Source organism: Allokutzneria sp. NRRL B-24872, from assembly GCF_002155965.1.
Taxonomy (GTDB): domain Bacteria; phylum Actinomycetota; class Actinomycetes; order Mycobacteriales; family Pseudonocardiaceae; genus Allokutzneria.
On sequence record NZ_MUMH01000010.1, the window covers coordinates 1 to 57,671 of the forward strand.

Genomic DNA, 57,671 nt, shown 5'->3' on the forward strand with positions numbered 1-57,671 from the left:
GACGGTAGAAGCTTGGAAATAAAATAGTAGGACTTCCGAGTGAACCGGTACCAGTCGTCCCTGTGACCCCGCTCATGCGGAGTGTTCGCCAGCTCAGCTCAGCGTGGTGAGGTCGCCTTCGACGGGGGTGACGAGCGGCCCGGTCGAGGCTCAGCGCAGCACGATGTCGCTGATCCGCCAGCGACCGTCGACGCGGCACTCCTCCGGCAGCGCCCGCTCGTCACCCCCGTCGAAGGCGACCTCACCACGCTGAGCTGAGCTGGCGAACACTCCGCATGAGCGGGGTCACAGGGACGACTGGTACCGGTTCACTCGGAAGTCCTACTATTTTATTTCCAAGCTTCTACCGTCGGCCCGAGGAGTACCCGTGTCCGAGCTGCACGTTCCCGTGAACCCGGTGCGCTTCGTGACCGCGGCGAGCCTGTTCGACGGGCACGACGCGTCGATCAACATCATGCGGCGCATCCTGCAGGCCCAGGGCGCGGAGGTGATCCACCTCGGGCACAACCGCTCGGTCGACGAGATCGTCACCGCCGCCGTGCAGGAGGACGTCCAGGGCATCGCGATCAGCTCCTACCAGGGCGGGCACGTCGAGTTCTTCGGCTACCTGGTCGACCTGCTGCGCGAGCGCGGCGCCGGGCACGTCAAGGTCTACGGCGGCGGGGGCGGCGTGATCGTCGCCGAGGAGATCGCGCACCTGCACGAACGCGGTGTGGCGCGGATCTTCTCGCCGGAGGACGGCCAGACCATGGGCCTGGCGAAGATGGTCAACTCGATGGTCGCCACCTGCGACGTGGAGCTGGAGCCGCTGCCACTGACCGGGGTCTTCCACGGCGAGCAGGCCGCGCTGTCCAGGGCGATCACCCGCATCGAGCGCGGGGGCCTGACCGAGGACGAGCGCGCCGAGCTGCACAAGGCCGCCGCTGGCCGGGACGTGCCGGTGCTGGGCATCACGGGCACCGGTGGCTCGGGCAAGTCGTCGCTGACCGACGAGCTGGTCCGGCGCTTCCGCATCGACCAGCAGGACAAGCTGAGCATCGCGGTGATCGCGGTCGACCCGAGCCGCCGCAAGGGCGGTGGCGCGCTGCTGGGCGACCGCATCCGGATGAACTGCCTGGACGGGGACCGGATCTTCTTCCGCTCGCTGGCCACCAGGGGCGCGGGCACCGAGCTGCCGACCGGCCTTGCCGACGTGATCTCCGCGTGCAAGGCGGCCGGGCACGACCTGGTGATCGTGGAGACCCCCGGTATCGGCCAGGGCGACGCCGCGATCGTGCCGTTCGTCGACGCCTCGCTGTACGTGATGACGCCGGAGTTCGGCGCCGCGTCGCAGCTGGAGAAGATCGACATGCTGGACTTCGCCGACGCGGTGGCGATCAACAAGTACGAGCGCAGGGGTGCCGAGGACGCGCGCCGCGACGTGGCCCGCCAGCTGGTGCGCAACCGCGAGGCGTTCGGCTCGCCGCCGGATGAGATGCCGGTCTACGGCACGAGCGCGGCGACCTTCAACGACGACGGCGTGACCGCGCTCTACCAGTACCTGCGCGACATGCTGACCTCGCACGGGCTGAAGGCCGCCGAGGGCGTGCTGCCGCAGGTCACCGGCAAGGCGTCGACGCGGATCGCGCAGATCATCCCGTCCGCGCGCGTGCGCTACCTCGCGGAAATCTCCGAGTCGGTGCGCGGCTACCACACCGAGACCGCGAAGCAGGTGGAGATCGCCCGCCGCCGCCAGCAGCTCGCTGCGAGCAAAGCCTTGGTGGAGGGGCGAAGCGGCGAGACCGGCGTGCTGGAGCAGCTGCACACCGAGGCGGAGCGGGAGCTGGCGGCGGACAGCCACGCGCTGCTGGAGGACTGGCCGAAGACCGTCGAGGCGTACTCGGCGGACGAGCTCGTGGTGAAGGTGCGCGACAAGGAGCTGCGCACGCAGCTGTGGCGCGAAACCCTGTCCGGCTCAAGGATTCCGCGCGTCGCGCTGCCGCGCTACACCGATCACGGTGAGCTGCTGCGCTTCCTGCGCGCGGAGAACCTGCCTGGCCGTTTCCCTTTCACCGCAGGCGTTTTCCCGTTCAAGCGGGACGGCGAGGACCCGGCGCGGATGTTCGCGGGCGAGGGCGATCCCTTCCGCACCAACCGCCGCTTCCACTTCCTGTCGTCGGACTCCAAGGCCACCAGGCTCTCCACCGCCTTCGACTCGGTCACCCTCTACGGCCGCGACCCCGACGAGCGCCCCGACATCTACGGCAAGGTCGGCACCTCCGGCGTCTCGATCGCGACGCTGGAGGACATGAAGGTGCTCTACGGCGGCTTCGACCTGTGCTCGCCGAGCACCTCGGTGTCGATGACGATCAACGGCCCGGCGCCGACGATCCTGGCGTTCTTCCTCAACGCCGCCTTCGACCAGCAGGTCGCGAAGTTCGCTGAGGACAACGGTCGCGCGCCGTCGGAGGAGGAGTCGGCGGAGATCGCCAAGACGGTCTTCGCGACGGTGCGCGGCACGGTGCAGGCCGACATCCTCAAGGAGGACCAGGGCCAGAACACCTGCATCTTCTCCACGGAGTTCTCGCTGCGGATGATGGGCGACATCCAGCAGTGGTTCATCTCCAACGGGGTGCGCAACTTCTACTCGGTGTCGATCTCCGGCTACCACATCGCCGAGGCCGGGGCGAACCCGATCAGCCAGCTGGCCTTCACGTTGGCCAACGGTTTCACCTACGTGGAGTCCTACCTGGCGCGCGGGATGGACATCGACGACTTCGCGCCGAACCTGTCGTTCTTCTTCTCCAACGGCATGGACCCGGAGTACTCGGTGCTCGGCCGGGTCGCGCGGCGGATCTGGGCCGTGGCGATGAAGAACCGCTACGGCGGCAACGAGCGCTCGCAGAAGATGAAGTACCACGTGCAGACCTCGGGCCGCTCGCTGCACGCGCAGGAGATGGACTTCAACGACATCCGCACCACGCTGCAGGCGCTGATCGCGATCTACGACAACTGCAACAGCTTGCACACCAACGCCTTCGACGAGGCGGTGACCACGCCGACCGAGGACTCCGTCCGCCGCGCGCTGGCCATCCAGATGATCATCAACAGCGAGTGGGGCCTGGCGCGCAACGAGAACCCGTTGCAGGGCGCGTTCATCATCGACGAGCTGACCGACCTGGTCGAGGAGGCCGTGCTGGTCGAGTTCGACCGGATCAGCGAGCGCGGCGGCGTGCTCGGCGCGATGGAGACCGGCTACCAGCGCGGGCGCATCCAGGACGAGTCCATGCTCTACGAGCACCGCAAGCACGACGGCTCGCTGCCGATCATCGGCGTGAACACCTTCCGCAACCCGCGCGGGTCGGAGGCGGCCGGGCCGATCGAGCTGGCGCGCGGCACCGAGGCGGAGAAGCAGTCGCAGCTCACCCGGCTGCGCGAGTTCCACCGGGACAACGCCGACACCGCCGAGGCCGCGCTGAAGCGGCTGCGCGAGGTCGCCATGGGCGAGGGCAACGTGTTCGCCGAGCTCATGCGCGCCGCGCGGGTCTGTTCGCTCGGCCAGGTCACCGAGGCGTTCTTCGAAGTCGGCGGCCAGTATCGTCGGAACGTCTGAGTTTCGTTTTGAACGGGTCCGCGAAGGGTGATGACGTGAGCGGCATCAGCAAGGTCGGTGTTGTCGGATCGGGGCTGATGGGCGCCGGTATCGCCGAGGTGTGCCTGCGTGCGGGACTGGACGTCGTGGTCAGCGAGGTCACCTCGACCGCGGCCGACGCCGGGCGCTCCCGGATCACCAAGTCCATCGACCGCGCCGTCAGCAAGGGCAAGATGGCCGAGGACGAGCGCGACGCGGCGTTGGGCCGGCTGCGGCTGACCACCGACCTCGGCGACTTCGCCGACCGGGACCTGGTGATCGAGGCGGTCGCCGAGCACGAGCAGACCAAGGTCGACGTCTTCGCCACGCTGGACAAGGTGGTCACCCGGCCGGACGCGATCTTCGCGTCGAACACCTCGTCCATCCCGATCATGAAGCTCGGCATGGCGACGCAGCGGCCCGAGCAGGTCATCGGCATCCACTTCTTCAACCCGGTGCCGGTGCTGAAGCTGGTCGAGCTGGTCACCTCGCTGCTGACCGGCGAGGAGACCTCACGGCGCGCCGAGGAGTTCGCCGCGACCGTGCTGCGCAAGCAGGTCATCCGGTCGCAGGACCGCGCCGGCTTCATCGTCAACGCGCTGCTGATCCCCTACCTGCTGTCCGCGATCCGGATGCTGGAGTCCGGTTTCGCCTCCGCCGACGACATCGACAACGGCATGGTGCTCGGCTGCGCCCACCCGATGGGCCCGCTGCGGTTGGCCGACCTGATCGGCCTGGACACCACGAAGGCCATCGCCGAGTCGCTCTACGCGGAGTTCAAGGAAGCCCTCTACTCCCCGCCGCCGCTGCTGCTGCGCATGGTCGACGCGGGCCTGCTCGGCAAGAAGTCCGGCCGGGGTTTCTACGACTACTCGGCTTAGGTCTTGCAGCGGTTCGGAGGTTTCTTCGTCGTCGGTGCCGGCGCGGGTCTGGACGCGCCGACGCTGAACGACGTGTACGACGGAGCAGGGCTCGCGGAGCGCGTCGACGACGTCTGCGCGCGATTGGGCACGGCCGAACGGCGCGTCGGCGCTTCGATCCTGTTCCAGGGCTACACCGCACGGGTGTGGTCGCCGCTGCTCGGCGCCGTCGCGCTCAACGAGCCCGTGCCCGCGCTGCCCGCCGACGAGATCCACTGGGCGGAGAGCGGCTTCACGAGCGCGGAACCCTTGCGGGAAGCCAAGAACACGATCGCCGAGATCGCGCTCGACGAGCACTTCGCGCGCATGGTGGCGGCGTTGAGCGGAGTGGTGGCCGAGGGGTTGCTGTGGGGCAACGCCGCGTCCTCGCTCGTCGGCACCTTGAAGGTGATCGCCAACGCGGGCGAGCTGGACCAGCGGACGGTGGACACCGCCATGTCCGTGCTCGCCGACCCGCGCCTGTGCGAAACCGGCTCCCTCACCCCCAACGGTTACCGTCGGCGAAGCTGCTGCCTCTACTACCGCATCCCCAACGGCGGCCTCTGCGGCGACTGCTCCCTGACCCGCGCGTAACCACCCACCAACACCCCCGCCCACCAGCTAGAATGCGCCCATGCACCCCACCGCCCCGCTCGCCTCGTCACGCGCGGCCGTGGTCTAGACCTTCCCGTTTCGTACTCCTAACGGTATTTGGGAGCGCTCTCTTTCCCGAGTTGAGTACGAAACGGGTTTTTGGCGTACCTGGCGGAGGTTGAGGGGCACGCGGGGAGAGGGGTTGTGCGGGGCCCGAGGTTTGCGATACAAAGTAGTTGGACTTTGTATCGCAAAGTGGAGGGCGGGCGTGATGAGGGGTCCTGCGGAGGACGAGGGGACACTGTCCCCCGCCGAGTCGCTGGCGCTGATCAGCAGCGAGCGGGCGAAGGTGGACCGGAGCCTGTCGCCGAGCCAGGCGCTGCTGTTCGGCGTGTGGGGCGCGACGTGGCTGACCGGCTGGACGCTGATGTTCCTGGCCACGCCGGGGGGCCCCGAACTGCTGCCGTTGTGGTTGGCGGGCGCGGTCTTCGCGGCGGTGGTCGTGGGCTCGATCGTGCTGTCCATCGTGGTCGGCGTGCGGGCCTCGCGCGGGATCGCCGGGCAGTCGCGGCTCAGCGGAGCGCTGCACGGCTGGACGTGGACGCTCGGGTTCTGGGCGCTGACCGCGATCAACGTCGGCTTCACGGTGAAGCTCGGGGTGAGCATCGAGGTCACCGCGCTGCTCTGGACCACGGGCCCGCTGCTGATCATGGGGCTGCTCACCATGCTCGGCGCGGCGCAGCGGCGCAGCATCCCGGAGTACGGCGCGGGCGTCTGGCTGCTGCTCGCCGCGAGCGCGAGCGTCTACGTGGGCGTTCCGGCGAACCTGCTGGTGCTGGGCCTCGCCGGAGGCGGCGCGCTGCTCGGGCTCGCCGTCCACTTCGCGCGCCAGGCGAGGTCGGCATGACGGCGGGCCTTCCCGAGCTGGACCCGGTGATCCACGCACAAGCCCGACTGCGCGTCACGGTCGCCTTGGCCGCGCTGCCGAGCGGTGATCGGATCACCTTTCCGCGCCTGCAAGAACTGCTCGACATGACGGCGGGGAACCTGTCGACGCACCTGCGCAAGCTGGAGGACGCGGGCTACGTCGAGATCACCAAGACGCACCAGCGCCGCACCCCGGTCACCTACGTGGAGCTGACCCCCAAGGGCCGCAGGGCTTTCGAGGACTACAGCGCGGCGCTCAAGGAGATGCTGACATGATCGAGTTATCGGGCTTGGGCAAGTCCTACGGCACCGTGCACGCCGTGCGGGAACTGGATCTCAGCGTGCGTGCGGGCGAGGTGTACGGCTTCCTCGGGCGCAACGGCGCGGGCAAGACCACCACGATGCGGATGCTGCTCGGGCTCGTCCGACCGACGACCGGTTCGGGCACGGTGTTCGGGAAACCCTTGGGAGATCCCGGCTCCGTCGCACGGATCGGCTCGCTCGTGGAGTCCCCCGCCTTCTACCCGCACCTCAGCGGGCGCGACAACCTCCGCCTGCTCGCGCGTTACTCGGGGCTCAACGACACCACAGTGGACAGTGCGCTGGAGTTGTCCGGGCTGGGCGAGCGCGCCGCCGACCGCTTCACCGGCTACTCGCTCGGGATGAAGCAGCGGCTCGGCGTCGCGGCGGCCCTGCTCGGCGAGCCGGAACTGCTGATCCTGGACGAGCCCACCAACGGCCTCGATCCGGCGGGCATGCGCGAAATGCGAGAACTGGTAAGGAACTTCGCCGATGGTGGCGGCACGGTGCTGCTGTCGAGCCACCTGCTCGGCGAGGTCGAACAGGTCGCCGACCGCATCGGCATCATCCACTGTGGACGGTTGGTCGCGGAGGGCACGCTCGCCGAGATCCGCGCTCGCCTCGGCGGCCCCCGCCTGGTGGTGCGCGCGGAGCCCGGGGCGGCGGCGGAGACCGCGCTGCGCGCTCATCCCGGAGTGCTGGGAGTGCGACGGGACGGCACGACGGTTGAAGTCGATCTCGGTACCGCGACGGCTGGCGGGATCAACAGGAGCCTTGTCGCCGAAGGCATCGAGGTCAGCGAGCTGCGTGTGGAAGAGCGCACGTTGGAGGACGTCTTCACGGGGGTGACCGCGGCATGATCACGAACAACCTGCGGGCGGAGCTGTTCGCGCTGCGCCGCCGTCCCGGAGTCCTCGCGATGGCGGGGATGTGGTCCACCCAGGTCGTGGTCTTCGCCTACCTGGTGCCCTACATCGTCTACCTGACACAGGGTTCGGCGATGGCACCCGCCGTGGCCGCCGACATGATCTCAGGTCTGCTCCCGGAGGGCGCGCACTACTACGTCGCCGGAGCGCTGCCGACCTTCGGCGGTCCGGTGATGCTGGTGATCGGCGCGCTGCTGGCCACCGGCGACTACCGCTGGGGCACGCTGCGCACGATCCTCGGCCGCCAGTCCGATCGCGGCGCATTCCTCGGCGGGCGCTTCCTCGGCCTGCTCGTGGCACTGCTGCCGGTGGCGACGGTGACCCTCGCGCTCGGCCTGCTCAGCAGCGGCGTGATCGCCCTGGTCAACTCCAGCCCCGCGCGCTACGCCACTCCTCTTGTGCTCGCGCTGGAGCTGGGTTCGCTGTGGTTGGTGATGGCCGCGTGGGGCTCGGTCGGCTTCGCGATCGGCATGCTCACCCGCAGTCCCGTCACCGCGATCATCGTCGGTCTACTGTGGACTGTTCTCGTGGAGAACGCCGTGGCACTGCTGGCGAACATCGTGCCAGGACTCGATTTCCTGAGCACGCTGCTGTTGGGCAACAGCTCCAATCGGCTCGCCGTCGGCCTGGGCTCCGAGCCGATCACGATCACCGGCGCGTTCGGCGTGCAGGCGCAAGGCACTCCGCTGCTCGCAGCCGCCGTGCTCCTCGCCTACATCACCGCCGCGTTCGCCGTGAGCCACGCCGCCCTCCGCCACCGCGACGTGACCTGACCCGATTCCCCCGCTCCCCGCGAACGGCTCCTTTGACGCGTTGAACGCACTGAACGACCCGTTCAGGGCTCCCAGCGCACTAAACGGGTCGTTCAGGGCTCAAGCCCGCGAACCCCGCTGGCCACCACGCGAGCTCGCCGCGAATGCCGCGTTTGGTCCGTTGAACCACCTGAACGAGTCATTCAGTGCGTTCAAGTACCTGAATGAGTCATTCAGGGCTTCAGCGGCGGCAGGCGGAGTGCGGCGCGGGTGGGTCAGCGGAGGGTGAGGGAGCAGGAGCCGGAGGCTCGGGTCTGCACACCGCGCACGGTCACGGTGAGGTCCAGCGTGTAAGTGCGTTTGTAGGGCCGGGTCTCGTTGGGCGCGCCGGTGCCCTTGACCAGGCGCACGCGCTCGCTCCACGTGCCGTTGCCGTTGGCCTTGGCACGACGCGGTTCGCCCAGGACGGCGGCGCCGAGCCCGTGGTCGGCCCACTCCTCGACGACGGCCTGGTCGACGCGGACCTCGATACCGGCCTTCTTCTGGTGGCCGGAGCTGGTCGCGGTGTAGCTCACGCTCCAGGTCGCGGCGTCGCAGACGGGCTTGATCGAAGCGGTGGTCGCGGCGTGCGCGGGTGTGGCGAACAGGGGCAGCAGCAGAACGGCGCCCAGCGGCGCGAGAAGCCTTGACACGCCGCCGAAACTAGCGCTCCGGTCCCTCCGGCGTCGCTCCACGAACGGGTGGTTCCAGGCGCAGCGTGGCGACGCCGCCGTCGAGGTCCACGGTGCTGTGCGGCGGAGCACCGTCGTCGGCGTCGTCGCGCATCATCGACTGGCTGGCGCGCTCATCGATCTTGTGCCGCTGCCCGGCGTCGAAGGCCGCCCCGAACTCGTCGAAGCCCACCTCGGCGAAGGTCGGGGAGGACGACCGCGAAAGCCACGGCAGCGCCCACAGCCCGAACCGCTCCAGCGCGGCGAGCACCACGAGCAGCACGGCGAGCCCCGGCAGGGACAGCGCGAACAGCACTTCCACGCCGGGGCAACGGCCGGGACGACCAGGAAGTTCCAGATCAGGCCACGGGCACGATCAGCAACGGGGTGCTGGTCGGCTGCACGGACCCACCGGAGGGCTCCAAGGTGACACCGATCTTGCTGATACCGGAGGTCGGGAACACCATCGGCGCGTGCTTGCCGGAGTGCGTCCGCTCCATCAGACCGAGCGAGACGTACCCGGTGTCGGAGATCGACCACGCCTGGAGGTCGTTGCCGGGCCGGGGCGCGGGGACCTGGTCGCTGGCCAGGAACACGGCCTTGCCGAGCGCCTTGGAAGAGACGATCTTGCTGTTGCCAGCGACCTCGGTGCGCGCGTCGGCCGCCCCGACGATCGCGGTGACCTGCTCGGCGAGCGCGCGCTCGCGGGTCAGCTCCTGGTTGGCCGTGAGCGCGCCGACGCCGAAGACCACGGCGGCGAGCACGCTGGCCGCCGCGAGCAGCGACACGACGGGCATCGCCCACTTCGGCCGGAGCTTCTGCACCACCGCGGCGGGCGGAGCGATCGGCGACAGCTGACGGGTCCTGGAGACCTCGGCGAGCACCTTCGAGCGCAGGCCGGGCGGTGGTGCGGTGGCGGTGGCCATACCGAGGTGAGCCGCGGTGCGCTCCAGCTCCCTGGTCTCCTGCTCGCAGTCGGGGCAGACGGCCATGTGCCGTTCGAACTCGCGGCGCTCGATCTCGTCGAGCGCGTTCATCGCGTAGGCACCTGTCAGGGTGTGCACGTCCGGGTTCATCACGCCACCCCCAGGCAGTCGCGCATGCGGATCAGGCCGTCACGCAGTCGGGTCTTGATCGTGCCGAGCGGCGAGCTGAGCAGCTCAGCGACCTCTCGATAGGTGTAGCCCTGGTAGTACGCGAGCATCACGGCCTCGCGCTGCAGCTCGGTCAGCGTTGTCAGGCACACGCGCACCTGCTCGCGTTCCAGCCGCGCGGCGACCTGCTCGGAGACCTCGTCGAACGGGCGCTCGGTGTCCAGGCGCCCGGCGCGGTCCTCCCGGTCGGCGCTGGACTGCGCGGAGCGGACGCGGTCGACCGCGCGCCGATGCGCCACGGTCAGCGCCCAGGTCAGCACGGAACCCTTTTCCGGCGCGTACCGGGTCGCGGTGCGCCACAGCTCCACCAGCACCTCTTGGGCGACTTCCTCGGACTGCGCCTGGTCCCGCAGGACGCGCAGCACGACGCCGTAGATCGGCCCGGCGAGCACCTCGTACAGGCTGTTGAACGCGGCTTCGTCTCCACGAGCCACCTGCTGCATCAGTTCCTCGGGCGTCGGCGAGGGGACACCATCGCCGTGCAGCTGCCTCACGGCTCGTGCGCGATCGCGCATGACCACCCCTTTCGACCAGGCCGTCCTACCCATGTTCTTCGAGGCCGGTCCGGACCCGGATTGGTCGGACCGGACGCTACTACGCCCGGGCAGGTTTCACGGAACGGTAAGGAACCACGCGCGCGTACGCGCGTAGATTCCTTTGATGAGCGAAAAATCGCGTCGACTGACCCATTCGGGTGAGCTAAAAAATGGGACCCATCCGCTCCCGGACCCGCCGCGAATGCCCCATGTGAGCAACGACCGGACAACCAAGCGAAAGGCAGCGCTCATCGGCGTCCTTTCCGCCGGTGTAGCGCTCGGAACAGCCGAGCTGGTCTCGGCGGCGACGGGGCCGAACTCCTCGCCCGTCACGGCGGTGGGCAGTTCGGCGATCGATCTCGCGCCGGTGTGGCTGAAAGACTTCGCGATCAGCACCTTCGGCAATTACGACAAACCCGTTCTGCTGGGCGGAATCCTCGTCGCGCTGGTGGTCTTCGCGGCTGTCGCGGGCATCGTGGCGGTACGCCGCTTCGCCGTCGGCGCAGTCATGATCGGCCTGCTCGGCGCTGTCGGCGCCCTTGCGGCGCTGACCAGGCCCTCGGCATCCCCGCTGGACGCGCTGCCCTCGCTGGCGGCGATCCTGGCGGGTGCCGCGGCACTGCACCTGCTGCTCGGAGGGGGTTCTTCCGCCGATTCACCCGACGGCTCACCGAGCCGCCGGAAATTCCTGATCACCGGCACGGGGGCGGCCGTTTACGCCGCGCTCGGAGCCTCGGTCGGCCGAATTCTCCAGCAGCGGGCCGGCGATGTCGCAGAATCTCGGGCCGCGATCAAGCTCCCGGCTCCCGTGAGCCCGGCGGCGGCCCGCCCGAACGGACACAGCTTCCCCATTCCCGGCCTGACCTCGTTCGAAACTCCGAACCGCGACTTTTATCGGGTGGACACCGCACTGGTCATTCCCGAGATCACTGCGGAGGAATGGACGCTTCGGATTCACGGGATGGTCGACAGGCCGGTGGAGCTGACCTTCGCCGACCTCATGGCGAAGCCGCTGATCGAGCGCGACATCACGCTCTGTTGCGTCTCCAACGAGGTCGGCGGGCCGTACGCCAGCACCGCGAGGTGGCTCGGCTTCCCGCTGGCGCAGCTGCTGCGCGAGGCGGGTGTCCAGGCCGGGGCGAACCAGCTCGTCGGCACCGACCACGCCGGGATGACCATCGGCACGCCGCTGGACGTGGTGCTGGACGGCCGCGAATCGCTGCTGGCCATCGGCATGAACGGCGAGCCGCTGTTGCCCACCAACGGTTTCCCGGTCCGGCAGCTCGTTCCGGGTCTCTTCGGCTACACCTCGGCCACCAAATGGCTGGTCGACCTCGAACTGACCACGTTCGACAAGTACGACGCCTACTGGACCGAACGCCAGTGGGACCCGATCGGCACGGTGCTCACCGCATCGCGGATCGACGTCCCCAAGCCCTTCGCCCAGGTTCCCGCGGGCCCGGTGACAGTCGCCGGTGTCGCTTGGGCGCAGCACAGGGGCATCGGCGCGGTGCAGTTCCGCGTCGACGGCGGTGAGTGGCAGTCAACCCAGCTCAGCACCGAGGTCAGCCCGGACACGTGGCGCCAGTGGCGCGCCAGCGTCCAGCTCGACAAGGGGCTGCACCGATTCGAGGTTCGCGCGGCCGACGGCCGCGGGGACTGGCAACCAGAAGAACGCACCAGGCCGTTCCCGCGCGGTGCCACCGGATGGCACTCCGTCGCGGTCACGGTCACCTGATGAAGGAGAAACCACCATGCAGTTCAAGCGCACCGCCTTCCTCGCCGCCACCGCCGCCGTCTCGGTCCTCGGCCTGACCGCGTGTTCGGGCGGCATGGACACCCCGCCCGCCGCGTCCTCCTCCGCCCAGGCGCCGTCGTCGGCCGCGCCGATGACCACCAGCGCCACCATGGCCTCCGGCGAGTTCGGCTCGGCGTGCGCCTCGGTTCCCAAGGACGGTCCCGGCAGCTTCTCCGGCATGGCCAAGGACCCGGTCGCCACGGCGGCGAGCAACAACCCGGCGCTGTCCACCCTGGTCACCGCGGTCACCAAGGCCAAGCTGGGCGACACCCTGAACACCGCGAAGGACATCACCGTCTTCGCGCCGGCCAACGGCGCCTTCGACAAGATCCCGAAGGCCGACCTGGACAAGGTGCTCGCCGACAACGCCACGCTGACCAAGATCCTGACCTACCACGTGGTCCCGAAGCGGCTCACCCCCGCCGACCTCGCGTCCGGCAACTTCGAGACGCTGCAGAAGGGCATGGTCAAGACCTCGGGCTCCGGCTCCTCGTTCAAGGTCAACGACGCGAACGTGGTCTGCGGCAACGTGCAGACCGCCAACGCCACCGTCTACATCATCGACGGCGTGCTGATGCCGAGCTAGTTCTCGCGCACCGCAACCGAAGAGCCCCGGCGTTCCTCCCACGCGCCGGGGCTTTCGGCTCAGCTGATGACGACGGTGACCGAGGCGCCCTCGGCGCTGGTGGGGATCTTCGTCTTCCCGGGCGAGATCGCGCGGTACTGCCACTCCTTGTCCGCCTGGAGGTGCAGCCGCACGTAGGCGTCCTTCACCAGCGGAGCGCCTTCACTCGGCGGCACGGAGATCACCTCGCCGACCTTCAGCGCGACCTCGCCGGTCTGTCCTTTCGCAACGGTCACGGTGGGCGGTTTCTCCTGCGGCTTCTCCTGGGACGGCGAGGGCGCTGGCTCGTTCGGCTGCGCGTTCGCGCCACAGCCGCTGACGGCCAGGACCAGGGCACCGATGAGGAACAGTGTCGCTCTCATGTGGAGTGGACGGACCGGGCCGCGTCACCAGTTGCTCAGCGACTCCTCGAAGATTTCACAGATGGCTTCACCGGTGACCTGTCGCGGAGCCACGTTGAGCAGCCGCTGCTGCTTGAGCGTGCCATCCACCAGCGCCGGAATGTCCTGCTCGGTGTAGCCCACGGCGCTGATCCCGTTGGGAATGCCGATGTCGCGCATGAGCACCGTCAGCACGGCGGGCAGCTTCTCCCTCGGGTTCGGCTCGGCGTCAGCGGTGGCCGCGTCCAGCAGCCGCGCGGCGTGCACGTGCCGCTCTGGATCGGTGGGGAAGGTAAAGCGGAACGCTGCGGGCGCGGTCAGCGACACGGACTGCCCGTGCGGCACCATCGGCTCGCCCTGCGGGTACCCGGCGGGCCGGTAGTCGCGCACGCGCCCGGCGATCGGATACGCGCAGGCGTGCGGGATGTGCACGCCCGCGTTGCCGAAGCCCATTCCGGCCATGGTCGCGGCGAGCATCATGTCCGTGCGTGCCTTCAGGTCGTTTCCGTTGAGCACTGCACGCCGGAAAGCCTTGCTCAGCAAGGAAAGCGTCTTCTCCGTCCACACGTCGGAGATCGGGTTGGAGCCGCAGTAGGGCACGCGCTCCTCCGCCTTCTTCTTGGCGAAGGTGTCGTAGGGTCGCGCGGTGTAGGACTCCAGCGCGTGGCACAGCACGTCCATCCCGGACGCGGCGGTGACCTCGGGCGGCATGCTCAGCGTGGCCAGGGGGTCCACCACGGCCAGCGAGGGGCGCAGGCGGGGGTGGCTGATCCCGGCCTTCACGTGCAGGCTCAGCAGGTCGAGCACGCACACCGGGGTGCTCTCCGCCCCGGTCCCGGCCGTGGTCGGCACCGCGATCAGCGGCTTCAGCGGGCCGGGCGGCGCCATGCCCTTGCCGATCGGCTTGTTGACGTAGTCGAGCACGTCGGCGGGGTGGCTGGTCATCAGGTTCATCGCCTTGGCCGTGTCGATCACCGATCCCCCGCCGACCGCGACGAACGCCTGCCAGTCCTCTTGTGCGGCAAAGGAAACCGCTTCCGCGAAGCTGACATCGGTGGGCTCGACCCGCACCCCGTCGTACACCGCGACGGTCACCCCGGCGGCCTCGATGGCCGAAGCCACGCGCGCGGGGAAGCCGGTGCCCGCGACCCCGGCGTCGGTGACCACGAGCGCGGACCGCACGCCCAGCTGCGCCAGCTCGAACCCGATCTCCTCGGCAGCGCCCGGCCCGAACTTCAGCGGCGGAGCACCCCACGTGAACACGCTCTCCGTAACCACTCGGCCACCCTACTCACACGTTCCACCGGTCGATTGATGTCGCGGCGCGCAAGCGCACCGAGGATCAACGCATGCACACGCTCCACTGGCTGCTCGTTCCGGCGCTCACGCTGTCCTCGACGGCCATCCCCACGTCCGAGCACGGCGTCCCGCACGTCGTCGCGAGCGACCACGCGGGCCTCGGTCGCGGCATCGGCCACGCCCAGGCGCGCGACCACCTCTGCGCGCTCGGCCAGATCTTCTTGTCCACCAGGGGTGAGCTGGCCGAACACTTCGGCGAGGAGCGCACGGCGGCCACCCCGCCGCAGGGCAACGTCGCCTCCGACGTGTACACCCGCGACCTCATCGCCCGCCGCGTCGTCGAACGCATCGTCGCGCAGCCAGCGCCGGTCGGCCCCTCCGAGGACGTCCGCGCGCTCACCAGGGGCTACGCAGAGGGCTACAACCGGTTTTTGGCCGAGACCAAGCAGAACTGCCGTGGACTGACTCGAATCACCGAAATGGACGTCCACCGCCTGAAGTACATCAGCGCGCAGGACGGAGCGATCCGCGCGCTCGGCGGCATCGTCACCGCGACCCCACCGAGCCGCCCGCAGGCACCGCAGAGGCCGTCCGCCCCGGAGATTCCCCGTGGTAGCAACGCGATCGCCGCGGGCAAGGTGTTCTTGGGCAACCCGCACGTCCCGTGGCGCGGGATCGCGTCCTTCTGGCAGGCGCGGTTGACCATCCCCGGCAAGCTCGACGTGGACGGGGCGAGCCTGCTCGGAACGCCCGAGACCGTCGCGGGCTACACGCGTCACACCGCTTGGGCCGCAACGATCGCGACGTCGCTGAGCTACGCGCTGGCCGAGGTGAAGCTCGTCCCTGGCGACCCGACCGCGTACACAGTGGACGGTCGCGTGGAGCGGATGACAGAGCACAAGATCACCGTCGACGTGCGCGGTGGCAAGCCGGAGACCCGTTCGCTGTGGTCCACCCGCTACGGCCCGGTGATCACCTCCATGGTGGTCAGCCCGTGGCTCGGCGAGCGCGCCGCGGAACGACTCGATTGGACCGCCGAGCGAGCTTTCGTGCTCGTCGACGCGAACGCGAAGTCGTTGCGGGGAGCCAACTCCATGGTGGAGTTCCCTCGCGCTGAGTCGGTCGAGGACCTGCGGAGGTCGATCTTCGCCAACGGCGGCATGTCCTACGCGAACGTGGTGGCGAGCGACCGGCACGGCAAGGGGCTCTTCGCCAACGTCCAGGCCGTCCCGCACATCACCGACGCGCACGCCCGCCGCTGCAACACCGCCAAGGGACGCGAGCTGTTCGAGCGCGCGGGCCTGCCCGTGCTGGACGGCTCGCGAGCGGACTGCGCGCCCGGTACCGACCGCGATTCCCTTGTGCCAGGCACGTTCGGCGCGCACCGCATGCCCAACCTCATCAGCACCGATCAGCTGTCGAACTCCAACGACTCGCACTGGCTGACCAGCGTGAAGCAGCCCCTCAACGGCTTCCCCCGCGTCTTCGGCACCGAGGGGACCGCACGCTCACCGCGCACGCGCTTCGGCCTCCAGGAGCGCGTGACAAGCCTTCGCGACGCACAGGAGATGGTGCTGTCCAACCGATCCTTCATGGGCGAGCTGGCCGTAGACGACGTGCTGCGCATGTGCAAGTCCATGCCGCAGCACGAGAAAGCCTGTGACGCGCTCGCGAAGTGGGATCGCCGCAACGATCTCGACAGCCGTGGCGCCCTGCTGTTCGACGAGTTCTGGCAGGAGATCGGCGACATCCCTTGGCTGATCCCGTTCAACCCCGCCGACCCCGTCCGCACTCCGCGCGCGCTCGACATCGACAACCCGCGCGTGCGGGCCGCCTTCACCAAGGCCGTCACCTCGCTCGGCCACGCGCCCGACGCACCAGTCCGTGATCACCAGTTCGCCTTGAACAGCAAGGGAAAACGCGTCCCGATGCACGGCGGGGACAACGCGCTCGGTGTCTACAACCTCATCGAGACCACGTCGGAGGGCCAGGCGGTCGGCGGCACCAGCTTCCTGTTCGCGGTGCGGTTCACCGGAAACGCGTGCCCAGAAGCACGAACGATCTTGGCGAACTCGCAGTCCAGCAACCCGGCTTCGCCGCACTTCTCCGACCAGACCGAGCTGTTCGCGGCCAAGCGGTGGCTGCCGGGGCGGCTGTGCCGGGGCTGACCACTCGATCACGCTATTGACCCGGAGTACATGAACGGTCACGATCCGAAGTAACCCCTGCTCAACCCAGGTTACGAGGACCCCATGGCCGTGTCTGCCCTGCTCCGCCGCGCTTTCGTCCTCCTCATCTCGACGACAACGGCGGCACTGGCCGTCCCGGTGAGCGCCGGGGCGGCCCCCGCAACCGTGCAGAAGTACGTCGCGCTGGGCGACTCCTTCACGGCCGGGCCGTTCATCCCCGGCCAGCGCACCGACCCGATCGGGTGCCTGCGCTCCGACCGCAACTACCCGTCCCTGCTGGCCAAGCAGCTCGCGCCCGCGAACTTCGTCGACGTCAGCTGCAGCGGCGCGGTCATCGACGACATGACCAGCCCGCAGAAGGTGCTGCTGGGCGAGAACGCGCCGCAGCTCGACGCGCTGACCCCGGACACGGACCTGGTGACCGTCGGCGTGAGCGGCAACGACGTCGGCTTCGTGCCCGTGCTCGCGGCGTGCGCGCTGGCCAGCGTCCGCGACCCGTTCGGCAACCCCTGCAAGGACGACAACACCGTCGGGGGCACCGACAAGCTCGTGCAGCGCATCGAGCAGACCGCGCCCAGGGTCGGCGCGCTGCTGGCCAGCATCAAGCAGCAGGCGCCCAAGGCGAAGGTGCTGGTCATCGGCTACCTGAGGCTGCTGCCCCCGGCGAACGGCTGCTGGCCGCTGGTCCCGATCGCGCGCGGCGACGTGGCCTACCTGGACGGGCTCCAGCAGCGGCTGAACGCAATGTTGGCGGCCCAAGCAACCTCGGCGGGGGTCGGTTACGTCGACACCTATGCCCCCAGCATCGGCCGCGACGTCTGCCAGCTGCCGGGGACGAAGTGGGTGGAGGGACTCGTCCCGACCGCGCCCGCCGCGCCGGTCCACCCCAACGCCGCGGGGATGACCGCCGTGGCCGCTCTGGTGGGCAGCGCCCTGACCAGGTCGCTGGACTGACCCCAAAACGATCTAGTGTCTCTCACCTGGTCCGTGTGCGCTCCGCAACCGCCCCGGTCGAGTGACGCTCGATCCGGTCGCTACTCGGAAGTATCCGTCTTATGGGCGGCGATTGACGGTAAATCAATCACCATGCGAGCACTTCGTCTGTTGTCCTGCGTGGCCCTCTCCGGCGCCGCGCTCCTCGCTTCCGTCACGACCGCGTCGGCCACCACCGCCGCCCCGGTCGAGCTCGTCGCACCCTCGGCGCTGACGCTGACCGTCACCCACGACGGCATCACCTCCGATGCCCCGAAGGTCGCGCTGCTGACCTGCAACCCGGCCAGCGGCACGCACCCGAAGGCGGCTGACGCCTGCCGCGACCTGCTGCTCGCCCAGGGCGACTTCGCGAGGCTCAACCCCATCGGCCGCCGCGCGGCCTGCACCATGGAGTACGACCCCTTCGAGGTCACCGCGACCGGTACCTGGCGCGGCAAGCCCGTGACGCACAAGGCGACCTACTCGAACGGCTGCGTCATGGCCGCCTCGACCGGCGCCGTCTACCGCTTCTGAGTCCGACTGTCCCTACGTCCCCGCTGTAACGCTTGAGGGAGCGAAGGTCCCCGCCCGGCGCCGCGTGCCGCACCCACCACGCGCCGTGGGAGGAGGAGTTCGCTCCCTTTCGCGCGTCCGGGGCCGCCGAAGTTGGTCGGGGCGCCCGGTGGTCCCGGGCGCCCCGCTCCTTCAGAAGAACATTCACAGCTGAGCTGCTCATCCGTATTTCCTGTGGATCGCCTGAGAGAAGCCAGCCGCGAATGCCCGCTCGGCGGCCCCTGTCAGCCGCCGAGATGGGCCGCCAGCCCCTGCTGCGGGTCCTCGGCGTCGTCGCCGAAGGCCCACACCTTGCCGGAACCCGGCACCGCCGCCACCGCCATGAGCGACGCGTGCGCAGGCAGCCCAGCCTTCTCCTCCACCCACGCGGAGCCGTTCCAGCGCAACGCGATCGGCCCGGCGCTGGAGGTGTAGCCGACCGCGTGGACCCCGCCCTTGCCGTCCGCCGTCGCGCCGTAGAGCAGGCCCTGCTTCGCCGGAACGGGCACGACCGCGAACTTCGCGCCGTCCCAGCGCTGCACGTGCGGGGCGAGCGCGAGCGGGTTGCCGCCCTCGGGGTCGGCGAAGCCGATCGCCCACACGTCCTTGCCGCTGACCACGACGCTGGTGAACTTGGCCTCGGGCGCGCCGGTCGGCGCGGCGGCCACCTCGGTCCACGCCTTGCCGTCCCAGCGCAGCGCGAGCGGGCGCACCCCGGCGCTGGTGCCCGCGTAGCCGACCGCCCACGCCTCGGTGGCGCTGCGGGCGGTGACGGAGCGCAGGCAGGCGAAGTTCGCGTTGGCGGGCTTGGGCACCGAGACCGCGCTCCACGCCTTGCCGTTCCAGCGGTTGAGCAGTGGCACCCCGGCGGAGAAGTCGCCGGTCTGCGCGCACCCGGCCGCCCACGCGTCGTTCTCCGAGAGCGCGGAGATCGAGCTCAGCTCGGGGTAGGCGTCGGCGGGCAGCCCGGACGGGGTCGGCGAGGGCAGCTCCACCCACTTCGCGCCGTCCCAGCGCGCGGCGAGGCTCGCCTTCTCCGACTTCACGCCGACGGCGAGCGCGCTCTTCTCCCCCGTCGCGGCGACGGCGCTCAGCGAGAGGCCCTTCGGCGTGGGCGTGCGCTGCCAGCTCTTGCCGTCCCAGCGCAGCGCGACGGTGCCCGCCCACATGTTGACGAGGTGGTAGCCGACCGCGAAACCCGAGTTCGCGGAGGCCATCGAGGCGCCGGAGAGCGAGTAGCCGGGCGAGAGCTTCGGCGTCGGCGTGGTGGTCCAGCCCGGCGCCGCGGCGGCGCTGCCGAAACCGGTGAAAACGACCGCGGTCGCCAGCAGGGCGGCGGCCCGGATTCTGATCCTCATGTGCCAGAACCATCCTCGGGCGCGACACACGCCCGATACAAAGCGGACACAAGCCCGCGGGGCCCGCTCGACGAGGAGTCGCTGACCAGCTCGTTTCACCCGCCGAAGCTGTAAGTAGGTCGACGGGCCGACGAACGCACTGGTCCGATCGGGGGACCCGGGTCGGCCGGGCGGCGGCGCGGGAGCCCTTTCCCGCGCGTATTCAGTTTAAAACATAAGAAATACGGACGTCTGTCATCAGTGAATTGTTTGAGCGACTCCCGTCGAGTGGCCGGTGGTTTTCGGCGACGTCGACTTCCTACCGTGGGATTCCTCATGACCCTGCACATGAGCACAAAGGTGGTCTTATGAAGCTGAACAGGTTGTTCGTCGCACTCGGCGCCTCCGCCGCGGTTCTCGCGCTCGCCCCGGCCGGCCAGGCCGCGCCGAGCCCCGACGTCGTGGAGCGGTCCCAGGCGCCCACCGCCGAGGTCGACGCCTACTGGACCCCGGAGCGCATCGCCGAAGCGGTGGCCAACCCGATGCCGATGCCCACCCCGGACGGCGCCCCCGCCGCGCCGCAGGCCGGTGCGCGTGACCTGATCCAGAAGGTGCCCGGCCCCTACAGCTCCGAGAAGCTGCGCAGCATGGGCCGCCTGCTGTTCACCACCGGCGGGCGCAACTCCAGCTGCTCGGCCACCTCGGTCGAGGCCGCGAACAAGAACCTCGTGTGGACCGCCGCGCACTGCGTGCACTACAACGGCGTCGCGGCGGAGAACATCACGTTCCTGCCCGGCTTCCTCAACAACGAGAAGCCCTACGGCACCTGGCCGGCCAAGAAGACCTTCATCCCGCAGGGCTGGATCTCCAGCTCCGGCAAGGACTTCGCGCTCGACTACGCGGGCTTCTCGGTGGAGTCGCAGGGCGGCAAGTCGCTGACCGACACCGTCGGCGCCAAGGGCGTGGTCTTCGACGACAAGAAGAGCCAGCAGACCGACATGTACGGCTACCCGGCGGAGTCCCCGTACACCGGCCAGGAGATGTACACGTGCAGCGGGATCTCCGCGACGGTGCAGACCTTCGACGCGAAGATCGCCTGCAACGGCATCGGCGGCCAGAGCGGCGGCGCGTGGCTGAACTCCTCGGACAAGGTGTGGGCGGTCAACAGCCGCTCCGACCGGCAGACGGTCACCTACGGCACCCTGTTCGACTCCAAGGCCAAGGAGCTGTACCAGCAGGCCGGTTCCTGATCCCCTGACAGACGCGAACGCCCGGCCGGGTTTCTCCGGCCGGGCGTTCGCGCGTTCGAACTCAGGCGTCGGCGAGCAGCCGGTTCACCACACGGGCCATGCCCTCGCGGACCTCGTCCGCGTCGGGGACCTCGATGTCGGTGATCTCCAGCTCTTCACCGTCCTCTTCGGACTCTTCCTCGTCGTCCTCAGCGTCCTCTTCGGACTCTTCGGACTCTTCGAGCTCCTCTTCCTCTTCCTCGTCGTCCTCGTCCTCGTCCTCGTGCACCTCGCGCAGCTCGGCGATGTCGGCGAGGATGTCGGCCGGCTCCAGCGCGGGCAGCAGCGGCTCGACGGCGGCGAGCACGTCGTCCTCCTCGACCGCGACGGCCTCGGCCAGCGCGATGGCGTGGTCACGCTCGTACGGCCCGCAGGTGAAGGAGTCCCACGCGTCGTCGAGGGACTGGAACACGACGACCCAGGGCAGGTCCTCGATTGGGGAGCCTTCCTCCGGCTCGCTGATGATCACGCCGCCCATGCTGGGTCCTCCTCGATCAGTGCCTCGTCACGCCAATGTCTACCGCCCCTGCTCGCGGCCCTGACGGCGACCCCTGCTAGTTCACTTCGGCGTCGCGCGGACGTCACCGGCGGGGCGGGTCCGGAATTGCGCGCCCGATGCTTTCCGGACGGTTCGGTTCGAGATCTTCGACGTGGTCCGAACCAACGCAACCCCGCCCGGCCGAGCGGCGTCTGTGGGGATACCGGTGCAAACCGGTCACAATCGAGTTGGGGATCTTGGTGCGGAAAAGAACAATTCTCCGGTTGAGCGGATTGGCCGTGGTCACGGCCGTGGCGACGACGGCGTGCGGCGGTGCGGAGAAACCGGAGTCCAACCCTGAGCTGGCACCGCGCGGGACGACCGTGACGACCGCGAAGGTGACGAGGCAGAGCCTCACCAACAAGGTGAGCCTGACCGGCAAGGTCGCGATGAACCCGGTGTTCGGCCTGACCACACCGGTCAACGGCGAGATCCGCTACCTGGAGTTCGAGCCGCCCAAGGGCACCCCGACCAAGTCGACCAAGGTCGCCGAGATCTACTCGGGCAAGCGCGTCGCGAGCAGCATCAGCGTCCCGGCCAAGGCCACCTTCGCAGGCAGGCTCGTCGAGGACCGCGCCTCGGTCACCTCGGGCATGCCGGTGGTCTCCGCGCGCTACGCGGGCTACGGCATCGTCGCCGAGATCGAGGGCGACCAGGCGTACAAGCTCTCCGGCGCGCTCAGCTCGGTCGAGGCCCAGATCACCAACGGCCCCGGCCCGTTCCCGTGCTCGGTGCTCGGCACCATCGCGGCGATGCCCGCGGGCAGCATCCCGGAGCCGGAGCCCAAGCCGGGTGAGGACCCCAAGACCCCGCCGACCGGCACCAAGCCCGGCCCCGGCCAGGGCACCAAGCCCGGCGCTGGCGGTTCGACGCCGTCGGAGCCGACGGGCCTGCGCCTGGTCTGCACCGCGCCCAGCGACGTGAAGATGATCAACGGCAGCGCGGCGACCATCGAGGTCGTCACCGACCGCTCCACCAACGCGCTGGTGCTGCCGGTCGAGGCCGTCGCGGGCACCTCCGGCCGCGGCAAGGTCGACGTGGTGGCCGCCGGCGGCGCCCGCAGGACCGTCGACGTGGAGCTGGGGCTCACCGACGGCAAGGTGGTGGAGATCAAGTCCGGTCTCACCGGTGACGAGACGGTCGCCGTTCCCGGCCCGAACCTGCCGGGCGGCAAGGCGAGCGGTTCCGGCTCCTCCCCGGGGTCCCGATGAACCCGCTGATCCAGCTGACCGGGATCACCAAGACGCTCAAGGGCCAGGAGGAGCCGCGGCAGATCCTGGCCGGGGTCGACCTGACCGTGCACGCGGGCGACAGCGTGGCGATCCTCGGCCGTTCCGGCTCCGGCAAGTCGACCCTGCTGAGCCTGCTCGGGCTGTTCGACCGCGCCGACGGCGGGCAGTACCTGTTGAACGGCAACGACATCACCACGTTGCCCGAGCGCAGGGCGGCCGTGCTGCGCAGCGCCGAGTTCGGTTTCGTCTTCCAGCGCTTCTTCCTGCTCAAGCACCTCACCGCGGCGCAGAACGTGGCGATGGCGCTGGTCAACGGCCAGGGCTGGCTGCCGGCGCGCAAGCGCAAGGCGAAGGTCATGGCGGCGCTGGAGAAGGTCGGCATCGCCCACCTCGCCAAGCACCGGCCGACCCGGCTCTCCGGCGGTGAGCAGCAGCGGGTCGCCATCGCGCGCGCACTCGTGCGCGAACCCAAGATCCTTCTGGCCGACGAGCCGACCGGCGCGCTGGACACCGAGACCGCCGAGCTGGTGATCGACGTGCTGCTCAGCGCCACCCGCACCGGCTGCGGGCTGATCCTGGTGACCCACGACCGGCAGCACGCCGACCGGATGGCGCGCGTGCTGCGCCTGACCGACGGCAGGCTCTCACCGGCGAACGAGAGGGTGTTCACGTGATCCGGATGTCCGGGAAGTTCCGGTCCTCCCTGATCATCGGCGGCCAGGGCATCCGCGCTCGCAAACTGCGCACCGTGCTGTCCATGATGAGCCTGTTCCTCGGCGTGCTCGCGGTGATCGCGGTGCAGGCGGGCGGGCAGGTCGCCGAGAAGGCGATGCTCGCCGACATCGAGCTCCAGCAAGGGATCGACGGCACCGAGAACCTCTCCCTGCCCTCGCACGAGAAGACCGCCTCGGTGGTCAGGGAGACCCTTCAAGGCCAGCCGGGGGTGTCGGCCTACGGCTCGGCCAAGGCCACGCTCGGCGAGCCGAACGTCACCCCGCTCAACCCCGGCGGCAACTCGCTGACCGGGCGCTACGGCAGCTACGGCGGTGGCAGCGGCCGCTACACGACGGTCTGCGACGCCAGCGGCATGTGCACCAGCAAGCCGGTCGACGAGAAGCAGCCGCCGAAGGGCTCCGCGGTCGAGGTGCGGGTGAGCTCGATGCTCGGCGACCTCCGCCAGTTCCGGCCGTTCCGGCTGGTCTCCGGGGAGTGGCTGGACTTCGGCTCCGCGCCGTCGATGTCCCCGCAGATCGTGCTCAACACCGGTGCGGCCGAGGCGCTGAAGAAGCACCAGATCCCGGCCGAGCTGCACATCGAGGGCGCGGCGAAGAACGCGACGCCGAGGGTCGTCGGCGTGGTCGACGACGGGCAGGGCGACTACTCGGCCACCGCCTACATGCGGGCCGACGAACTGCAGAACTGGATGCCAGTCGAGACCAAGAAACCCGCGAGCGGTCCCGCCGCCTCCCCGATGGCCGCCATGTACGGCAACAGCGGCAGCGGCGGTTTCACCATGGCCTACTTCACCCCCGGCCCGGGCGCGGAGAGCCTGAAGCAGACGCTGCGGGCACGACTGGCCGCCGCGGGTGCCGACGTGGACGGGATGCGCTCCAGCACCGTCAACTCCAAGGGCCGCATGGCATCCATGCTCAGCATCATGAAGATGATCTTCCTTGGCATGGCGTGCCTGGTGCTGCTGATCGGTGTCGCCGGCATCCTCAACGTCGGCCTGGCCACCGTCGGTGAACGGGTCGAGGAGTTCGCGCTGCGCCGCGCTGTCGGCACCTCGCGGATGTTGCTGACGTTCATCGTGCTGGCCGAGACACTGCTGACAGGTCTGCTCACCGCACTGGCCGCGATCGGTGCCGGAGTGCTCGGTTTCCAAGTGGCGACGGTGATGTTCAGCAGCAAGCTGCCCGCGATCGCGGACATGTCCTTCCCGTGGGACGCGGGCGTCGCCGGAGTGATCGCCGGCTTGGCCGCGGGCCTGCTCGGCGGCCTCATCCCCGCCATGCGAGCCGCGCGCATCCCCATCTCCACCGTGATGCGCGCCTGACCTCGCCCGTTCGAACCAACGGACCCCGTTGCGGTGCAACGGGGTCCGTTCGCTCTCAGCCCACGAGGGCGGCCAGCTGGCGCACGACGTCCACGGGCAGCGGACGTGCCGCGTTCTCCTCGCGGACGCGCTCGCACGCCGCGCGGATGTCCTTGTCCTCCAACAGCTTCGCGAGGTGCGAAGCGTCGACGGCGGACTCCTCGATCCACATGCCGATGCCCGCCGCGCGCACCATCGCCGCGTTGTCGAACTGGTCGGCGCCGTGCGGGAGCAGCAGCTGCGGCACGCCGCGGGTCAGCGCGGTGAACGTGCTGCCCGAGCCGCCGTGGTGCACCACCGCGTCGCAGTTCTCCAGCAGCGCGTTGAGCGGAATCCACTCCGCCAGGCGCACGTTGTCCGGCAGCTCGCCGAGCTCGGAGACATCGCTCCCGCCGAGCGCGAAGACGAACTCCGCGTCCATTTCCTTTGCCGCGTCGACGATCTGCGCGAGCGCGCCGACGCCGTTGAGCCTGGTGACGACCGTGCCGAGGGTGACGCACACGCGCGGGCGCTCCCGCTTGGCGAGCAGCCAGTCCGGCAGCTTCCCGCCCGCGTTGTAGGCGACGTAGCGCATGGGCCAGCCGATCTGCGGCGTGCCGAGGCTCTCCGTCGCAATGTCGATGATCGCCGCAGGTTCGGTCGGCCGGGTGACGCCGTGCCGGTCGTAGGCCTCGGTGTGCTTGGCGTAGAGCGCCACCTCGTGGGTGCCGCGCGCGCCGCCGAAGTTGTGCTGCACGGCGGGGATGCCGAGCTTGGCGGCGACGAACGGCCCCGCCGAGTCCATCTGCTCGAAGACCACCAGATCCGGTCGCCACCCCTGCGCCGCATCGAGCATGCCCTCGGTGAGCTGATCACCGAGCGCCGCGAACCGCTCAGCAACGACATCCGCCGCCCTGGCCGGGTCCGACTTGAACAGCTCGCGCAACTGCCCCCAGTCCACGCTGCTGTCCTTCGAGGACTCCTGGAAGAACTTGTACACGTCCAATCCCGGCGCCGCGTCCACCACCGCCAGCCCCGCCCGCGCCGACTGCTCCACCCCATCGGCCGTGGTGGCCACCAACACCTCGTGCCCCGCCGCCCGCAACGCCCAAGCCAGCGGAATCATCGGGAACAGATGCCCCAACCCCGGCGACGACGTAACCAAAACCCGCACAACACCCTCCCTGAACCACTTCACCTCCCCCCATCAACCCACACCCCAAGACTCTCAGCAACAAAGATATTCAAAACCCGACATAACGCACCCAACGCACCCAACGAGGGAGCGAGCACCAGCGAGCAACCCGCCGCAACCCGGCTGGGTCAGAGGACACCGAACCGTGGGGGGCTTGGGGGGTTCGACCCCACACACAAAGGACGACGACCCGGCAAAGGCGCGCAGCGCCGAGCACACGGGTGCTGAGGAGGCGGCCTGCTCGACCAGCCTGGGGGTTACCGGGAGCAGGCCGCCGCTGGGGAGTTTACGCGGTGTCCACGTGGGTGGTCGCAACACCTAGGACACTTTTGATCAGGGGCACCCGGGCGGCGGGGGCCGATTGGGGCAACAGGGTGATTTTGCCGGGGCTGGCCTGTACGCGTGGCCGCTCGCCGCCGATGTCTTGCCAGTGACCGAGCCGGGGTGTTCGTACGTGGTGGTTCGGTCGGCGCCGCGCGATGATCCGGGCCCGCCGTGAACGACCAGCGCTGGTGGGTGGATTGCGGGGACCCTTTTGGCAGGGACCGTTCGGTGACCGTGCTCGTCGAGGAGGACCTGGTGCTGGTGGTCGCTCCTCCTGGCGGGACCGCGGTTCTTTCAGCGCAGCAGACGCATCGATTGCACCGGATGCTCGGGACCGCCAGTGACGCTGCGGCCGAGTCCGGGGACCCGAGAGGATGACGCCGATGGAAGACCCGATGCGCCAGGCGGTGCTGATGCGGCTGGCGATGTTGGACCAGGCCGCTGAGAGCGGGGACGCTTCCGCGTTGCTGCCGCTTGCGCGTGCCGAGCTCCAGCGGTTGGCGGAGGGGTGGCGGTTGTTGTTGACCGTGCACCAGCGGGATCAGGACGGCCGGTGCCGCGCGTGTCCTTCTGGTCTGCGCAGGCGCCGCTGGCCGTGCCAGGTGTGGTTGATGGCGCACCGGCATCTGATCGGTGATGGGACGACGCACCGGGAGCGGCGGGCTTCGGTCCGCAATCCGTTCACGCGGCGGTTGCGCGCGGTGGGCGGGATCAGCGATGTCGATGTGATCAGTGAGCAGGACCCCAGGGAGACCAGCGGAGTGGGAGAGGTCGAGTTGATCGGTGTGGTGAGGGACATGCGCCCGGCGGATTCCGTGCGCGCGGAGGAGGACTTCCGCGCGGTGGAGACCGTGGCGGCGGTCGAGATCACCGGCCCGATCCCGGCGGTGCCCGCCGAGACTCCTGCGGAGACCACCACCGAGATCCCGGTGATCCCCGCAGATCCACCCGCCTCGATCTTGGACGCCAAGCCCAAGCACGCCCTCAACGACTAGCCCCGCCGTCCCTTCGCGTTCTGGCAACGCGCTGCGATGTGGGAGCGCTCCATCTCGCGTTTCGTTGCCACAACGCGAAGTGCGGGGCGTGATGGGGCAGGATGGCCGGGTCTCCCGGTTCACGAGGCCGGGTCGCGAGGAGCTTCACGTGGAGGGACGCGTGCACGACGGCACTGGCCGGATCGTGGTGCAGGACCTGACCAAGCGGTTCGGGCCCGTCACCGCGGTGCAAGACCTCAGCTTCACCGTCGAGCCGGGTTCGGTGACCGGGTTCCTGGGGCCGAACGGGGCTGGCAAGACCACCACGCTGCGCATGCTGCTGGGTCTGGTCCGGCCGACCTCGGGCAGCACGACGATCAACGGCCTGCCGTTCGAGCGGCTGGGCAATCCGGCGACGGTGGTCGGCGCGGTGCTGGAGGCGCAGAGCTTCCACCCGACCCGATCGGCCCGCGCGCACCTGCGTTGCTACGCCGCGGCGGCCGGGTTGCCGGACGAGCGGGTGGAGCAGGTGCTGACGCTGGTGGGCCTGGCGACGGCGGCGAACCGGCGGGCCGGGGAGTTCTCGCTGGGCATGCGGCAGCGGCTGGCGCTGGGCACGGCGCTGCTCGGCGATCCGCAGGTGCTCGTGCTCGACGAGCCCTCGAACGGGCTGGACCCCGAGGGCATCGCGTGGCTGCGGACGTTCATGCGCACCTTCGCGCGCGGCGGGCGCACGGTGCTGGTCTCCAGCCACCTGCTGGCCGAGGTCGAGCAGACCGTGGACCAGGTCGTGATCATCAGTGGTGGCCGGACCCGCTACCAGGGGCCGCTGGAGGACCTGCGCCGGTCCCAGCGCAGCCGCGTGCTGGTGCAGCCAGCTGACGCGCACGCGCTGGTCGCGGCGCTGGCCGAGGCCGGGCTGACCGACGTGGAGACGCTGGAGGACGGCAGGCTGGGCGTGACCGGCTCGCACACCAAGCAGGTCGCGGACATCGCGTTGGCCGCTGGCGTGGCGATCTACGGCATGCAGGAGGAGCAGGCCGATCTGGAGCGGATGTTCCTCCAGCTCACCACCGGTGAGCCGGGCCAGGGCCATGCGGGCGGATTCGGGGGCGGTGCGGCGTGAACGGCCTGGTGAAGGCGGAGTTCCGCAAGATCTTCTCCACCAACCTGTGGTGGGGTCTGCTCATCCCCGGCGCGCTGATCACGCTGGGCTTCGCGGCGGGCGGGGCGTGGATCGGCTCGCTGGGCGCGCAGGTCCGCGACATCGACGAGCAGGTCCCGTTGGCGTTGCCGCTGTTCGCCAGCGGGATGACCTTCGGCACCCTGTTCTCCGCGCTGGTCGGTGTGCTCGGGGTGACCGGCGAGTACCGGCACCGCACCATCACCACCACCTACCTCACCGCGGGTTCGCGGGATTCCGTGCTCGTCGCGAAGCTCGTCGCGTACGCGGGCCTCGGTGCGATCTACGGCGTCGCCTCGGCCCTGTTCGGCTCGCTCGGGGCGATCCTCGGCTCCGGCGGCGAGGGCTTCCCGAGCGCGGTGTCGTGGCTGGCCGTCTGCGCCGTCGGGGTGGTCTCGTCGGTGCTGTGGTCGATGTTCGGGGTCGGGCTCGGCGCGCTCGTCGGCAACCAGTTGGGCGCGGTGCTCGGCCTGCTGCTCTACACGCAGGTGGTCGAGGGCGTGCTCGCCGGAATCCTGCGGAGCAACGGGGCCGAGGAGGTCCCGCCGTTCCTGCCCTACAGCGCGGGCAGCGACATGACCATGGACCTCGCGCTGAACCTGTTCTTCGGTGATCTGCCGGAGCGGCTGGCCAGCTCTCCGCTGGTGGCGCCGCTGCGGCAGGGGATCACCGAGGCCGCGCCGATCTGGTGGGCGAGCGCGCTGATCTTCCTGGGCTACGCGCTCGTGATGGTGCTGGCCGGTTCGCTGGCGGGCAAGCAGCGCGACATCACGTGACCAAGCCCTCTTCACGCTGTCCCCGGCCGCTGTCAGGGGTCGGAACTAGCCTGGCGACGTGTCCGAGAACCCCGGTTGGATTCGCCGTGTCAGCGCGGCGAGCTGGCGGCACCGCCGCATCGTGCTCGCCGCGTTCGGCGCGTCCGCGCTCGGCGTCGGCCTCCAGGCGGCCGTCCCGCTGCTGACCAGAACGGCCGTTGACGACGCGGTCGCGGGCCACACCGACAACCTCGGCTGGCTGGTCGGCCTGCTCGTCGGGCTGGCCGTGCTCGCGTTCGCCAGCGCGTTCGTCCGCCGCTACCAGGGCGGCAAGCTCGCCCTGAACGTGCAGCACGACATGCGGCGCGAGGTCTTCGCGTCGGTGCAGCGGCTGGACGGCGGCAGTCAGGACGCGATGCGCACCGGGCAGATCGTGTCGCGGGCGATCACCGATCTCCAGCTGGTGCAGTCGGTGCTGATGATGCTGCCGCTGGTGACCGGGCAGCTGGTGTTCTCGGTGGTGGCGCTGGGCGCGATGCTCTGGCTCTCGCCGTTGCTGACCGCGGTCGCGCTCGTGGTGCTGCCCGCCGTGGTGATCGTCGGGATGCGCACGCGCACGGTGCTGTTCCCCGCGACGTGGTCGGCTCAGCAGCGCGCGGCGGACATCGCGCAGCACGTCGAGGAGACCGTCACCGGCGTCCGGGTGGTCAAGGGCTTCGGGCAGGAGGCGCGCGAGATCGCGAGCCTGGAGGCGGCGGCCAAACGGCTGTTCGCGGAGCGGATGCGCGCGGCCCGGCTGACCGCGCCGCCGACCGCGCTGATGGCGGCGCTGCCCGTGCTCGGCCAGGTCGCCGTCCTCGGGCTCGGCGGGGTGCTCGCGATGAACGGCCAGATCAGTCTGGGCACGTTCCTGGCCTTCGCCACCTACATCGCCGGGCTCGTCGGTCCCGCCCGACTGCTGGCCACCTTCCTGGTCACCGCGCAGCTCACGCGCGCGGGTGTGGAGCGGGTCTACGAGCTGATCGACTCGCAGCCGGAGGTCCGTGAGGACCCCGACGCCGTCGACGTGCCGGACGGGCCGCTCGCGGTGGAGCTGGCGGACGTGCGGTTCGGCTACACGCGCAGCGAACCGGTGCTGGACGGGGTGTCGCTGCGCGTCGAACCCGGCGAGACGCTGGCGCTCGTCGGCACCGCGGGCTCCGGGAAGTCCACGGTTTCCCTTCTGCTGCCCAGGTTCTACGACGTCCAGGACGGTTCGATCCGGCTCGGCGGCACCGATGTGCGGCAGCTGCGGACGGCTTCGCTGCGCGGCGCCATCGGCGTGGTCTTCGAGGAGGCGTTCCTCTTCTCCGACACGGTGCGCGCGAACATCGCCTACGGCAGGCCGGACGCCACCGACGACGAGGTGCGCTCCGCCGCGAAGGCAGCGGAGGCGCACGACTTCATCGCCGCGCTGCCCGACGGCTACGACTCCGTGGTCGGCGAGCGCGGACTCACACTTTCGGGTGGCCAGCGGCAGCGCGTCGCCCTGGCGCGGGCGCTGCTGTCCGATCCGCGAGTGCTGCTGCTCGACGACGCGACGTCGGCCGTGGACGCGACGACCGAGGCGGCGATCCACGCGACGCTGCGCGCGGTCACCGAGTCCAGGACCACCGTGCTGATCGCGCACCGCCGCTCGACGCTCGCGCTCGCCGACCGGATCGCGGTGCTCGACCAAGGACGGCTGGTCGACGTCGGCACGCGCGCGGAGCTGCACGAGCGGTGCACGCTGTTCCGCTCCCTGCTCGCCGGTCCCGGCGACGCGATCGAGGACGTCACCGAGCCGATCGCCGCCGACTCCCCCGGCGCGGATGGCGTGACCGCCGCGTTGTGGCCGGTCGAAGCGGCAAAAAACGCAACGACCAGATCGGTCGCAGAGGACATCCACGGCGCGGGTGGTGGCACCGACGCCGGCGAGATCGGCGCGATGCCACCGACCCCGGAGCTGCTCGCGCAGGTCGAGGCGCTGCGACCGGCCACCGACTCCCCCAGGCTGGGCGACACCGACGCGCGCGCCGCCGACCCCGGCTTCCGGCTCCGCCGGGTGCTGCGCGTGGTGCGGTGGCCGTTGGTGCTCGCGACCCTCGGGGTGGCGATCGACGCGCTGTCCTCGATCGCACTGCCGACGCTGTTCCGCTACGGCATCGACAACGGCGTCACCGCAAACGCGGGCGGACCGTTGTGGACCGCGACGGTGATCGGAGTGGCTCTGGTCGCTCTGGCCGCCCTCGTGCTCGCCGCCCAGACCGTGGTCACCGCGCGCACCGGCGAGACGGTGCTCTACCTGTTGCGGGTGCGCAGCTTCGCCCACCTGCAACGACTCGGGCTCGACTACTACGAGCGCGAGCTGGCCGGGCGGATCATGACCAGGATGACCACCGACGTCGACGCGCTGTCGACGTTCTTGCAGACCGGGCTCGCCACGGCCGTGGTCAGCGTGCTCACCGTCGTGGGCATCTCGGTGGCGCTGATCCTCACCGATCCGGGGCTGGCCCTCGTCGCGCTCGCCGTGCTGCCCGTGCTCGTGGTCGCCACCCTGATCTTCCGCAAGCTCTCCTCCTCCGCGTACGCCGAGGCCAGGGAACGGGTCAGCGCGGTCAACGCCGACCTCCAGGAGAACGTCTCCGGCCTGCGCGTCTCCCAGGCGTACACCCGCGAAGAGCGCTCGGCCGAGGCGTTCGCCGAACGCAGCGACGCCTACCGGCGCTCCCGGATGCGGGCTCAGCGCTACATCGCGACCTACTTCCCGTTCGTCACGATGCTGTCCGACCTGGCGCACGCGGCGGTGCTCGCGGTGGGCGCGCACCGGGTCGCCACCGACGGGCTCACCCCGGGTGTGCTGCTGGCCTTCCTGCTGTACCTGACGTTGTTCTTCTCGCCGATCCAGCAGCTGTCGAGCGTCTTCGACGGCTACCAGCAGGCCAAGATCGGTCTGCAGCGCATCGGCGAGCTGCTGCGCACCCCGACCTCCGTCCCGACCGCCGCGCACCCGCGCGAGGTGCCGTCGCGGCTGCGCGGTGAGGTCGAGCTGCGCGACGTCAGCTTCAGCTACGCGGGCACGTCGACACCCGCGCTGTCCGGGATCTCACTGCGCGTCAGCCCCGGGGAGACCATCGCGCTGGTCGGGACAACGGGTGCGGGCAAGTCGACGCTGGTCAAGTTGATCGCGCGGTTCTACGACGCCACCGAGGGCACCGTTCTGGCGGACGGCGTCGACGTGCGCGAGTACGACCTGGCGGGCTACCGGAGCAGGCTCGGCGTGGTGCCGCAGGAAGCGCACCTGTTCACCGGCAGCGTGGCGGACAACATCGGCTACGGCCGTCCGGACGCGGGGCCCGCCGAGGTCGAGGCGGCCGTGCGGCGGGTCGGGGCGCTGCCGATGGTCGCGCGGCTTCGGCACGGCTTCCACCAGGAGGTCGGCGAGCGCGGTCAGGGGCTCTCCGCCGGGCAGCGCCAGCTCGTGGCGCTGGCCCGGGCCGAGCTGGTCGACCCCGACGTGGTGCTGCTGGACGAGGCGACCGCCGCGCTCGACCCGGCGACCGAGGCCACAGTTTTGGCCGCGACCGAAGATCTGAGCAAGAACACGGGAGATCTGTCGCTGCCCCGTCGAACGACATTCGTGGTCGCGCACCGGTTGGCGACGGCCGCGCGGGCGGACCGCGTCGTGGTGCTCGATCACGGACGCGTGGCCGAGGTGGGCACGCACGCGGAGCTGCTTCGCGCGGATGGGGCATATGCCCGCCTGTGGAGGGCGGGCGCGGCCGGTCAAGCTTGAGGAAGCCTTGAGGCTCCTACACTTCGGAATCGATCAGGTAAACGATTCTGTGAGCCAGACCTCACCCAAGGAGCACCGCCGTGTACCACCCGCGCGACGCGGAGGGCTAGCCTTGGCGACACCTGTATCTGTACCCCGAGCAGATGGATAGAGGCGAGCAGCGGCCGTGTCCAGCAGCAGTACTGCGTCCCAATTCGGCCCGAATGAGTGGCTGGTCGAGGAAATGTACGAGCAGTTCCTCAACGACCCGTCCTCCGTCGATCCGGCGTGGCATGACTTCTTTGCCGATTACAAGCCGACCGCCCAGAAGATGGCGACCGGCAACGGCAGCACCACGACGAAGCCGGCTCCGGCGAGCCAGCCCGCGCAGGCCGAGGCGGTGAACGCGACGGCGGCCCCCGCCAAGGCGCAGCCCCCCGCCACACCCGCTCCGGCGGCCAAGCCCGCCGCCAAGCCGACGCCGGCCAAGGCCGCCAGCGCCGCCCCGGTCAAGCCGGCGGGCGCGGGCGAGGAGCACAAGCAGCTGCGCGGAGCGGCCGCCGCGATCGCGAAGAACATGGAGCAGTCGCTCAGTGTTCCGACCGCGACCAGCGTGCGCGCCGTCCCGGCGAAGCTGCTTGCCGACAACCGGATCGTGATCAACAACCACCTCAAGCGGACCCGGGGTGGCAAGGTCTCCTTCACCCACCTCATCGGGTTCGCCGTGGTGAAGGCCGTCGAGGCCTTCCCCAACATGAACAGGTTCTTCTCCTCGATCGAGGGCAAGCCGAACCTGGTCACCCCCGAGCACGTGAACCTCGGTCTCGCGATCGACCTGCCCGGCAAGGACGGCCAGCGCACTCTCGTCGTGGCCTCCATCAAGGGCTGCGAGACGATGAACTTCGCGCAGTTCCTGCAGGCCTACGAGGACCTGATCCGCAAGGCCAGGGGCGGCAAGCTCGGCACCGACGACTTCACCGGCACCACGATCTCGCTGACCAACCCGGGCACCATCGGCACCAACCACTCGGTGCCGAGGCTGACCGCCGGTCAGGGCGCGATCATCGGCGTCGGCGCGATGGAGTACCCGGCGGAGTTCCAGGGCGCCAGCGAGAAGGTGCTCGGCAAGATGGGCATCAGCAAGATCATCACGCTGACGTCCACCTACGACCACCGGATCATCCAGGGCGCGGAGTCCGGCGAGTTCCTGCGCCGCGTGCACCAGCTGCTGCTGGGCGAGGACGGCTTCTACGACGAGATCTTCGCCTCCCTGCGGATCCCGTACGAGCCGATCCGCTGGGTCACCGACATCCCCGAGGGCGCGGTCGACAAGACCGCCCGCGTCCTGGAGCTGATCGACGCCTTCCGCAGCCGCGGCCACCTGATGGCCGACACGGACCCGCTGAACTACCGGCAGCGCAAGCACCCCGACCTGGACGTGCTCTCGCACGGCCTGACCCTGTGGGACCTGGACCGCGAGTTCGCGGTCGGCGGTTTCTCCGGCAGGGAGCGGATGAAGCTGCGCGAGGTGCTCGGCGTGCTGCGCGACTCGTACTGCCGCACCGTCGGCATCGAGTACATGCACATCCTCAAGCCGGACGAGCGCCAGTGGCTGCAGGAGCGCATCGAGGTCCCGCACACCAAGCCGGACCGCGCCGAGCAGACCTACATCCTGAGCAAGCTCAACGCGGCCGAGGCGTTCGAGACCTTCCTGCAGACCAAGTACGTCGGCCAGAAGCGGTTCTCCCTGGAGGGCGGCGAGACCGTCATCCCGCTGCTGGACGCCGTGCTGGACAAGGCGGCCGAGCAGGACCTGGACGAGGTCGTCATCGGCATGCCGCACCGCGGCAGGCTGAACGTGCTCGCCAACATCGTCGGCAAGCCGATCTCGCAGATCTTCCGGGAGTTCGAGGGCAACCTCGACCCGGGCCAGGCGCACGGCTCCGGTGACGTGAAGTACCACCTGGGCGCGGAGGGCAAGTACTTCCGCATGTTCGGCGACGGCGAGACCAAGGTCTCCCTGACCTGCAACCCGTCCCACCTGGAGGCGGTCGACCCCGTCCTGGAAGGCATCGTCCGGGCCAAGCAGGACATCCTGGACAAGGGCGGCGAGGGCTTCACCGTGCTGCCCGTGCTGATGCACGGCGACGCCGCGTTCGCCGGTCAGGGCGTGGTCGCCGAGACGCTGAACCTGGCGCTGCTGCGCGGCTACCGCACCGGCGGCACCCTGCACGTGGTCGTCAACAACCAGGTCGGCTTCACCACCGCGCCGGAGTCCTCGCGCTCCAGCCAGTACTGCACCGACGTGGCGAAGATGATCGACGCGCCGGTCTTCCACGTGAACGGCGACGACCCCGAGGCCTGCGTCTGGGTGGCCAAGCTGGCGGTGGAGTACCGCAAGGCCTTCGGCAAGGACGTCGTGATCGACATGGTCTGCTACCGCCGTCGCGGGCACAACGAGGGCGACGACCCCTCGATGACCCAGCCGGCGATGTACGACGTGATCGACACCAAGCGCTCCGTCCGCAAGGGCTACACCGAGGCGCTGATCGGCCGCGGCGACATCTCCGTCGAAGAGGCCGAGAACGCGCTGAAGGACTACGCCACCCAGCTGGAGCACGTCTTCAACGAGGTGCGCGAGCTGGAGAAGCACCAGGCGGCGCCCAGCGGCTCGGTCGAGTCCAGCCAGGTCATCCCGACCAAGGTCCCGACCGCGATCAGCCGCGAGACCCTGGAGCTGATCGCCGACTCGCACGTCAACCTGCCCGAGGGCTTCAGCCCGCACCCGCGCGTCAAGCCGGTGCTGGAGCGGCGGGCGAAGATGGCCCGCGAGGGCGGCATCGACTGGGCCTTCGGCGAGCTGCTGGCGTTCGGTTCGCTGGTCGCCGAGGGGCGCCCGGTGCGGTTGGCCGGTCAGGACTCGCGGCGCGGCACCTTCGTGCAGCGGCACTCGGTGCTGATCGACCGCAAGACCGGCCAGGAGTACACCCCGCTGCAGAACCTCACCGAGGACCAGGCCAAGTTCCTGGTCTACGACTCCGCGCTGTCGGAGTTCGCGGCGCTGGGCTTCGAGTACGGCTACTCCGTGGCCAACCCGAACGCCCTGGTGCTGTGGGAGGCGCAGTTCGGTGACTTCGTCAACGGCGCGCAGCCGATCATCGACGAGTTCATCTCCTCCGGCGAGGCCAAGTGGGGCCAGCGCTCGGACGTGGTGATGCTGCTGCCGCACGGCCACGAGGGCCAGGGTCCCGACCACACCTCGGGTCGCATCGAGCGCTGGCTGCAGCTGTGCGCCGAGGGTTCGATGACGGTGGCCGTCCCGTCCACCCCGTCGAACTACTTCCACCTGCTGCGCAGGCACGCGTTGGACGGCATCAACCGCCCGCTGGTGGTCTTCACGCCGAAGTCCATGCTGCGCCTCAAGGCCGCGACCAGCCCGGTCGAGGAGTTCATCGAGGGCAGCAAGTTCCACTCGGTGCTGGACGACCCGCTGGTGAGCGACCCGGCTGCCGTGCGCAAGGTCCTGCTGTGCAGCGGCAAGATCAGCTACGAGCTGAACGCGGAGCGGCAGAAGCGCGGCGCCACCGACACCGCCATCGTGCGGGTCGAGCAGCTCTACCCGGTGCCGTACAAGAAGCTCACCCAGGCGTTGGAGCGCTACCCCAACGCCAAGGACATCCGCTGGGTCCAGGAGGAGCCGGCGAACCAGGGTGCGTGGCCGTACTTCGGCCTGGCGCTGCCCGAGCTCGTGCCCGACCGGCTCTCCGGCATCCGCCGGGTGTCCCGCCGCGCCATGGCCGCCCCGTCGGCCGGTTCCGGCAAGGTGCACGACGTCGAGCAGGCCGAGCTGATGAACAAGGCCTTCGACTAGCTTCCCGAGGTCGTTCACGCCGAGCCGCCGGGCCCCTGGGTCCGGCGGCTCGGCCGTCTCCATCCCATTTCTGAGCAGGGAGTTGCGTTGTACTTCACCGACCGCGGCATCGAGGAGCTGGAGCAGCGGCGCGGCGAGGAGGAGGTCAGCTTCGCCTGGCTGGCCGACCGCCTGCGCGCGTTCGTCGACCTCAACCCGGACTTCGAGACCCCGATCGAGCGCCTGGCCACCTTCCTGGCCCGCGACGACGAGGACGACCTCGAAGACTGATCGGTGGTTCGGCGGAGGGGTTCACCAGTCTTCAAGACCCCCCAACCCCTCCCCCACTTGGCCGCAACCCACACAAACCCCGCACACTCAGTCGCTGCGACCGGAAGGTTGGACGTACTTGGACGATCAGTTGAGCGCGAACCGCTTGCCCTGGCTGCGTTGGCTTCCCGCCGATGAACGCGCCGACTGCCTGATGGACCTGCGAGTGCATCTCGAGGCAGGTGCGGACACCGGCAACCTGCTGCCCTTCTCTCACGCGATGGCCGCATGGCGGTCTACCGCCGAGGTGTGGCGCGACCCGGAACTCGCCGCCCGCCTGCGCACCCCGTTCTCCGGCATCGGCGAGGTCATCGCACGCCCCACCGCGGCACATCTCTGACCGCACCAAACCCCTTGGAGCGGCTGGGTTTGCTGTCGTTGGCGACCTTCGCGGGCGGGGTTTGCCGTACTTGAAGGCCGGCGAACCTCTGCGGTCAGAGGCGGGCACCCCTGCGGTAGACGGAGTGGGTGAGGGGGACGCCGGGGCGGTAGGCGAGATGGGTGGTCGACGGGGCGTCGAGCACGTGGAGGTCGGCGCGGGCGCCGACGCGGATGACGCCGACGGCGCCGTCGCCGGTCTCGCGGCGGAGCGCGCGGGCGCCGCCCCAGGTCGCGGCGCGGACGGCCTCGTCGACGCTCATGCGCATCTGAAGCACAGCGGTGGCAACGCAGAACGCCATGGATGACGTGTAGGACGAGCCGGGGTTGCAGTTGGAGGCGAGCGCGACGGTGGCTCCGGCGTCGAGCAGGGCGCGGGCGTCGGGGAGCGGCTGGCGGGTGGAGAGGTCGCAGGCGGGCAGCAGCGTCGCAACGGTTGCGGAGTTCGCCAGACTGTCCACATCGGACGGTGTGAGGTGCGTGCAGTGGTCGACGCTGGCGGCGCCCAACTCGACCGCCAAGCGCACACCGGGGCCGGGTCCGAGCTGGTTGCCGTGCACGCGAAGCCCCAGACCGGCCTCCTGAGCGGACTTGAGCACAGCGCGCGACTGCGTCTCGTCGAAGGCTCCGGTCTCGCAGAAAACGTCGGCCCAGCGCACGAATGGCGCCACGGCGCTGAGCATGTCGCCGCGCACCAGGTCCACATAGGACTCAGCATCGGAGCCCGGGGGCACCAAGTGAGCTCCGAGGAACGTGACGTCGTCGACGACCGACGCGGCGATGCGGGCGGCGCGGACCTCGTCGGCGACGGTGAGGCCGTAGCCGGTCTTCGTCTCGATGGTGGTGGTGCCCTGGCGGTTGGCCTCGCCGACGTGGAGCAGGAGGTTCTTCAGCAGCTCAGCGTCGGATGCCGCCCTGGTCGCTTCGACGGTGACAGCGATTCCGCCTGCCTGGTAAGGCTTTCCAGCCATGCGAGCGGAGAACTCGGCGGTGCGGTCGCCCGCGAAGAGCAGGTGGGTGTGGCTGTCGACCCACCCGGGGAGCACGGCGCGACCGCCGACGTCGACCCGCGAGTCAGCGTCCGGAGCCGCGGCAGCGGGGCCCACCCATGCGACGCGCTCGCCGTCGAGAACGACCGCGGCGTCGGCGAGCGAGCCCAGCTCATCGTCGTTGGTGGTCAGCTCGCCAATACCGGTGATGAGGATGCTCACGCCCACAGCCCTTCGATCGCGTCCTTCAACAGTTGGCCGACATCGCCCAGCCGCTCGTGCCGACCGCCGCGTGCCACCACAACACCCGAGTTGATCACAGTGTCCACATCGGACGCTGATGCGCTCAACAACGCCTGCGACGGCAGTGATCCCGCCGTGCGCGGGCTGTCCAGACGGACCTGGACGAGGTCGCACGGGGAGCCGACCGCGATCTTGCCAGCCGAGGACCACCCCAGCGCCGAGTGACCGGCAGCGGTCGACGCGGTCATGAGCTCCGCGAGCGTGAAACGTCCGCGCGAGCCGGTGCGCAGCCGCTCGCCGTGCTCCAAAGCGCGAGCTTCGAGGATCGGGTCGACCACAGCGTGCTGGTCGCTGCCGAGGCTGAGCGGGCTTCCCGCATCGACCAGTTCGCGCGCGGGACCGATTCCGTCGGCGAGGTCTGCTTCCGTTGTGGGGCAGAAGCACGCGCCGGTTCCCGTGTCGCCCAACAGCTTGATGTCGTGCGCGGTCAGATGAGTTGCATGAACGGCAACTGTTCGCGGAGAGAGCACTCCGGCTTCGTGCAGCAATCCCGTTGGAGTCAAGCCATAGGCGGCCTGACACGCCACGTTCTCTGCTGGCTGCTCGGAGAGGTGGACGTGCAACGGGCCAGCCACTCCGGAAGCTACTTCCCCCAAAGCGGCCCGGGGTACAGCGCGCACGGAGTGGATCGCGCCGCCCACGCGGGTGTTCGCATCCTCCTTGAACGCGGCGACCCGCGAAGCCCATCGCTCCGCAGACTGATCACCGAAGCGGAGCTGTGTCTCGTTCAGCGGCTCGCCGATTCCGCCTGCGAGGTAACAGGTGTCGAGCAGCGTGAGCCGGACGCCTGCCTCGGATGCCGCCTGGCGCAGCGCCTCGCCCATCGCGTTCGGATCGGCGTAAGCACGGCCGCCCGCAGCGTGGTGGAGGTAGTGGAACTCACCCACGCACGTGACACCGGCGATGGCCATCTCGGCGTACGCGGCGCGGGCGAGCGCCAGGTAGCTGTCCGGTTCGAGTCGCTGGGCCAGCGCGTACATCCCGGACCGCCAGGTCCAGAAGGTCCCACCGTCACCGTGCGTCCGCCCGCGAAGTGCGCGGTGAAACGCATGGGAATGCGCGTTGGCGAAGCCAGGGAGCACAAGTCCCCCAAGCCTTTCGGCTCCCTCAGGCGAAGCGCCGACCGTCACCGCGGTGATGATGCCGTCAACAGCCTCCACCAGCACGTCACGGGCAACGGCGTCGCCGACCCACGCCGACTCGCACCAGAACCGCATACCGCTCTCCAAGCGTCCTAAGTGGACAGATGGTGTTCGAGCACCGTCGCCAGCGCGGCCACTCCGGCCTCGCAGTCGTCGGGCTCGGCGTGCTCAGCGGGCGCGTGGCTGACGCCCGTGGGGTTGCGGACGAACAGCATCGCGGTGGGCACGTGCGCGGCGAGAATGCCCGCGTCGTGACCCGCTCCCGTTGGCAGCGCGGGAACTCCGCCGAGCTGAGATGCCAACCGATCCCGAAGCGCGGGGTCGAAGATCACCGTGTCACCGTAGGACTCCTCGGCGACCGCGAGCGAACACCCCTCGGCCTCAGCGGCGGACAGCCCGGCGGCCTTGATCTCGGCGACCACGTTGCGGGTCACCTCGTCGGTCGCCGCGCGCGCGTCCAACCACACGTCCACAGTGGACGCGATCACGTTGGTACCGCCCGGGATCGGCTGGATGCGGCCGATGGTCGCCCGCGCTCCATCAACAGTGGACGCGGCGGCACGCGCGGCGAGGACCAGCTGCGAAGCCGGGATCATCGGATCGCGCCGGTCGTCGATGGGCGTGGCTCCGGCGTGGTTGCCCTCACCGGTGAAGCTGAACCGCCACCGCCCGTGCGCCAGGATCGAACTCGCCACTCCGACCGGCGCGTCGAGGTCGATCAGCCCGCGCCCCTGCTCCACGTGCAGCTCGATGAAGCACCCGATGCTCGCCAGCGCTTCGGCGTCCCGCCCCATGCGCGCGGGATCAAGCCCGGCGGCGGAAACGGCTTCAGCGAAGGAAACCCCTTCGGGGTCACGCAGATTCAAGGCGACCGAAGGATCGATCGCGCCGGACATCAGCCGCGAGCCCAGGCAGGCGACGCCGAACCGGCCGCCCTCCTCCTCCGCGAACACGACGATCGCGAAAGGCTTGGACGGCTTGAAACCCTTGGCGCGCATGGCATCCACCGCAGCGAGCGCGGACACCACACCGAGCGGTCCGTCGAACGCCCCTCCACCGGGAACGGAGTCCAGGTGGCTGCCCGTGATGATCGCGTCAGGGCCAGGAGAACCCCACCACGCCCACAGGTTTCCGTTGCGGTCGCAGGTGACGTCTAGTCCGCGCGCGACCGCCTCGGCGACGAACCACTCGCGCAGGCTCAGCTCGACGGTGTCGAAGCCGTGCCGCGAATAGCCGCCACGGCTGCGATCCCGCCCCACATCAGCGATGTCGCCCAGCAACGAGCTGGCGGTGCTGATGCTCGACTCCGCAAGCGAGTCTTCGGTCATGACTTGGCGACCGGGATCGTCACGCCGCGCTCGGCGGCGACCTCGTCCGCGCGGTCGTAGCCCGCGTCCACGTGGCGCAGCACGCCCATCGCCGGGTCGTTGGTCAGCACGCGCTCCAGCTTCTGCGCGGCCAGCTCGGTGCCGTCAGCGACGGTGACCTGGCCCGCGTGGATGGAGCGGCCGATGCCCACGCCACCGCCGTGGTGGATGGACACCCAGGTCGCACCGGACGCGGTGTTGATCAGCGCGTTCAGCAGCGGCCAGTCGGCGATCGCGTCGGAGCCGTCGGCCATCGCCTCGGTCTCGCGGTACGGCGAGGCCACGGAACCGCAGTCGAGGTGGTCGCGGCCGATCACGATGGGCGCGGACAGCTCGCCGGAGGCCACCATCTCGTTGAACTTCAGGCCCGCCAGGTGCCGCTCGCCGTAGCCGAGCCAGCAGATGCGCGACGGAAGACCTTGGAAGGCAACGCGCTCGCTCGCCATCTTGATCCAGCGCGCGAGCTGCTCGTTCTCCGGGAACAGCTCCAGGATCGCGCGGTCGGTCTTGGCGATGTCCTCCGGGTCGCCGGAGAGCGCGGCCCAGCGGAACGGGCCCTTGCCCTCGCAGAACAGCGGGCGGATGTAGGCGGGCACGAAGCCGGGGAAGTCGAAGGCGCGCTCGTAGCCGCCGAGCTGCGCCTCACCGCGGATGGAGTTGCCGTAGTCGAAGACCTCGGCGCCCGCGTCCTGGAACCCGACCATCGCGGCCACGTGCTCGGCCATCGACTCGCGGGCGCGCGTGGTGAACTCCTCCGGCTTGGCAGCGGCGTAGTCGGCCCACTCCTCCACAGAGACGCCCTTCGGCAGGTACGCCAACGGGTCGTGCGCGGAGGTCTGGTCGGTCACCACGTCCACCGCGACACCGCGGCGCAGCAGCTCCGGCAGCACCTCGGCGGCGTTGCCGATCACGCCGACGGAGAGCGCCTTTCGGGAGGCTTTCGCTGCCAGCACACGGGAAATCGCGTCGTCCAGGTCGTCGGCGACCTCGTCGAGGTAGCGGGTCTCCACGCGGCGCTGAGCGCGCTCGCGGTCGACCTCGATCACCAGCGCGACGCCCTCGTTCATCGTCACGGCGAGCGGCTGGGCACCACCCATGCCGCCGAGACCGGCGGTGACGGTCAGCGTCCCGGCGAGCGTGCCGCCGAAGCGCTTCTGCGCCACGGCCGCGAAGGTCTCGTAGGTGCCCTGGAGAATCCCCTGCGTGCCGATGTAGATCCACGATCCGGCCGTCATCTGGCCGTACATGGTCAGGCCCTGCGACTCCAGCTTGCGGAACTCCGGCCAGGTGGCCCAGTCGCCGACCAGGTTGGAGTTCGCGATCAGCACGCGCGGCGCCCACTCGTGGGTGCGCAGCACGCCGACCGGCTTGCCGGACTGGACGAGCAGGGTCTCGTCGTCGGCGAGGTCGCGCAGCTCGCGGGTGATCGCGTCGAAGCAGTTCCAGTCGCGGACGGCCTTTCCGGTGCCGCCGTAGACGACCAGATCGTCCGGGCGCTCCGCGACCTCCGGGTCCAGGTTGTTCTGGAGCATGCGCAGCGGCGCCTCAGTGGCCCAGCTGCGCGCGGTCAGTTCGGTTCCCCGAGCGGCACGTACGGGGCGAGGTCCTGCGTTCACCGGTTTCTCCCGTCCACAATGGACTCAAGGTGGGCAAGCACGGCACCGGAGCGGATCAGCTCCTCCGCCGCGGCGATCTCTGGGGCGAGGTGGCGGTCGGGGCCGGGCCCGCCCGCGGATTCCCGAAGCAGCGCAAGGACTCCGGCGCTGGCCGGGCCGGGCTGCAACGGCGCTCGCATGTCGAGCGCACGGGCTGCGGTCAGCAGTTCGATGGCCAGCACGGTGCGCAGCCCGTCGATGGCCTTGCGCAGCTTGCGCGCGGCCGACCAGCCCATGGACACGTGGTCTTCCTGCATGGCGCTGCTGGGGATCGAGTCGACCGAGGCGGGCACGGCGAGGCGCTTCAGCTCCGACACGATCGCGGCCTGCGTGTACTGGGCGATCATGTGACCGGAGTCCACGCCGGGGTCGTCGGCGAGGAACGGCGGGAGCCCGTGCGAGCGCGCCTTGTCGAGCATCCGGTCGGTGCGGCGCTCCGCCATGCTCGCGACGTCGGCGAGCGGGATCGCCAGGAAGTCGAGCACGTAAGCCACTGGGGCGCCGTGGAAGTTGCCGTTGGACTCGACGCGACCGTCCGCCAGCACAACGGGATTGTCGATCGCGGAAGCCAGTTCGCGCTCCGCCACCGTCTCCGCGTGCGTCAGGCTGTCCCGCGCCGCGCCGTGCACCTGCGGGGCGCAGCGCAGCGAGTACGCGTCCTGGACGCGGTTGCAGTCCGGGCCGCGATGGCTCGCGACGATGCCGGAGTCCCTGAGGAAGGCGGCCATCCGCGACGCCGACAGCGCCTGCCCGGGGTGCGGGCGAAGGCTGTGCAGCTCCGGCGCGAAGACGCGGTCGGTGCCCAGCAGGGCTTCGACGCTCATCGCGGCGGTCAGGTCGGCGATGTCGAACAGCTCCGCGAGGTCGGCGCAGGCCATGACCAGCATGCCGAGCATGCCGTCAGTGCCGTTGATCAGCGCCAGGCCTTCCTTCTCCGCGAGCTGCACGGGTTCGAGCCCGGCCTCGTAGAGCGCTTCGGAGGCGTCGCGCAGCTCGCCGGAGCCGTCGCGGACCTGGCCCTCGCCGATGAGTGCGAGCGCGATCGACGACAGCGGAGCCAGATCACCGGAGCAGCCGAGCGAGCCGTACTCGTGCACCACCGGCACGATGCCCGCGTTGAGCATCCCCGCCAACGTGTCCACAGTGGACAGACGAACGCCGGTGTGCCCCGACGCGAGCGTGCGCAGGCGCAGCAGCATCAGCCCGCGCACGACCTCGGCCTCCACCTCCGGCCCAGCACCCGCCGCGTGCGAGCGGATCAGCGAGCGCTGCAACGCCGCCCTGCGGTCGAGCGGGATGTGCTTCGTGGCCAACGCGCCGAAGCCGGTCGACACCCCGTACGTCGGGGTCTCGGCGGCGGCAAGCGCCTCGATGTGGGCGCGGGCCGCGGCGACCGCCTCGCGGGCCTCCGCGGTGATCTCCACCGGCGCTCCGCCGCGGACGACGGCGAGCACCTGCGCCCTGGACAGCGGCTTCAAGCCGACAGGAACGTGCGACATGCCCCCATCACACCCGCTCGCTCCTCCTCCCGCCCAGCCCCAACCATGCGACACTGTCTGAAACCCCAGACACTCAGCGGTGCTCTTACTCCCTGAATGACTCATTCAGGTGGTTGAGCGTGCTGAATGAGTCATTCAGGGAGCTCGGCGCACCAATTGGGGGATGGGGCGGATCGGGACGGAGGAGGGCGCGTGGGGGCGAGCAGTGATGTGCCGGCGCTCAGACGCGGGTTGGCGGTGTTGAAGTCGCTCGCGAGCCGTCCAGGGCCGGTGTCGGCGGCGGCGTTGGCGCGCGAGCTGAAGCTGCCGAGGTCGACGACCTACCACCTGCTCGCGGAGCTGCACGAAGCCGGTTTCGTCACGCACCTGCCGGAGGAGCGCCGCTACGGATTGGGGGTCGCGGCCTTCGAGCTGGGCTCGGCCTACCTCCGCCACGACCCGCTGGAACGCCTCGCGAGGCCGCTGCTGCGCCGCGTGGTGGACGAGTCGGGCTTCACCGCGCAGCTCGGCGTGCTGCACGGCGGCGAAGCGCTCTACCTGCTCAAGGAGCAACCGAGGCGCCCGCAGACGCTCGTCACCGACGTCGGCGTCCGTCTCCCGGCACACCTGCCCGCCTCCGGCAGGGCGATGCTGGCCGCACTCCCCGCAGCCCAGGTTCGCGCGCTCTTCCCCGACCACAAGAGCTTCGTGGACCGCACGGGACGCGGCCCGAAGGACCTGCCGAACCTGCGCCGGGTGCTCGGCGCGGAGCGGCGGCGCGGCTGGGCGGTGGAGGACGGCCACGTCACGGCGGGCTTCGCCTCGGTCGCGGCGGCGGTCTTCGACCACGGGCAGCGGCCGGTCGCGGCGATCGGGCTGACGCTGCGCCACATCTGCGACGACGAGTGCGGGCAGAGCTGGCCGGAGCTGGCCGAGCACGTGCTGCGCGCCGCCGCCGACCTCACGACGCGCATCGGCGGGCACCCCCAGACCTGAGGATGCCCGCCGAGGGAGGACGTCAGAGCTTGTTCTGCGTCACGAACTCCTTGGCCACGTCGGCCACGGTCTCCTTGTCGATCTCGATGCGCTTGTTGAGCGCGATGAGCTTGTCCGTGGTGAGCGCGGCGGAGACCTTGTTCAGCGCCTCCTTGCCCTTGGCGTCCAAGGCTTCCGAGCGGATCAGCGGCAGGATGTTCTGCGCCGGGTAGAGCCGCTTCGGGTCCGCCAGCGCCACGAAACCGTTGGCGGTGATGGCGGATGCGGTGGTGAACAGGTTGGCAACCTGCACCTGGCCGCTCTTGAGCGCCTCCACCGTCACCGGGCCGGCGGCGTCGGTGGTCTTGATCTCCTTGAAGGTGCAGCCGTAGAGCTGGGTGAGCTTGGCGGGCCAGCGGTCCTTCCACTCCCCCGCCGCGCCGAGCACGTACTGCGAGCACTTCGGCCCGAGGTCGGCGATCGACTTGACGCCCTGCCCGGCCAGCTCCTTGGACACCACGAGCGCGTCGGAGTCCTCCGCAGCCGACTTCTCCAGCACCTCGAGGCCGCTGGGCACCTTCTGCTTCAGCGCCGCGGTGACCTCGTCCGGCTGCGCGGCGGGGTTCTGCTTGTCGAAGTACTGCAGCAGATTGCCGCTGTACTCCGGCACCACCGCGAGCGACTTGTCCTGCAACGCCTTCACCAGCACCTCGCGCGAACCGACGCGCGGCTTGGTGGTGACCTGCACGCCGGCGTTGGTCAACGCGCCGGCGTAGATGTGCATCAGCAGCTCGCTCTCGGAGAAGTCCGCGGAGCCGATGACGATCTGGCCGCCGGCCGCGCCGCCCCCGCCCTTGAGCGGGTCGCCACCGCATCCGGTGAGCAACAGTGCGGCGGCCGCCACGACCGCCATGGTGCGCTTCATGACTCGTTCCTTCCTGAGGATTTCACCTTGGTGCGACCTGCAACGGCGGCTGCGGCCACCCGCAGACCGCGTGGCACGATGACCCGCTGCAACCCGGCGAGCACCAGGTCCAGCAGCACCGCGAGCAGCGCGATGAACAGCGCTCCCGCCAGCACCTTCGAGTAGTCGATCACCCGGAGTCCGTCGAGCAGCAGCCTGCCGAGGCCGCCGAGACCCACGTACGCGGCGACCGATGCGGTCGCCACCACCTGAAGGGCCGCGTTGCGCAGCCCGCCCATCAGCAGCGGGAGCGCGTTGGGCACCTCCACCTGCCACAGCCGCTGCCACCCGGTCATGCCCATCCCGCGCGCGGCGTCGACGACGCCCCGGTCGGTGTCCTGCACGCCGGAGTAGGTGCCCGCCAGGATCGGCGGGATCGCGAGCACGATGAGGCCGACGATGGTGCCGGCCTCGCTGCCGCCCGCGATGAGGAACAGGAAGGTGACCAGGCCCAGGGTCGGCAACGCGCGCATGGCGTTGCTCAGCCCCACCAGCACCACGCCGCCGCGTCCCGTGTGGCCGACGTACAGGCCGAGCGGGATCGCGATGGCGGCGGCGCCGAAGACCGCGAGCAGGGTGTAGCCGAGGTGCTCCAGCATCCGGTTCGGCACCCCGTCCTGGCCCTGCCAGTGCGCGGGATCGCCGATCCAGTCGAACAGCTCCTGGAAGATCACGTGGTGCCTCCCGCACGCAGCCAGGGGGTGAGCGCCCTGCGCAGCCCGACCAGGACCATGTCCACCACCAGCGCCAGCACCAGGGTGAGCACGATGCCGACGACGATCGGCGCGGTGTAGCTGATCTGGAAGCCGCTGGTGAACAGCACGCCGAGCCCGCCGGTGCCGATCAGGGCGCCGACGCTGACGAGGCTGATGTTGCTCACCGACGCCACCCTGACCCCGGCGGAGAGCACCGGGACCGACAGCGGCAGTTCGACGGTGACGAAGCGGCGCAGCGGCCGGTAGCCCATCGCGGTCGCCGCGGCGACCACGTGGAAGGGCACCGCGTCCAGCGCGTCGCAGACGGGTCGCACGAGCAGCGCCGTGGTGTAGACGGTCAACGCCACCACCACGTTGACGCTGTCCAGGATCTGCGTGCCGAGCACCACCGGGATCACCACGAACAGAGCCAGCGAGGGAACCGTGTAGACGGCGTTGGAGAAGCCGAACACGATGCCGCTCGCCGCGCGGTGGCGGTGCGCGAGCCAGCCGAGCGGGATCGCCAGCGCGAGCCCGATCACCAGTGGCAGCAGGGAGAGGTAGATGTGTTGCAGGAGTTGGGTGAGCACCAGTTCCTGGTTGCTCGTGCTGCTCAGGTACCGCGAGAGGTCCTCGAACATCAGGCGGCGTCCTTCCGCCGCTCCTCGATCAGGTCGATCACCTGCTGTGCGGTGACCACGCCGGTGTAGCACCCGTCGCCGTCCACCACGACCCCGAGGCCGGACGGTGACGAGAGCGCGGCGTCCAGTGCTCCGCGCAGCGCGGTCCCCTCGGTGTAGAGGGAGCCACCCGGCCGCAGGTCCTCCTCGGCGGGCTCGCCCTCGACCACGACACCCGGCGGCAGCCAGCCGCGCGGGCGGCGGTCGTCGTCGAGCACCAGCGTCCAGTCCGGACCGCCCACAGTGGACGGTCGCGAGTCGTGCAGGCCCACGGTGCTGACGCCGCCGAGCTGGATGCCGTCGGCGCCGAGGAAGGAGAGCCCCCGGTAGCCGCGGTCCTTGCCGACGAAGGAGGAGACGAAGTCATCCGCGGGGTTGGACAGCAGTTCGGCGGGCGCCGCGTACTGCGCCAGCACCCCGCCCTTGCGGAACACCGCGACCTTCTCGCCGATCCGGACCGCCTCGTCGATGTCGTGGGTGACGAAGACGATGGTCTTGTCCAGATCCGCCTGGAGCCGCAGCAGCTCGTCCTGGAGTCCTTCCCGCACAACGGGATCGACCGCGCTGAAGGGTTCGTCCATCAGCAGCACCGGCGGGTCCGCCGCCAGCGCGCGGGCCACGCCGACGCGCTGCTGCTGGCCGCCGGAGAGCTGCGCCGGGTAGCGCTTGCCCATGGCGGCGTCGAGCCCGACGATCTCCAGCAGCTCCGCGGCGCGGGCCCGCGCCTTGCGCCGCGTCCAGCCGGACAGCAGCGGCACGGTCGCCACGTTGTCCAGCACGGTGCGGTGCGGGAACAGCCCGGCCTGCTGGATGACGTAACCGATTCGTCTTCGCAGCAGCGCGGGATTCGATTTTCGAATGTCCTCGCCGTCCACCAGCACTGTGCCGCTGGTCGGCTCGATCATGCGGTTCACCATCCGCAGCGATGTCGTCTTGCCACACCCCGACGGCCCGACAAAAACGGTGATCGTTCCGGCTTCGACGACCATGTCGAGGTTGTCGACGGCTGTGGTGCCGTCGTCGAAGCGCTTGGTCACGGCCTGGAACTCGATCATTCGAGTCCCCCTTGTGGTCGTGACGGCCCCTTGCCGGCCGCCCGTATGTCGGCGACGGCTGATGTGCCGTTGAGAGCATCAGCCGTCGCCGACGTTCGACCTTAGTCCGATCGACTGACAGGGGCGAGGCGGACGCGGGACCGATACGTCTAAGGTCAACAGTTTGTGACCACCGATGACCCCGTGCAGCGCGTCTCGACCCTTCTCGCCGACCACGGAGTCCACGGCCGCAGGCTGCGGATCGTCGTGGCGATGCTCACGTCGGGGTGGCAGTCGCTGGCCGAACTCGTGCGCCAGCCAGCTGTCCCGCGCCGCACCGTCGAGGAACTGCTCGCCGCCATGGGACCCGACATCGAGCGCGACGGCGACCGCCACCGCATCCACCCGTGGCGCACCACGGTGTACCGCGAGCACCTCGAACTGGGCACGGAGTTGGGCAATGCCCTGAACTACACAGATCCGCTCGACGCCGCGGCGCAGGTGCACGAGGAGATGGTCACGCGGATCAGGCAGGACATCCACGCGGTGCCCGCTCCGATGCCCGCGCTGGACCACGTCGCCGCGACCGCGCAAACGATGTTGCGACGCGCGATGTGGCTGGACGAGCAGTACACGCTCTCCGGAGCGCGGCTGCTGTGCCTGGGCGATCACGACCTCACCTCGCTCGCGGTGTGCGCGGTGCGGCCGGACCTCGAAGTGCTCGTGGTGGACCTGGACGAGCGCGTGCTGGAGTTCATCGACACCCGCGCGGCCGAACGCGGCTTCAACGTCCGCTGCGTGCACGCGGACTTCCGCTTCGGCCTGCCGCCGGCCGCGCAGGGTTGGGCGGACCTCGTGTTCACCGATCCTCCTTACACCCCAGAGGGAATCGGCCTCTTCGTCGCGCGCGCGGCCTCGTGCCTGCGCGATGTCGACATGGGCCGCATCCTGCTCGCCTACGGCTTCAGCGAGCGCAATCCCACGCTCGGGCTGAAGGTGCAGCAGGAGATCATGCAGCTCGGCGTGCTGTTCGAGGCGATCCTGCCGCGCTTCAACCGCTACCACGGCGCGCAGGCGGTCGGCAGCGCCAGCGAGCTGTACGTGCTGCGCGCGACCTCCAAGACGCGCAAGCTGCTCGACCGTCCGGCGAGCACGGCGATCTACACGCACGGCCCGCAATCGGTTGAGGCGCAGGACAAAACGGCTTCGTCGCTGCTGGAGTCCTTGCGCGCCAAGGCTTCCGCCGACGGCAAGCTCAAGGTCGACGATGTCCGCGGTCCCGCGTGGGACAAGCCGATCAACGCCGCCGACGACACCGCGCTCGCCATCAACGCGACCGGCGACCCCGGCCCGTGGCTGCTGCGCGTGCTGCTCGCCGCGTCCGCGCCCCGCGTGGCCGTTCTCGTGGCCAACAACCACATCGACCTGTCCAACCAGGCGGGCCAGCGCGCGCTCACGGCGGCGTTGCGGCACAAGTACCGCCTGCGTTTCCTGCGCAGCACCCCCGACGACCGCTCAGCCGTGGTGGTCGCCGAGCAGATCCCGGCCGACCGCCTCGACGCGGGTGAGAAGCTCGCCCGGCACATCCTCGACCGCGCTCACGGCAAGGTCGGCAACCTCTGGCGCGAGGGCTTGATCAGCACCGCCAAGGCCACCGGCACCACGCTCACCCGCAACGCCGCCCGCGACCTGGTCGCCGAGGCCGCCCCCACTCCCACCGACCTCACCCTCCGCCTCATCGACATCCCCCGCCACCGCATCGCCCCGCTCCTCGACGCCATCACCGCCTCGGCCGCCGACCTCCCCTAGGCCGACCCCATCCCCACGCGAGGCCGTCATTTTTTTCGCGTTTTGGCAACTACTTGCGAATGTGAACGTTCAACAATCGCAACGCGTTGCCAAAACGCGAAAACCGGGCGTGGGCGGAGTGCGGGTCAGCCGGCGCGAGGGACGTGGAGCGGGCCGAGGGAGAGCACTGCGCGGAACTCGCGGGGCGGCACGGCGCGGGAGAACAACCAGCCCTGGTAGGCGTCCACGCCGACGCCTTGGAGGATGTGGAACTGCATCGCGGTCTCCACACCCTCCGCCACGCAGCTGCGGCCCATGGCACGCGCCATGTCCACGACCGCCTGCGCCACGGCGAAGTCCGACGGGTCCTTGCCGACCCCGGAGACGAAGCGCCGGTCCACCTTGATGATCTGCGCGGGCAGGTCCTTGAGCCGGGCCAGTGACGAGTAGCCGGTGCCGAAGTCGTCGACGGCGAAGCGCACGCCGCGCTCCACCAGCTCCGCCATCGCCTGCCGGGTCCGCGAGGGCAGGTCGACGAGGCTGGTCTCCACCAGCTCCAGGATCACGCGGTCCCAGGCGATCCCGCTCTCCGCGACCGCCGTCGCGACGATGTCCACGAAGTCGGGGTCGCCGGGCAGCAGGCCCGCGAGGTTCACCGCGACCGCGACGGGCTTGCCATCGGGCTCGGGCCAGGCCGAAGCTTCCTTCAGCGCCGTCCGCAGCACCCAGCGGTCGAGCTCCTTCATCAGGTCGCCCTGTTCGGCGACCGGCAGGAACACGTCCGGGGACAGCAGTCCGCGATCGGGGTGCGGCCACCGCACGAGCGCTTCCGCCGTGACCACGCGGCCGTCCGGCCCCACGACAGGTTGGTAGTGCAGCGCAAGGCCGTCGCGGTTGAGCGCCTCGCGCAGCTGCCCTTCCAAGTGCACCTGCCAGTCCGCCGAAGCCATCAGCGCCGCGCTGGCGAGCGAGACCCGCCCCGCACCGCGCCGCTTCGCCTCGAACATCGCGGCGTCGGCGAAGCGCAGCAGGTCGTCGCCGGTCGCACGGGCGCCGTTGGGGATGGCCGCGCCGATCGACGCGGAGACCCTGACCAGCTGGCCGTGCACCGGGACCACCGTCCGCAGCAGGCTGGAAACCTTGGTGGCCAAGGCGTCCACGCCGCCGACCGCTTCGATGTCGGCGCAGATGATCACGTACTCGTCGCCGGAGAGCCGGGCGGCCGTGCAGCCCTTGGGCAGGCCGCCTTCGAGCCTGCGCGCGAGCACGACCAGCAGTTCGTCGCCCGCGTCGTGGCCGAGGGAGTCGTTGACCCGCTTGAAGTTGTCGATGTCGCAGAACAGCACCGCGACGCGGCTCGGCTCGTCCTGCTGCAACAGCTCCGCGAGCAGTTCCTTGACCGCGGTGCGGTTCGGCAGGCCGGTGAGGTCGTCGTGCGTCGCCTGGTGCTTCAGCGCTTCGGCCGTGCGCCGCCGCTCGGTGATGTCCTGGAACACCACGAGCCAGAACCGGCGCCCGTCGTCCTGCACCGACAGCGCCACGTGCAGCTCGCAGTAGACCGGCTCGCCGTCGGAGCGCTGCAGCAGCCGCTGCGGGATCTTGTAGCTCTTCTCGTCGTCGACGGCCTTGTCCGCCATCCGCAGGTGCTGCGCGGGCTCCTCCGGGTGCGCCAGCTGCTCGGCGGTCATGCCGCGCATCTGCTCCAGGTCGTAGCCCAGCAGCTCGCACAGCGCGTCGTTGGCGTCGACCAGCCGCTCGCCGTCGTCGAAGATGCCGATGCCGACGGGCGTCACCGAGACGAGGTCGGCGAAGCGCTGGCTCGAACGCTCCATCCGGGTCTCGGTCACCCGCTGCTCGGTCACGTCCTGCGCGGTGCCGACCAGCAGCAGCGGTTCACCGGGGCCGCTGACCGGGGCTCCGTAGCAGCGGAACACCCGGTGCGAGCCGTCCCGGCGGATCAGCTTGTGCTCGCACTCGAAGGGCTGCGCCTGCACGCGGATCTGCTGCCACAGCTCCTCGACCCACGGCCGGTCGTCCGGGTGGATCAGCTCGAAGAAGTCCTCGAAGGTGATGTGCTCGTCGATCGGCACGCCGACCAGTTCCTTGAGCATGTCCGACCACGCCATCTGGTCGGTGGTGGAGTCCCACTCCCAGGTGCCCAGCCGGGCCACCCGCTGCGCGTCGTCCAGCCGCCTGCGCTCGTGCCGCAGCTGGCGCTCCAGCGCGCGCAGGGAGGTCACGTCCTGGACCGTGGCCTGCAACCGGCGCACCTTGCCGTCGTCGCCGTGCTCGGCGCGCACCCGGCAGTTGTAGATCTTGTCGGCCAGCTCGCCGCGGAACTCGACCTCGGCGGTCTCCCCGTGCTCGGCGTGCAGCAGCCGCAGCTGGAGCTCGGCCATCTTCTCCCGGTCGTCCGGGTGCACACCGGAGAGCAGGTCACCGGGCTCGTTGCCGACCTCCCGGAACAGCTCGACCATGACCTCGCTGCGGCGGACGTCGGCCGAGCCCACCTCGTAGGTCCAACTGCCCATCCTGGCGATCCGCTGGGCTTCCAGCAGCCGCCCCTTCTCCTCGGCCAGCTCGTTCTCCACGCGCCATTGGTCGGTGATGTCCCGGATGTAGCCGGTGATCCGGACGGTGCCGCCGCGCTCGTCGCGGACGGTCTCCGCCTCGCCCCGGATGCGCCGCACCTCGCCGTCCGGCCGGACGATCCGGTACTCGATGTCGATCTCCTCGCCCGAGAGCCGGTGGTCGCGCCAGTAGGTCGCGACCAGCTCCTGGTCCTCGGGGTGCACGCGGTCGAGCACGGCCTGCGCGCCGGGGACGACGTCGCCCGGCCGCAGCCCGAACAGCTCGTAGTGGTTGGGCGACCAGTAGGTCTCGCCCGTTGCCGGGTCCAGCTCCCAGGACGCGATGCCCGCGACCCGCTGGACCTCGTTCAGCCTGCGCTTCTCGTCCCGCAGCGCGTCCGCGGCGCCGGAGAGGTCGGAGACGTCGACCAGCAGCACCAGCTCGGCGGTACCACCCGGTTGGGGCAGGCGCACGGTGCGGACGAGGACCTGGGTGCCGTCGGCGCGGTGCAGTTCGACGCAGTCACCCGCCCGGGTGAGCAGTTCGGCGACCGGGCCGCCGACGAGATCGGCCGGGTGGCCGGCTCCGGCGAGCAGGGCGGCGGCCGGGTTGGCCTGGAGCACCACGCCGTCCGATCCGCAGAGCAGGGCGGGTTCCTCCGGCATGACGACCCCGTTGACCGAGGGCGGCGCGACGGCGGCGCCCACGGCGGGGTCGAGCACCCCGGGGGCTCGCCCCGTGCGCTGGACCTGGTCGGCCACGACGTCCACCCTTCGGCATCGACGAGCCTGTCGGTGCCGGAAGGCGGCCCCGGCCGACGGTCGTCTCAGCAGTGCACCCGAGTGACCGGACGGCCCGGGCCACATCCCTCAAGTGCTCACCCGACCGAGTGAAGGTAGCGGTTCTGCGGCGTAACGCCCAGCCCCTGGAAGACGCATTCCGCCGGTGGAGGGCACCCGCTGCCCACCACCGGTGGAAGGGTTTCCACCACCCCCGGCAGGGATCTCGCTGTGTACCGGAGGGGCTGCTGGTCCCCCGGTGCTCTCAGGCTACCCCGTCCTGCCTAGCCGCTTCCGCCACAGCGGCGGCGACCTCCAGGGCGACCCGGGGGTCCAGAGCGCTCGGAACGATGCGGTCCGCGGCCAGATCGTCGCAGGCCACGGCATGGATGGCGTCGGCAGCGGCGATCTTCATCCGCTCGGTGATCCGGCGGGCGCCCGCGTCGAGGGCCCCCTTGAACACCCCGGGAAACGCCAACACGTTGTTGATCTGGTTCGGGAAGTCGCTGCGCCCGGTGGCCACGATCGCGGCGTGCCGCGCGGCGACCTCGGGGTGGATCTCCGGGTCCGGGTTGGACAGCGCGAACACGATCGACTCCGGCGCCATGGTGGCGACCAGCTCCTCCGGCACCTTCGAGGAGGACAGCCCGAGGAACACGTCGGCCCCGTTCAGCGCTTCGGCCAGGCCGCCGCTGAGCCCGCGCGGGTTGGTCACGGCGGCCAGCTCGGTCTTGACCGCGTTCAGCCCGTCCCGGCCCGCGGCGATGATGCCGCGCGAGTCGAGCACGACGACCTCGCCGACCCCGGCGGCGATCAGGATCTTCGCGCAGGCCACGCCCGCAGCGCCGGCGCCGGAGACGACGACCTTGAGCTCACCCAGCGAACGGCCCTGGACCGCGACGGCGCCCTTGAGCGCGGCGAGCACCACGATCGCGGTGCCGTGCTGGTCGTCGTGCATGACCGGGCAGTCCAGCGCCTCGATCAGCCGCGCCTCCAGCTCGAAGCAGCGCGGGGCGGAGACGTCCTCCAGGTTGACCGCGCCGAAGGACGGGCGCAGCCGGACCAGGGTCTCCACGATCTCGTCGACGTCGGTGGTGTCCAGCACCAGCGGGATGGAGTCCAGCCCGCCGAAGGTCTTGAACAGCGCGGACTTGCCCTCCATCACCGGGAGCGAGGCACGCGGGCCGATGTCGCCGAGGCCGAGCACGGCGGTGCCGTCGCTGACCACCGCGACCAGGCGGCCGGTCCACGTGTAGCGAGAGGCGAGGGAGGCGTCCTCGGCGATGGCCTTGCTGACGCGGGCCACACCGGGGGTGTAGGCGATGGACAGCGCGCGCGGGTCGGCGAGCGAGGCGGTCGCGCCGACGGCGAGCTTGCCGCCCTCGTGCGCCTCGAAGATCTCGGCGTCGGTCAGCTCGATCGACGTCGAAACGTTCGGATCATCCACAGTGGTCACAGCGTCCCTCCAGACAGCGGGGGCGGGCCAGAATCGCGCTTCGGCCTCAGAAACTCAGGCGAGAAACCGGTCGCCGGACGGGATCGCGTCCAGCTCGACAGGCATGACGACGTCGGCGCAGGAGTGCTCAGGGGTGGTGAGCTCTGCGGCGCCGGGCGTCGGAGTCGGGCCAGTGTGGCAGGCAATCCCTCCGATGTCTGCGGCGGGGATCACATGAGGCGAGAAAGTGACGTCGCAGGTCAGAGGCGTTTTTTACAAGACGACCGTCCGACTTGTTTTGATCTTCGCTGGCCACGGCGACGCAACTGGGAGATGTAATAGACTTTTTAGTCGTGCAGGTGCGCAAACTGTCCGTCCCGGACGCCTTCGAGTTCACTCCCCGTTCTTTTCCCGATTCCCGTGGACTGTTCGTCGCCCCGTTCCAGGAGGCGGCGCTGATCGAGGCGACCGGCCACCCGATGCGGCTCGCGCAGACCAACCACAGCGTCTCGGTGCGCGGGGCCATCCGCGGCCTGCACTTCGCCGACACCCCGCCCGGCCAGGCGAAGTACGTCTACTGCCCGCGTGGCGCGCTGATGGACGTCGTCGTGGACCTGCGCGTGGGCTCGCCGACCTTCGGCGCGTGGGACGCCGCCCGGCTGGACTCCACCGACTTCCGCGCGGTGTACATCTCCGAGGGCATCGGCCACGCCTTCGTGGCGTTGGAGGAAGACACGGTGATGGCCTACCTGTGCTCCACGCCGTACAACCCGGCGGCCGAGCACGCGGTCAACCCGATGGACCCGATGCTCGGCATCCCGTGGGAGTCCTACCTCGACGGCGTCGAGCCCGTGCTGTCCGACAAGGACCGCGGCGCCCCGTCGCTGGCCGAGGCCGTCGCCGCCGATCTGCTGCCGAAGTACGAGGCGTGCCAGGCGCACTACGCGTCGCTGCGCTCCGTGCTCGTCCCCTAGCGAATCCGCCCCGGGCGCGGCCCGAGCCGCCAGCGCAGCACTCCGAGGACTTCGGCCGCCCCCAGCTGCCGCGAGTCCGTCGAGCCGAAGCCGTTGTCCCCCAACACCCACCACCCGCCGTCCTGCTCGCGCACGGCCCGCTTCACCGAGAGCTGGCCGGGGCGCGACGCCCAGCGCACCAGCACCACGTCACCCGGCTCCGGTGCCGCGCCCATGCGCACCAGAGCCGTGTCCCCGTCGTAGAGCGCGGGCACCATCGACGGCCCATTCACCCGCACCCAGCGCACCGTGATCACCTCCCCGCCTGCCGCTCTCACTCGTGCGGAGTAGGGTCCCGCACGTCGGAGCATCCACTGTCAGGGAGGAAAGATGCGACTTCTGTCGCGTGTCCTCGGCCCCCGTCTGGAGGTCACCGCCCACTGCGATCTGCCGTGCGGCGTGTACGACCCGGCCCAGGCCAGGATCGAGGCCGAGTCGGTCAAGGCGATCCAGGACAAGTACCAGTCCAACGAGGACCCCGAGTTCCGCCAGCGCGCCATCGAGATCAAGGAGCAGCGCTGCGAGTTGGTCAAGCACCACCTGTGGGTGCTGTGGACCGACTACTTCAAGCCGCCGCACTTCGAGAAGTACCCGGAGCTGCACGAGCTGTTCAACCAGGCCACCAAGGCCGCGGGCGCGGGCGGGGCCAAGGGCTCTACCGACCCGAAGTCCGGTCAGCACCTGCTCGACCTGATCGCCCAGATTGACAAGATCTTCTGGGAGACCAAGGCCGCTGCCTGATCTGTCCTTGAAAACGACGCTGACCGGCGAGGACTCTTCTCGCCAGTCAGCGTCGTTCTTTCATCTCCGAGGATTACTTCCCGACTCCGATCGCGGCCAGGAGGATCTCGTTCTACGGAAAGCGCACCCAAAAGACGAGGGCTGTCTTAAATGATGAGGCCGGTGGCGGAGCCCTGGCCGCACCGACCAACCGACACGCCACGAGGTGGGTGTGGCGATGAATGCTTCCACAACGTCCCGCTTGCGATAGCCGTTTCCCGGCGTGAGCGATGCGGAGTGCCCCCGCCCTCCGGTGGGAACTGACGCCGGACGGCGTAGCGATCAATCTGATCATCGCCTCGCAGGAGGCCTGACGAGGTGGCGCGCGTGCCCGGCGCTGACAACACTAAGGCCGCAGGATTCGACTCGGTCCGACCGGCGACCACCGGGAGCCCGGATGCAAAGGCAGGCAAACGAGACCCCTCTCCGTGATGCCGCTTGCCCGTCAACCCAAGAATCACTAATGTCCGATCGACGACGTTGCCATTGTGAAACTTTTCCAGAAAAAGGACCATGAATACCACTCGCATATTTGCTGCTTCGATTAT

49 protein-coding genes are annotated in these 57,671 nt (G+C 69.9%); 28 read left to right on the forward strand and 21 right to left on the reverse strand.

The features are described from left to right. Positions 1 to 367 precede the first annotated feature (367 nt). From icmF to CCN37_RS02345, 7 genes are all read left to right on the forward strand, one after another. Complete coding sequence (icmF, locus tag CCN37_RS02315; protein ID WP_256388005.1) at positions 368 to 3,592, forward strand: fused isobutyryl-CoA mutase/GTPase IcmF; 3,225 nt, start codon at positions 368 to 370, stop codon at positions 3,590 to 3,592. 35 nt (positions 3,593 to 3,627) lie between these two features. Beyond that, a complete protein-coding gene (locus CCN37_RS02320; RefSeq protein ID WP_086818993.1) occupies positions 3,628 to 4,491 on the forward strand; it encodes a 3-hydroxybutyryl-CoA dehydrogenase in 864 nt (287 codons plus the stop codon). A 3-nt stretch (positions 4,492 to 4,494) separates the two neighbouring features. Then, positions 4,495 to 5,103, forward strand: a complete 609-nt coding sequence (locus CCN37_RS02325; RefSeq protein ID WP_086818945.1) for a (2Fe-2S)-binding protein — start codon at positions 4,495 to 4,497, stop codon at positions 5,101 to 5,103. A 271-nt stretch (positions 5,104 to 5,374) separates the two neighbouring features. Then, positions 5,375 to 6,010, forward strand: coding sequence for a hypothetical protein (locus CCN37_RS02330; RefSeq protein WP_086818946.1), 636 nt, complete (start codon positions 5,375 to 5,377; stop codon positions 6,008 to 6,010). Then, positions 6,007 to 6,306: a transcriptional regulator gene (locus CCN37_RS02335; RefSeq protein ID WP_086818947.1), complete on the forward strand. Its 300-nt coding sequence runs from the start codon at positions 6,007 to 6,009 to the stop codon at positions 6,304 to 6,306. Before CCN37_RS02330 ends, CCN37_RS02335 begins: the two co-directional genes overlap by 4 nt. Beyond that, positions 6,303 to 7,190, forward strand: coding sequence for an ATP-binding cassette domain-containing protein (locus tag CCN37_RS02340; protein WP_086818948.1), 888 nt, complete (start codon positions 6,303 to 6,305; stop codon positions 7,188 to 7,190). Before CCN37_RS02335 ends, CCN37_RS02340 begins: the two co-directional genes overlap by 4 nt. Next, positions 7,187 to 8,029, forward strand: a complete 843-nt coding sequence (locus CCN37_RS02345; RefSeq protein WP_086818949.1) for an ABC transporter permease — start codon at positions 7,187 to 7,189, stop codon at positions 8,027 to 8,029. Before CCN37_RS02340 ends, CCN37_RS02345 begins: the two co-directional genes overlap by 4 nt. Before the next feature lie 254 nt (positions 8,030 to 8,283). Here the strand turns inward: CCN37_RS02345 and CCN37_RS02350 are convergent, their stop codons facing one another. Genes CCN37_RS02350 through sigK form a run of 4 tightly spaced genes read right to left on the reverse strand, consistent with a single transcriptional unit; the run spans position 8,284 to position 10,387 of the window. Beyond that, positions 8,284 to 8,700: a hypothetical protein gene (locus CCN37_RS02350; RefSeq protein ID WP_086818950.1), complete on the reverse strand. Its 417-nt coding sequence runs from the start codon at positions 8,698 to 8,700 to the stop codon at positions 8,284 to 8,286. Positions 8,701 to 8,710: 10 nt separating this feature from the next. After that, positions 8,711 to 9,040, reverse strand: coding sequence for a DUF6191 domain-containing protein (locus CCN37_RS02355; RefSeq protein WP_086818951.1), 330 nt, complete (start codon positions 9,038 to 9,040; stop codon positions 8,711 to 8,713). 37 nt (positions 9,041 to 9,077) lie between these two features. Beyond that, positions 9,078 to 9,794, reverse strand: a complete 717-nt coding sequence (locus CCN37_RS02360; protein WP_086818952.1) for an anti-sigma factor domain-containing protein — start codon at positions 9,792 to 9,794, stop codon at positions 9,078 to 9,080. Continuing rightward, complete coding sequence (gene sigK / locus CCN37_RS02365) at positions 9,794 to 10,387, reverse strand: ECF RNA polymerase sigma factor SigK (RefSeq protein ID WP_086818994.1); 594 nt, start codon at positions 10,385 to 10,387, stop codon at positions 9,794 to 9,796. Before sigK ends, CCN37_RS02360 begins: the two co-directional genes overlap by 1 nt. Before the next feature lie 145 nt (positions 10,388 to 10,532). On the opposite strand from sigK, the gene CCN37_RS02370 reads away from it, so the two are divergent. Next, on the forward strand, positions 10,533 to 12,146 hold the full coding sequence (locus CCN37_RS02370; RefSeq protein WP_246842769.1) for a molybdopterin-dependent oxidoreductase: 1,614 nt from the start codon (positions 10,533 to 10,535) through the stop codon (positions 12,144 to 12,146). Positions 12,147 to 12,162: 16 nt separating this feature from the next. Further along, on the forward strand, positions 12,163 to 12,792 hold the full coding sequence (locus CCN37_RS02375) for a fasciclin domain-containing protein (RefSeq protein WP_086818954.1): 630 nt from the start codon (positions 12,163 to 12,165) through the stop codon (positions 12,790 to 12,792). 59 nt (positions 12,793 to 12,851) lie between these two features. Here the strand turns inward: CCN37_RS02375 and CCN37_RS02380 are convergent, their stop codons facing one another. Beyond that, entirely contained in the window at positions 12,852 to 13,193 is a 342-nt protein-coding gene (locus tag CCN37_RS02380; RefSeq protein ID WP_086818955.1) for a hypothetical protein, read from the reverse strand. A gap of 24 nt (positions 13,194 to 13,217) precedes the next feature. Further along, positions 13,218 to 14,489: a hydroxyacid-oxoacid transhydrogenase gene (locus tag CCN37_RS02385; protein ID WP_086818956.1), complete on the reverse strand. Its 1,272-nt coding sequence runs from the start codon at positions 14,487 to 14,489 to the stop codon at positions 13,218 to 13,220. A gap of 71 nt (positions 14,490 to 14,560) precedes the next feature. Between CCN37_RS02385 and CCN37_RS02390 the strand changes: the two genes are divergently transcribed. The 3 genes from CCN37_RS02390 to CCN37_RS02400 all read left to right on the forward strand — a co-directional run bounded on the left by CCN37_RS02390 (position 14,561) and on the right by CCN37_RS02400 (position 18,205). Further along, on the forward strand, positions 14,561 to 16,678 hold the full coding sequence (locus CCN37_RS02390) for a penicillin acylase family protein (RefSeq protein WP_086818957.1): 2,118 nt from the start codon (positions 14,561 to 14,563) through the stop codon (positions 16,676 to 16,678). Between the two features lie 84 nt (positions 16,679 to 16,762). Beyond that, complete coding sequence (locus CCN37_RS02395) at positions 16,763 to 17,653, forward strand: SGNH/GDSL hydrolase family protein (protein ID WP_086818958.1); 891 nt, start codon at positions 16,763 to 16,765, stop codon at positions 17,651 to 17,653. Positions 17,654 to 17,785: 132 nt separating this feature from the next. Further along, entirely contained in the window at positions 17,786 to 18,205 is a 420-nt protein-coding gene (locus CCN37_RS02400) for an SSI family serine proteinase inhibitor (RefSeq protein WP_086818959.1), read from the forward strand. Between the two features lie 263 nt (positions 18,206 to 18,468). On the opposite strand, the gene CCN37_RS39595 is transcribed toward CCN37_RS02400, so the two are convergent. Beyond that, positions 18,469 to 19,581 carry a hypothetical protein gene (locus CCN37_RS39595; RefSeq protein ID WP_086818960.1) on the reverse strand — a complete coding sequence of 371 codons (1,113 nt, stop codon included), beginning with the start codon at positions 19,579 to 19,581 and terminating at the stop codon, positions 18,469 to 18,471. Between the two features lie 347 nt (positions 19,582 to 19,928). Between CCN37_RS39595 and CCN37_RS02410 the strand changes: the two genes are divergently transcribed. Then, on the forward strand, positions 19,929 to 20,810 hold the full coding sequence (locus CCN37_RS02410; RefSeq protein WP_086818961.1) for a serine protease: 882 nt from the start codon (positions 19,929 to 19,931) through the stop codon (positions 20,808 to 20,810). Between the two features lie 61 nt (positions 20,811 to 20,871). On the opposite strand, the gene CCN37_RS39600 is transcribed toward CCN37_RS02410, so the two are convergent. Next, positions 20,872 to 21,327, reverse strand: a complete 456-nt coding sequence (locus CCN37_RS39600; RefSeq protein WP_168200489.1) for a hypothetical protein — start codon at positions 21,325 to 21,327, stop codon at positions 20,872 to 20,874. Positions 21,328 to 21,611: 284 nt separating this feature from the next. Here CCN37_RS39600 and CCN37_RS02420 point away from each other — a divergent pair, with 284 nt between their 5' ends. From CCN37_RS02420 to CCN37_RS02430, 3 genes are read left to right on the forward strand one after another with little or no spacing between them, the layout of a single operon-like run. Continuing rightward, positions 21,612 to 22,598 (forward strand): efflux RND transporter periplasmic adaptor subunit, encoded by a 987-nt coding sequence (locus tag CCN37_RS02420; RefSeq protein WP_210407840.1) that lies wholly within the window; start codon positions 21,612 to 21,614, stop codon positions 22,596 to 22,598. Continuing rightward, on the forward strand, positions 22,595 to 23,293 hold the full coding sequence (locus CCN37_RS02425; RefSeq protein WP_086818962.1) for an ABC transporter ATP-binding protein: 699 nt from the start codon (positions 22,595 to 22,597) through the stop codon (positions 23,291 to 23,293). The genes CCN37_RS02420 and CCN37_RS02425 overlap by 4 nt, the downstream gene beginning before the upstream one ends. Before the next feature lie 5 nt (positions 23,294 to 23,298). Further along, on the forward strand, positions 23,299 to 24,675 hold the full coding sequence (locus tag CCN37_RS02430) for an FtsX-like permease family protein (RefSeq protein ID WP_246842775.1): 1,377 nt from the start codon (positions 23,299 to 23,301) through the stop codon (positions 24,673 to 24,675). A gap of 55 nt (positions 24,676 to 24,730) precedes the next feature. Here CCN37_RS02430 and CCN37_RS02435 read toward each other — a convergent pair whose 3' ends face one another. Beyond that, on the reverse strand, positions 24,731 to 25,819 hold the full coding sequence (locus CCN37_RS02435; RefSeq protein WP_210407841.1) for a nucleotide disphospho-sugar-binding domain-containing protein: 1,089 nt from the start codon (positions 25,817 to 25,819) through the stop codon (positions 24,731 to 24,733). 621 nt (positions 25,820 to 26,440) lie between these two features. On the opposite strand from CCN37_RS02435, the gene CCN37_RS02445 reads away from it, so the two are divergent. From CCN37_RS02445 to CCN37_RS02480, 8 genes are all read left to right on the forward strand, one after another. Further along, a complete protein-coding gene (locus CCN37_RS02445; RefSeq protein ID WP_246842770.1) occupies positions 26,441 to 26,590 on the forward strand; it encodes a hypothetical protein in 150 nt (49 codons plus the stop codon). A gap of 5 nt (positions 26,591 to 26,595) precedes the next feature. Continuing rightward, on the forward strand, positions 26,596 to 27,207 hold the full coding sequence (locus CCN37_RS40675; protein WP_210407842.1) for a hypothetical protein: 612 nt from the start codon (positions 26,596 to 26,598) through the stop codon (positions 27,205 to 27,207). A 160-nt stretch (positions 27,208 to 27,367) separates the two neighbouring features. Next, complete coding sequence (locus CCN37_RS02455) at positions 27,368 to 28,312, forward strand: ABC transporter ATP-binding protein (RefSeq protein ID WP_086818996.1); 945 nt, start codon at positions 27,368 to 27,370, stop codon at positions 28,310 to 28,312. Next, the gene (locus CCN37_RS02460) at positions 28,309 to 29,145 is read left to right on the forward strand and encodes an ABC transporter permease subunit (RefSeq protein ID WP_086818967.1); all 837 of its coding nucleotides are present in this window, start codon (positions 28,309 to 28,311) and stop codon (positions 29,143 to 29,145) included. Before CCN37_RS02455 ends, CCN37_RS02460 begins: the two co-directional genes overlap by 4 nt. Before the next feature lie 58 nt (positions 29,146 to 29,203). Further along, entirely contained in the window at positions 29,204 to 32,938 is a 3,735-nt protein-coding gene (locus CCN37_RS02465; protein ID WP_086818968.1) for an ABC transporter ATP-binding protein, read from the forward strand. 166 nt (positions 32,939 to 33,104) lie between these two features. Next, on the forward strand, positions 33,105 to 36,788 hold the full coding sequence (locus CCN37_RS02470; RefSeq protein WP_086818969.1) for a multifunctional oxoglutarate decarboxylase/oxoglutarate dehydrogenase thiamine pyrophosphate-binding subunit/dihydrolipoyllysine-residue succinyltransferase subunit: 3,684 nt from the start codon (positions 33,105 to 33,107) through the stop codon (positions 36,786 to 36,788). 87 nt (positions 36,789 to 36,875) lie between these two features. Beyond that, positions 36,876 to 37,058, forward strand: coding sequence for a DUF6104 family protein (locus CCN37_RS02475; protein WP_086818970.1), 183 nt, complete (start codon positions 36,876 to 36,878; stop codon positions 37,056 to 37,058). 118 nt (positions 37,059 to 37,176) lie between these two features. After that, positions 37,177 to 37,437: a hypothetical protein gene (locus tag CCN37_RS02480; protein WP_086818971.1), complete on the forward strand. Its 261-nt coding sequence runs from the start codon at positions 37,177 to 37,179 to the stop codon at positions 37,435 to 37,437. A gap of 94 nt (positions 37,438 to 37,531) precedes the next feature. Here CCN37_RS02480 and hutI read toward each other — a convergent pair whose 3' ends face one another. The 5 genes from hutI to hutH are packed head-to-tail and all read right to left on the reverse strand — an operon-like array spanning position 37,532 to position 44,430. Continuing rightward, positions 37,532 to 38,686, reverse strand: a complete 1,155-nt coding sequence (hutI, locus tag CCN37_RS02485; RefSeq protein ID WP_086818997.1) for an imidazolonepropionase — start codon at positions 38,684 to 38,686, stop codon at positions 37,532 to 37,534. After that, a complete protein-coding gene (locus CCN37_RS02490; RefSeq protein WP_086818972.1) occupies positions 38,683 to 39,984 on the reverse strand; it encodes a formimidoylglutamate deiminase in 1,302 nt (433 codons plus the stop codon). Before CCN37_RS02490 ends, hutI begins: the two co-directional genes overlap by 4 nt. Positions 39,985 to 40,001: 17 nt before the next feature. Next, positions 40,002 to 41,237, reverse strand: a complete 1,236-nt coding sequence (locus CCN37_RS02495) for an allantoate amidohydrolase (protein WP_371503580.1) — start codon at positions 41,235 to 41,237, stop codon at positions 40,002 to 40,004. Beyond that, entirely contained in the window at positions 41,234 to 42,892 is a 1,659-nt protein-coding gene (gene hutU, locus CCN37_RS02500; RefSeq protein WP_086818973.1) for a urocanate hydratase, read from the reverse strand. The genes CCN37_RS02495 and hutU overlap by 4 nt, the downstream gene beginning before the upstream one ends. Beyond that, positions 42,889 to 44,430, reverse strand: a complete 1,542-nt coding sequence (gene hutH / locus CCN37_RS02505) for a histidine ammonia-lyase (protein WP_086818974.1) — start codon at positions 44,428 to 44,430, stop codon at positions 42,889 to 42,891. The genes hutU and hutH overlap by 4 nt, the downstream gene beginning before the upstream one ends. A gap of 192 nt (positions 44,431 to 44,622) precedes the next feature. Between hutH and CCN37_RS02510 the strand changes: the two genes are divergently transcribed. Beyond that, positions 44,623 to 45,405 carry an IclR family transcriptional regulator gene (locus tag CCN37_RS02510; RefSeq protein ID WP_086818975.1) on the forward strand — a complete coding sequence of 261 codons (783 nt, stop codon included), beginning with the start codon at positions 44,623 to 44,625 and terminating at the stop codon, positions 45,403 to 45,405. A 22-nt stretch (positions 45,406 to 45,427) separates the two neighbouring features. Here the strand turns inward: CCN37_RS02510 and CCN37_RS02515 are convergent, their stop codons facing one another. From CCN37_RS02515 to CCN37_RS02530, 4 genes are read right to left on the reverse strand one after another with little or no spacing between them, the layout of a single operon-like run. Next, positions 45,428 to 46,309, reverse strand: coding sequence for an ABC transporter substrate-binding protein (locus CCN37_RS02515; protein ID WP_210407843.1), 882 nt, complete (start codon positions 46,307 to 46,309; stop codon positions 45,428 to 45,430). Then, positions 46,306 to 47,019, reverse strand: a complete 714-nt coding sequence (locus tag CCN37_RS02520) for an ABC transporter permease (RefSeq protein ID WP_086819000.1) — start codon at positions 47,017 to 47,019, stop codon at positions 46,306 to 46,308. The genes CCN37_RS02515 and CCN37_RS02520 overlap by 4 nt, the downstream gene beginning before the upstream one ends. Further along, positions 47,019 to 47,684: an ABC transporter permease gene (locus tag CCN37_RS02525; protein WP_086818976.1), complete on the reverse strand. Its 666-nt coding sequence runs from the start codon at positions 47,682 to 47,684 to the stop codon at positions 47,019 to 47,021. The genes CCN37_RS02520 and CCN37_RS02525 overlap by 1 nt, the downstream gene beginning before the upstream one ends. After that, positions 47,684 to 48,778: an ABC transporter ATP-binding protein gene (locus CCN37_RS02530; RefSeq protein WP_086818977.1), complete on the reverse strand. Its 1,095-nt coding sequence runs from the start codon at positions 48,776 to 48,778 to the stop codon at positions 47,684 to 47,686. The genes CCN37_RS02525 and CCN37_RS02530 overlap by 1 nt, the downstream gene beginning before the upstream one ends. A gap of 165 nt (positions 48,779 to 48,943) precedes the next feature. Between CCN37_RS02530 and CCN37_RS02535 the strand changes: the two genes are divergently transcribed. Further along, positions 48,944 to 50,566, forward strand: coding sequence for a bis-aminopropyl spermidine synthase family protein (locus CCN37_RS02535; RefSeq protein WP_371503581.1), 1,623 nt, complete (start codon positions 48,944 to 48,946; stop codon positions 50,564 to 50,566). Positions 50,567 to 50,691: 125 nt separating this feature from the next. Here the strand turns inward: CCN37_RS02535 and CCN37_RS02540 are convergent, their stop codons facing one another. Continuing rightward, complete coding sequence (locus tag CCN37_RS02540) at positions 50,692 to 53,877, reverse strand: EAL domain-containing protein (RefSeq protein ID WP_246842771.1); 3,186 nt, start codon at positions 53,875 to 53,877, stop codon at positions 50,692 to 50,694. A gap of 283 nt (positions 53,878 to 54,160) precedes the next feature. Then, positions 54,161 to 55,351, reverse strand: coding sequence for an NADP-dependent malic enzyme (locus CCN37_RS02545; RefSeq protein ID WP_086818978.1), 1,191 nt, complete (start codon positions 55,349 to 55,351; stop codon positions 54,161 to 54,163). A gap of 332 nt (positions 55,352 to 55,683) precedes the next feature. Between CCN37_RS02545 and CCN37_RS02550 the strand changes: the two genes are divergently transcribed. After that, positions 55,684 to 56,304: a dTDP-4-dehydrorhamnose 3,5-epimerase family protein gene (locus CCN37_RS02550; RefSeq protein WP_086818979.1), complete on the forward strand. Its 621-nt coding sequence runs from the start codon at positions 55,684 to 55,686 to the stop codon at positions 56,302 to 56,304. Here the strand turns inward: CCN37_RS02550 and CCN37_RS02555 are convergent. Then, positions 56,301 to 56,621, reverse strand: a complete 321-nt coding sequence (locus tag CCN37_RS02555) for a S26 family signal peptidase (RefSeq protein WP_256388006.1) — start codon at positions 56,619 to 56,621, stop codon at positions 56,301 to 56,303. The genes CCN37_RS02550 and CCN37_RS02555 overlap by 4 nt on opposite strands. Before the next feature lie 52 nt (positions 56,622 to 56,673). Here CCN37_RS02555 and sodN point away from each other — a divergent pair, with 52 nt between their 5' ends. Next, the gene (gene sodN / locus CCN37_RS02560; RefSeq protein WP_086818981.1) at positions 56,674 to 57,084 is read left to right on the forward strand and encodes a superoxide dismutase, Ni; all 411 of its coding nucleotides are present in this window, start codon (positions 56,674 to 56,676) and stop codon (positions 57,082 to 57,084) included. The last annotated feature ends 587 nt before the right edge of the window (positions 57,085 to 57,671 follow it).

What these genes read in the sequence shown, in the direction of transcription:
- CCN37_RS02330 (WP_086818946.1), top strand. Translation starts at nt 5,375, where the DNA reads ATGAGGGGTCCTGCGGAGGACGAGGGGACACTGTCCCCCGCCGAGTCG.
- CCN37_RS02335 (WP_086818947.1), top strand. Translation starts at nt 6,007, where the DNA reads ATGACGGCGGGCCTTCCCGAGCTGGACCCGGTGATCCACGCACAAGCC.
- CCN37_RS02340 (WP_086818948.1), top strand. Translation starts at nt 6,303, where the DNA reads ATGATCGAGTTATCGGGCTTGGGCAAGTCCTACGGCACCGTGCACGCC.
- CCN37_RS02345 (WP_086818949.1), top strand. Translation starts at nt 7,187, where the DNA reads ATGATCACGAACAACCTGCGGGCGGAGCTGTTCGCGCTGCGCCGCCGT.
- CCN37_RS02360 (WP_086818952.1), bottom strand. Translation starts at nt 9,794, where the DNA reads ATGAACCCGGACGTGCACACCCTGACAGGTGCCTACGCGATGAACGCG.
- sigK (WP_086818994.1), bottom strand. Translation starts at nt 10,387, where the DNA reads ATGCGCGATCGCGCACGAGCCGTGAGGCAGCTGCACGGCGATGGTGTC.
- CCN37_RS02370 (WP_246842769.1), top strand. Translation starts at nt 10,533, where the DNA reads ATGAGCGAAAAATCGCGTCGACTGACCCATTCGGGTGAGCTAAAAAAT.
- CCN37_RS02375 (WP_086818954.1), top strand. Translation starts at nt 12,163, where the DNA reads ATGCAGTTCAAGCGCACCGCCTTCCTCGCCGCCACCGCCGCCGTCTCG.
- CCN37_RS02380 (WP_086818955.1), bottom strand. Translation starts at nt 13,193, where the DNA reads ATGAGAGCGACACTGTTCCTCATCGGTGCCCTGGTCCTGGCCGTCAGC.
- CCN37_RS02390 (WP_086818957.1), top strand. Translation starts at nt 14,561, where the DNA reads ATGCACACGCTCCACTGGCTGCTCGTTCCGGCGCTCACGCTGTCCTCG.
- CCN37_RS02395 (WP_086818958.1), top strand. Translation starts at nt 16,763, where the DNA reads ATGGCCGTGTCTGCCCTGCTCCGCCGCGCTTTCGTCCTCCTCATCTCG.
- CCN37_RS02400 (WP_086818959.1), top strand. Translation starts at nt 17,786, where the DNA reads ATGCGAGCACTTCGTCTGTTGTCCTGCGTGGCCCTCTCCGGCGCCGCG.
- CCN37_RS39595 (WP_086818960.1), bottom strand. Translation starts at nt 19,581, where the DNA reads ATGAGGATCAGAATCCGGGCCGCCGCCCTGCTGGCGACCGCGGTCGTT.
- CCN37_RS02410 (WP_086818961.1), top strand. Translation starts at nt 19,929, where the DNA reads ATGAAGCTGAACAGGTTGTTCGTCGCACTCGGCGCCTCCGCCGCGGTT.
- CCN37_RS39600 (WP_168200489.1), bottom strand. Translation starts at nt 21,327, where the DNA reads ATGGGCGGCGTGATCATCAGCGAGCCGGAGGAAGGCTCCCCAATCGAG.
- CCN37_RS02425 (WP_086818962.1), top strand. Translation starts at nt 22,595, where the DNA reads ATGAACCCGCTGATCCAGCTGACCGGGATCACCAAGACGCTCAAGGGC.
- CCN37_RS02430 (WP_246842775.1), top strand. Translation starts at nt 23,299, where the DNA reads ATGTCCGGGAAGTTCCGGTCCTCCCTGATCATCGGCGGCCAGGGCATC.
- CCN37_RS02435 (WP_210407841.1), bottom strand. Translation starts at nt 25,819, where the DNA reads ATGATTCCGCTGGCTTGGGCGTTGCGGGCGGCGGGGCACGAGGTGTTG.
- CCN37_RS40675 (WP_210407842.1), top strand. Translation starts at nt 26,596, where the DNA reads ATGGAAGACCCGATGCGCCAGGCGGTGCTGATGCGGCTGGCGATGTTG.
- CCN37_RS02490 (WP_086818972.1), bottom strand. Translation starts at nt 39,984, where the DNA reads ATGCGGTTCTGGTGCGAGTCGGCGTGGGTCGGCGACGCCGTTGCCCGT.
- CCN37_RS02495 (WP_371503580.1), bottom strand. Translation starts at nt 41,237, where the DNA reads ATGACCGAAGACTCGCTTGCGGAGTCGAGCATCAGCACCGCCAGCTCG.
- hutH (WP_086818974.1), bottom strand. Translation starts at nt 44,430, where the DNA reads ATGTCGCACGTTCCTGTCGGCTTGAAGCCGCTGTCCAGGGCGCAGGTG.
- CCN37_RS02515 (WP_210407843.1), bottom strand. Translation starts at nt 46,309, where the DNA reads ATGAAGCGCACCATGGCGGTCGTGGCGGCCGCCGCACTGTTGCTCACC.
- CCN37_RS02525 (WP_086818976.1), bottom strand. Translation starts at nt 47,684, where the DNA reads ATGTTCGAGGACCTCTCGCGGTACCTGAGCAGCACGAGCAACCAGGAA.
- CCN37_RS02530 (WP_086818977.1), bottom strand. Translation starts at nt 48,778, where the DNA reads ATGATCGAGTTCCAGGCCGTGACCAAGCGCTTCGACGACGGCACCACA.
- sodN (WP_086818981.1), top strand. Translation starts at nt 56,674, where the DNA reads ATGCGACTTCTGTCGCGTGTCCTCGGCCCCCGTCTGGAGGTCACCGCC.